This window comes from Polaribacter septentrionalilitoris (assembly GCF_009832745.1).
Classification (GTDB): domain Bacteria; phylum Bacteroidota; class Bacteroidia; order Flavobacteriales; family Flavobacteriaceae; genus Polaribacter; species Polaribacter septentrionalilitoris.
The window spans coordinates 408,700-466,370 of sequence record NZ_VRMJ01000041.1; the positions used below are offsets into that span (position 1 = coordinate 408,700).

The following is a 57,671-nucleotide window of genomic DNA, read 5'->3' on the forward strand; positions in this document are numbered from 1 at the left end:
CCTTAATGTAGGTAGAATGAGTTGGCTAATTACTTTTTGTTTTTCTTCAGCATCATAAACAGGTTTGTATTTAGGTAAAACATGGTCTGTTTTGTCTACCTCAATATCATCTAAAGTTATTTGCCAGCTATCAAAATCTGTTAGCTTTTCACTTATTCTTGTAGCAGTAAATGACTTAGTTATTTGGTATTTGTACCTGCCAGTAGAATACTCTATTTTAATTCCTGTTTGTACTAGTTCTCCAATTGAGGTTTCATTTTTTGCTTTATCAGAGATAATTTTAACAGCAAAGTCCTTTACATTCTTTTTCTTTTTATCATCTGAATCTAAAACCTGATCATAAAAGAGCCATAAAAAAGCATTAAAAAATTTAGATTTTCCAGCTCCATTATCAGCTACTACAATGTTAACACCATCTTCAAATTCATATCTTGTTGTATCATAATCTCCATAATAATTAAAAAAATTCTTAAAGGAAATACTATTTATTATTGATGCCATATAAATTTATATATTATGTACGTTTTTTAGTTTTTTGTATATCATAGAACGATTAAGATGATTGTCATTTTCGTTTATAATTACAGATAAGACTTCAACAATTTTTTTATTATAAGGTTTTGAAGGTGAAGTAGTAAATGTCTCTAATTCATTTTGCTTAATATCATACTTTTCCATTAACTCTGGGTCAGAAAGTATTTCTCTTAAAATTTGGTCTCTTTCCATATTTATTGTAATTCGCTTATTATAGTATCTAAATCTAAGTTATATTTTTGACATACCTCATCTAGTATTTCTTTTGAATCGTAGAAATTCATAGATAAACTTGCAAAATATCCAACTCTATTTAATTCGTTTTTAACTAAGTTTCTTTCAATATTTTGTAATTCCCCAATGTAGTTATTTAGTTTGGGTATAACTACCATATCATAGATAGTTGCATGTGTTTTATCTTTATGTTTTCTCAAAAGCCTTCCTCTTCTTTGAATAAATTGTCTTGGGTTTCCTGTACTACTTGCAAATATTCCAACTTCTGCTCTAGGGACGTCAACTCCCTCATCAAGCATTTTCATAGCGAATAAAATCTCAATTTTACCATCTTCAAAACCTCTAAGGATTTCTTTTAAGTTTTGATCGTGTGAGGTATAAGAGTTCATCTTAATTTCTGGATAATCATTATGAACTTTTATTAGATATTGATCTAAAATTTTGACGGTATTACCTTCTGAGTTTTGTACATAACCTTCAGGGATATAAGCAAAAACATATTTAGTTTTATTTATTCTTTTTAATTCGCTAATGATATGACTAAAAGCATCTATTTTATTGGAAGCTTTATGTATTATACTTTTCCTCTTGAGTAACAAAATTTCAACAATAGGATCATTTTTAAATTTTCCATTTTCAAAATCAAAAAACTTCAATAATTTTTTTGAGATCTCTGTGTATTCTTCAAATTCACATTCAGTAAGCTCAACAATAATTGGATGGTACTTATATTCTGTTAAAAAACCATGATCTAAAGCTCTTTCCATTCCAAAACTATAGGTGTAAGGTGGACTATCATTAAAAAAAGAATCAATTGCTAGGGTACCCACAGGATCATAAATTCTATTTGGAGTTGCAGAGAGTCCAATTTTTTTTGGAACTCTAACTTGTGGAAGCTTAGATTGAATGTTGTTTGCTCCCATATTATGAGCTTCGTCAGCGATTAGCAAAAAGTCTTCTTGTATTTTTTGAAATTGCTTTTGAAACCTGTCCAAAACAAAACTACCATATGTAGATATAATTATTAAATCATTCTTTAAGCCCCAAGAAAAATTACTAGAATAATTTGCGAAATCCTTCTCCCAATTGTTTCCACCTCCAACTTTTAAAATTTTTCTAAAATTAAAAGATTTAACTTCTTCTTCCCATTGGTTTAGTAATGCTATTGATGGAACTAAAATAATAGCTCTATAACTTTCATTTTCGTTATAAAGGTTTAATAAACAATTAAGCGATGTTATTGTTTTTCCAGTACCAGTAGCCATTGCAAATACACCTGAGTAATTATTTGACCTCCAGGCTTCAAAAGCTTCTTTCTGGTATTCTCTAGGGCCTTGGGGAAAAGGAAATTTAGGAGTATTTTCAATTTTATGTATTAAAGTTTCAAACCTTTCTTCTTTTTCTTTTTTTATCCTATTGACTTTTTTACTGTAAGAGTCCTTACCTAATTTTAAAGAATCATCTAAAAGATCTTTTAAATTTTTATCATTACCAACAATTCTTACTACTCTTTCTATTTCCTCGTTACCGATATGATTATAATTAGGGTGGTCATTGTTATATATTCTTTCAAAGTTATTTCTCTCTAGTTCTATTCTTTCTTTACTAACATTGCTAACCCAAGGGGCATCTAACTGAAAGCTTTCAGAGTTTTTAATTAAAGCTGATAAAGTGAAATTAATGCTGCCATCAGTAGAGATATAATCTTGACCATCAAAAAGTATCATTTTTTTACAATGCGCAAGATCAAATCCATTAAACTTAACAGGTATCAATTCTAATCTTTTATTTTTAAGTAAGTACTTTAAACAATCAAAAAAATGTTGACCTTCTTGACTTAAATTCTTTTCTAATTTACCAAGGTCATTAAAAATGTCAATAATTTTATCCTCATTTTTAACATCTACATTTTCGAGAAGATTTTCAAAATCATTGTCGCTAAGAAAATGATTTGTAATAAACCTCATTTTACCCCCATTATAGATGAACTCGGCAAAACTTTTGGAAAGTACTTTTATGGCATTAGAGCTAAAATAACCAAGTAATAAGTCTATTGTTTTAGCAATTGGAAAAGTTTCCTCATAAAACTCTAAAGGTATGTGATTTGAATCCGAACTATATTTATATGTAGGCGGAAAATTCAAATCTTTAAAAAGCAAGGTGTTTTTCATCTTTTTTTATAGCAGCCATAAATTTAAATAATCTAATCATTAAAAACAATATTATGAATAAATTAATTTTTCATCAAGACATAAATAATAATTTAATAGTAATTAATATCTCAAATTATCAAGAACTATCCTTGAGATATAGTTTTGAAGAACTAAATAAAAGAATTTTAAACTTCATTCTTGAAAATAAAATTGAAAATGTTAAGTTAAGTTTTAATAATATTTTATGTGATATTTTTATCATTAATAAAATTTTCAAAATTAAAGCTTTACTATTGTATTTTGATATTACAATTTATAGTATAGAAATATCATTTAAATTAAATTAAAAGGAACACTTTTAGGAGTACCTGTTTTTTAAATAATAAATAAAGTACTATAATCACTAATAAAATCAAAGAAGGTTCGAATCCTTCAGGGCTCACATAAACCTTACTAGAAATAGTAGGGTTTTTTGTTTTCTATAGGTTTTGTTAGAGTTTGCAGTACTTCGCAATAATTTCAATTCAATTAGATTAATAATCAAAATGCACTTTTTAGGTGTACAATTAGGTGTACCACTTTTTTTTCTGGTGTACCATTTTATAAAATCAAAATCTATGAATAATTTTAAATTAGCTGTTTTGTTTTTCTAGAGAGAAACAGAATAAATAATAAAGGAAAATGGGATCAATCTCAAAATTGGCATGGGTTTTTTATAGGTTTTCTAGCGTTTTTATTTGGCTATTTATTAGTTTATAGTGGAAATACGTTTTGGCAAACAGTGTCAAGATGGAAATGGTTATATATTGGTTTGGCAACAATCCTTTTCTTAATCCGTTTTACAGGATTTGAGTCAATATCAAATATGTACCTTACTTCTTTAGAATCTATTTCTTGGATATTAGGTGTTTTCGGAATTGGATATTGTTACCTAAATAACCCCAGTAAATTACTAAGTTATTTAAGTGCTGCTGTATATCCTGTTTATATTATTCATATGTTTGTGTTGTATTTAGGTGCATTATTAATTCTACCTTTAGATCTTCATCCTATGTTACAATTTATTGGAATTGCCGTCTTTACTTTTATAGTTTGTTTTCTAATATATGAGTTCATCTTTAAAAGAGTAAAGGTTTTAAGACCCTTATTTGGATTGAAATGGAAATTTACACGGGTAATACAAAATAAATAAAACACTTAATTTTAGCTTAATATATTGTTTTTCTTAAGTTTAGAAAAATATTGCAGACATAATACAATAAATAGAACTCATCATAAGTAAGATAATCAAAAATAGAATTTCATGAAGAAAAAACAAACAAAACTAATGATTAGAGTTATATTACTAGTAGGAACCATTGTCTCGATGTTCTTTGTTCCATGGCTTTTGGTTAAAGCATGGATACTTCCCTTACCAGATTCTGTTCAAGGTCAATTAGATGAAGCTCTTGATTATGATTTTGAAGGAATGATTGTTTACATTGATAAAGCAGGTCAAGCTCCTCAAAGTTTTGCTTCAGGTTGGCACAATAGAGAGTCCAAGATACCAGCCAAACCTAATGCTTTATTTAAAATAGCCAGCATAAGCAAACTATATGATGCAGTTGCTGTTACTAAATTGGTAAGTCAAGGACGCCTTTCTTTGGATAAAACTTTAGCAGAGTATTTGCCAGAACTGACAGGAGAAATCGAAAATACAGATAAAATTACGTTAAGATTGATGATTCAGCATAAAAGTGGTATTCCCAATTTTACAGATACTCCAAAATTTTGGGAAAATCCAATAAGAACTTACGAAGAAAACCTTACTTTAATAAAGGGTAAACCTGCCAATTTTGAACCAGATGAAGATTATGAATATTGTAACACTAATTATTTGCTGATTAATAAAATTATGGATAATGAATTAGGTTATGACAATTTTCAATTTATCAAAGAAGAAATTTTAAATCCTTTAGGTCTTAAAAATACGTTTAGTTCTCTCAAAGAAGTAAGTTTAGATAGTGTGATGAGTGGATACCATATTGGATACGCTCATGATATAAAAATGAAAGATTATGGAATGCATGCCACAGCAGAAGATGTTGGTGTTTTTCTTAGAGCATTAAATAATGGGGCTTTATTTAATGAAAGAGAGCAAGAAATCTATTCCTCTATTTATGAATATGAACATTCTGGTTGGGTTCCTGGTTATCAAAGTTTTGCCAAATATTATAAAGATATTGATGCTGTAATTGTAACATTCTATAATACCACTGACCCTAAACTCTATAATTGGAACTTATCAGAAATTATCAATAAAAGAATTTATAAAATAGTAAAAAAGCAAAAATAGCATGAAAGCACAAATTCAAGAAAGATCCATAGAAAGAAATAAAACTTGGAAAACAATCTTTCTATTTCTTGCAATCGTTATTCTTCTTACTTCACCTTTTCATTATGCCATAGTTAATTTATATCCATCACGAATATATGTTGGAGCTATAATGTGGTGTCCTGCAATTGCTGCATTTATTACCTTAAAAATAAAAGGGCGTAAGATTTCATCGCTACATTGGAATTGGGGAAGTTGGAAATATATTAGTTGGTCTTATATTGTTCCTGCCTTATATGGTATCATCACTTATATATTTATATGGATTTTCGGTTTTGGAAATTTAGCTAATAGCGAAGCCATAACAGAATGGGGAAAAGAACTTGGCTTATTTGGCATAGGCACTTTAAACCCAACATTAATAACTATCATAGCTATTATGTTGTTAGCAACTATAGAGGTTATTAGAGCCTCTGCAACAACATTAGGGGAAGAAATTGGATGGCGAGGATTTTTTATCTATGAATTAAGAAAGGTTCTTTCATTTACTGGTGTATCAATTTTTAGCGGATTGATATGGTCTTTTTGGCATTGGCCATTGCTAGTTTACTATAGTAACAATGTCCTATTAGAATTTATAACGTTCACTATCGTAATTGTTTCTATGTCATTTATCATGACGTACTATACTTTCAAATCTAAAAGTTTATGGCCTGCTGTAATTTTTCATGCGGTGAGCAATGTATATATTCAGAAAATCTTACCTCCGTTAACAACAGAAATTGAAGGAACCCAACATTGGCTTGGTGAAAACGGAATTATGTTTGCAATTGTTACCTGCATTTTTGGAATTTACTTTTGGAAAAAAGGATTGAAGGAACAATTATAAATTACTATTAGTTTGTGATTTTTTATGTTAATCACCAGATATCAAAAGAAAACGGTACATTTTATTTAGCTTTTAATCTAGATTTTCTATTCAGATTAATTGTATATAAACCTAAAGCAATTCCTGCGAAGAGCAAGAAAAGAATACCATTATCTATTGGTAGTGATGGTGTTCCAGGAGGTCCAGGAGGTCCTGGTGAGGGCGGAGGAGGCGCTATTATTAATAGTGCTTTTATAAAATTTATCATTAGGGGATTTTAAATTTTTATAACTGTTTAAGCGATATGTTAATTAAACTATTTCTATACTTAGTTGATAATTAGTTTTTTTATGTATTTACCTTTATTTGTCTCTACTTTTAAGATATAAACACTCTTTGATAGTTTGCTTACATTCAATCTTTTTTCTGAACTTCTTGAATTTTGAGTTTGCCACTTAAAAACTTCTTTACCTAAGATTGAGTAAAGTTTTATTTTTTGAATTTCAATACTATCATTGGTACTAACCACAATTTCTTTTGAACTTCTATTGTAATGGCTTTTTATTTTATTTAACAAGGTTTTATCATTAATACTCAGCGTTTCGTTTTTATTGAAAAATCGAATAAAAAACCTATTTGTATAGGTACCTTTATCAAGTGTTATTTGAACTCCTTTTGTATCAATTTTATGATATTCTTCTGTCAATTCATCATATAAGAAAACATCTTGTTCACTTAAATTCCATTGATCTATTTTAATATTAAGTGTATTATTTTTATCTAAAACTATTTCTAATGGTACAGATAATTCATTAGAAATTTCACCTACACCTGCAATAACATAAATGGCATTGTTAGAGAATTTCCAGTACGCATCTGTATTGTTTACATTAAACATATAGCTGTCATAACCATTATCATAGTCAAAAGAATTGTTTTTGTTAAATGATATACCGATTTGACGATGTATTAATTTGTTTTCATTAGAGCTATATTCAATTCCTAATTTTAAAACAGGAAGTTTATTAATCTGTTTTTTTCTTTCATTTTTAAAGAAAATAGATTGTGCACCTTCTGTGATATATTCTCTTTGACTATTGTTAAATACAATTGGGCCACCATCATCATCTCCACCAATAAAGAAACCTTGACCAACAGGTATATATTCTTTGGGTTCTCTATAAGTAAAGCCAGAACCTGAACTATATGAACAACTTATTTGTCCATCAATATCTTTTAGTTTTAAATGATCAATAGAAATATTACCCACATCATTAGAGGTAAATGTTATTGTATTTCCTTGTTCTAAACATATTGGTATTTCTTTAGTGGTATAGTTAAGTTGTAGTGGAAAATTAACGGTTCTGTTCTGAACTCCGTTCACGCTAAGAGTTAAGTTTTTACCTGTTAGTGATTTGTATCTAATTCTTAAGGTATCAATTCCTCTTGATATTCTAGAAAAAGTTATTGATTCATTAGCATTATCTAATATAACAACATTAGTTCCCAAATCATTTGTAGTAGTAGCAGCATTTAGTTCTGCATTTTCTGCTTCTAGAATAAAATCAAATGCACCTACTAGAGTTTCATCATCAGCAACAACTCCCATTGCAATATTTCTAGTAGAATAACCACCAATATAACCAGAGTAAGTATGACCATTATTGGTGTCTATTTCACTTGCATGTTGCCAAAAGTAAAGTGTACCGTTTATAGAGTTGATATTATCTTCAATAAACTTTTTTACACTGATGGCTGAAGCATAGGGATTACCGAGTAAATAAAATTCGTTTCCTCCAACAGTTGTATTAAGATTACCATCATTTGGAATACCTGTAAAGGTGTAGTTTTGAGTAGATCCTGGTCCTTTAATAGTGAAACCATCTGTATTTAAAATTGAATTTGTATTACCTTTTTGAATCCAGTTAGAAACTAATCCGTCTGAACTAGCAAAAGTATATATCCAAGTTGATGCTATTGAAATTGGAGTTGTAGTGTCTCCGTCTAAACCTTCAACAAAATTAATATCTACCACAGGTGAACTGCTAGTTGTAGGGTTTGTGCCGTCTTTTAAAACATTACTTAAAGTAAATGTATTTCCACTGCTTACTACAGGAGAGCTCATGTAATTGTATCTGAATTTACTTGGGGATTCAGAATTTTGATCTTTGTATATTTTTCCAGAGCCATTAATTTTACTAGTAGCTGTATGTGTTTGTATTAATTGAGATGAACCAGCTAAACGAATTTCGCTTGTAGAATTGTTAAAAGTGATGTTATCTGTAACTACTAATAAATTGTTGTTAATTGTTAATTTATTGCCAGAATTAATAGTGAGTTCCTTAGCACTAAGTTTGTTTGATGTTTCAAAATTTTCTGCAATAACAACTCTTCTTGTTCTATCAGGAAAACCATTATTCCAACCACCAGAAGTTCTGTTTGTTGGATTTGTTCTGTGAACTCCTATTCTAAGATTAGATTCTGCATTAGCATTAGTAATTTCTGATATTAATGGGGAATGAGGATGTCTTTCTGGTCCGCCAGAACCTAGATCTCTGTAAGCATCTAAATTGTCATCAACAAAAGCAACCCATTCTGTAGTTTCAAAATCTTTATTTGTAGAGGTTATTTGATCTGTTCTTACATAAGAGGTTGTGTTATTAATATTAAAAGCAGTTTCATATCTATTATTCCAAGATGTAGAGCCATTTACAAAACCTTTTGGATGTGTTAAAAGTAGAATGTCATTAGCGTCTGAAAAATTAGTAATATTATCATTTACTAAACCAGAATAACTAGAGCCTGTATTTGTAATTAAGATTGTTGCTCCTGGAGCTAAACCTGAAGGTATAGTATAGGTTACGTCTGGAATGACATCTGTTTGAGGTCCTGTAGTATTGTTATAAAGAGATAGTTTTATACTATTGGCAAGAATTGAATTTGTAGGATGTATATTTGAAATTTCGATTACCCTGTCTGTAGATGTCTGTAATATTTGAGTAATTAAAGGTGTACCAGAAACGTGCGCATCTCTATAGTCTACATCACCAATAGTTATAACATCACCATCAGTGTCTTGTAATGTTGTGGGGTCATCGATATTAGCATTTATATCAGAATAATTATCAGAAGTAAGTGTATTGTCAATTCCGTTATTACCAACATTTCCATCTGTTTTTCCATCAGAATTTACATCCGTTAATCCTGCGCCAGATTCTGTTATATCAAAAATACCATCATCATCAGAGTCAAAATCTACATAATCAGCATCTCCATCATTATCTGAATTGATAGCAGTTAGACCAGATCCATAAGCAGTATCTAAACCAGAACTAGAAAAAACACCATTGGGTTGAATATAATCTATGGTAGTTTGGGCTTCTATGTTATCTGGAATTCCATCATTGTCTGAATCTAAATCTTTATCGTTATTTAAACCATCACCATCAAAGTCAATAAGACTCGCAAAACAAGATTGAGGTTGGGTGCTCCAAACAAAATTATCCATACCATGTAAATCTGCTCTACTGTTAAAAATAGCACCACTTACAACACTATGAACTACAGAAACGTTTGATACAGCTGAATTTGTAATAAAACCAATAGAAGTCTCTACATTATTACCAATTAACATAGTACCTTGGCTAACATCATTACTATCAAAAATATCTACAGTTGCTGTTGCATCATTTCCTAAAAAACTACTTTGAAAATAAGCTACAAGTTGGCTCCCTGCAAAAATTTCATATTTAACTACAGTAGCAGGATCATCATTGAACGTATCTAGAATGTCTACTAAATCAAAACTAAAAGCATAAACAGGTGTTGTAAATCCAATATTTACGGTATAGACTTCACCTGGAACCAAATCTATAGAAGGTTTTACGTAAATGGCATCTCCGCTTGTACCAGATCTAAATTCTGAACCTGTGGTTTGTCTAAATTGATTTCTTCTTGTTGTTGGGTTTGCTGCTGTTGTACTAAAAGATAGTGTGCCATTTGTAAATGTACCTGTTGTTGTTGCTGCACTACCATCTGTACCAGGTGCTCCAGGCAATGAACCGAAATCATTATTTCCGTTAAGAATTGTTAAATTTAATCCTTTAGAATAGGCAGCAGCTTCAAAACCAGATTCTTGATATCCTAAACCGTTGTTAGTGTTGTCTCCAATAGCATAAATTTCAAAACCACTATCTGTATAAACGGTTTGATCTGGTTGAGGGTTTGAAGCGCCTGGAATAATACAAATTTCATCGGTATCTAAAATTCCATCATTATCATCATCTAAATCTGATAAGTCTACAACACCATCTCCATCTGTATCTTTATCTGTAATGGTAAATGTTGCAGATACAAAGGTTATTGAGTATTTAGGATTGCTAAGTGTACCTCGTGTAATGACATACTTACCTACGGTTTCTCCAGCAACTCTGCTTAAGCTTCCAGATAAGGAGTCCCCACTTTCTAAACTACCAGAAGTAATGGTGTAGGTTAGAGGAGGATCTGAATCTCCAATTTCTTTTGATACAGCATCAGCTGTAACTGTAATTGGAATTCCAGAAGAATTTTCTGATGATACAATTACATTATCTATAGAAATATCTGATTGCCAACTATTAGCTCTAATGGCTTCAAACTGAATGGTAATTACTTGACCGTCATAAGCACTTAAATCTAAAGTTTGAGGAAGCCATCCATTTCCCTGATTACCAGTTCTAGTAAACAAAGTTGTATAGTTTGTGCCTCCATTGGTACTGACATTTACATTAAAAGTTCCCATATTAGCGGCAGCATCTCTTGCATACATATGATAGTCTAACGATATTTCAGCGTTTATTTTTCCTGTAAAATCGAATTCTTTTTCTAAATGGGCTACATCTCCTAATGCTCGTGGAAATGGAGAAGTAGACATTTCTACATACATAAACCAACTTCCTTCTGAAGCACCATTTTGAGGACCTGTACCACCTGAAGGTGTACTCTGTCCATTTGTCCAGTCAAAGTCATCACCAGTACCTTGTGACCACCCATCTAATGAATTTTCAAAACTGAAACCTTGAATATTTGGAGCAGTATCATCACATAACTCTAATGTGATTGAATTAATTGTTCCTCCATCTTGAGCTGTATCATCTGTAACTTCTAAAGTCCAATTTCCTGCTGAATTTTCAGTATTAAAATCACTTAAATTACCTTCTGGAACATAAGTGCCATTTATTGTAGTGTTACTTGTAGGCAGTGTATTGCTAGAAGCATCATCAAATGTTGCTGTATAATTATTTCCATTTCCACCATTATCTGTTGATAGTTCTACTCTAGTTCCTGTAGGAGAAATTAGGTAAATGTCTAAATCGGAATTCCAAGTGTGTGAAATATTAATGGTTATATTAACATCACCAATTGTAAAACTATCTGGAACGTTTATAATTTCATTGTAGCTTACATTACCTGAAGTGCTTATAGAAGTTCCAGGATTAATAGTATAATCTGTACATGTTTGTGCATGGAGATTAAATGAAAAAATAATCAATGTAAATAGTGATATAAACCATTTACTTTTAGATTTAGGGGTCATAAAGTAATTATTTAGGGGTATTGTAAAGCTATGACAACAATACAATTAGTTTGTAAAAGTATAAAAATATTTTTAAATCACCCAAGCATTGTAAGTTTTAGTTGTATATGTAAAAAAAAGAGCAAGTAATACTTGCTCTTTTTTTTGTGATTCTTAGTGGTTTTAAAAATTATTGTTTGATAATTTTTTTTGTAAAAACTCCTTTATCTGTTTTTACTTTTACAATATATACAGTAGAGGAGAGGTTGCTTATGTCAAATTTAGATGTATGATTATTTTCTGTATTTTTCCACTCTTTAAGTCTTTGACCTAGAGTATTAAATATTTCTAGATTAGTGATGTTTAGATTGTTCTTGTTCTGAAGAATAATATGCTTAGAACTATTGTTTAGATATATATTTAATTCATTATTAATAATATTTTTATCTGTATTTAAAGCTGATTCAGATTGATTATTAAACTTGATAAAGAAACGGTCATTGTAAGTTCCTTTTTGCAGGTTAAATTCAATAGGTTTTTCTTCTGATAATTTATGGTAAATGTCAGTTACTTTATCATGAATGTAAATATCTCTATCAATATTTCTTTGATGATCTATTTCTATACTGAATGTATTGTTGTTGTCAATTACAATACTTAAAGGAACTTCAAGTTTATCAGATATTTCTGGAACCCCAGCAATAATGAGTTTTTTATCAGAAAAATCTGGGAAATGCCAATAGAAATCTGTAGATCCAATGTCGAAGACTTCACTATCATAACCGTTATCATAATCAAATGTATTGCCACTTCTAAAAGATATTCCAATTTGTCGATGTAAATTAATGTTATTAGTGCCAATATGATTGAATCCTAATTTTAAAACAGGTAATAAATCAGTTTTATTTTGGTTTTTTGTATTGGTTTTTGCAGATTTTTCACTTTTTTCATTTTTAAAGAAATAGGTTCCAGTTCCACCACCACTTCCATCAGTAACAAAAATATCAGTCTCAAAGTTTCTCATAGAGTTTTCGAATCTTACTTCACCACCACTGTGAGAAGCTGAGACAAAGAAACCTTGAGCGACAGCAATATACCTGTTAGGGGCATGATAAGTACCATCACCAATACCAGGTAAATTCCCTTCTCTGAATTTAAGATCATCAATAATTAAATTATAATCATTATCAGCAGAAATGGTAAAAGAGAAAACATCTACCCAATTTAGGGTAATGGTAACTCCATCTGTGTCTGAGTCTGTTAAAATGTGAGTAACATCATCATTACCAGTGCCGTTATCGCTAAAAGTAACTTCTACATCTTGCCCAGTTCCTTTTTTGGCGATGAAAATACTAACTACATCTACGGCTTTATTAAATGAAAGGGTTGAGGTGTAAGTAGCATCTATTTCATCATTTAAATCTAAGTAATTTCCAGTTGTATTTCCAGCTTCATCTTCTGTAGTATCTAAATCTTGTTTGTTGTTAGAAGTTGTATAAGTAACCGTAAAACCTTCTACAGTTTGTTGAACATCTGTAACATTATCGGTAGCATCTTCGAAATCAAAAGTAAAAGGAGCAACAGCAGGTACACTATTTGCTGCAATACCCATTGCTATATTTCTTTGGGAATATCCTCCTTGGTAGCCTGTTAAATTGTGTCCTTCTGAACTGGAAGGGCTAAAGCTATCTTCTCCAGTATGTTCCCAGAAATATAATGTACCATCAATTGAACTTAGATTTGTACTTATAAAGTTCACCGCATCTAATGCACTAGGATATGGGTTTCCTAATAGACTTGTTTTATTGGCAGTAAAATTGAATGTAATAGAACCATCGTTTGGCGTACCTATAAATGTAAAGTTTTGTGGGTTTTGTCCAGTACTTTTCATAGAGTAACCTTGCCCCCTTTGTAAAATACCTGTTTCGAATGTTTGTACCCAATCAGACTGTACTTGACCATTAAGGAAAGAATATATCCAATAAGGTGCAATTTTAATAGGTACATCTGGTGAAACAGTTCCTGTTGCACCATCATAAATATTACCATCTCCAGTCCAGTTGATACTTCTTGCAGTGGAAGTTTCTGAAGTGGGTACATTACCATCAAACATTACTTGGCCAACTCTAAAAGAGTTTTTATTTAACTCTCTTACTGGAGATGTCCAATAGTGATATCTATAAATACTTGGTACAATTGCAGCTTGATCTCTGTATAATTTTCCATTTCCTTGTACATTAGATAAACCAGTGTGCGTCTGTACTAATTGTCCATTTCCTAATAATTTAATTTCACCGTCTAAAATAAAATCTTCATCAAATTCTAAATATTTATTGTCAGCAACCATTAATTTTGAGCCTGATTTAATCCAAACACACTCAACAATTGCATCTTCTGTTAAAGTTGGGTGATTAGAACTGCCTTGGGCATCTATTACCATTACTTTGTCTTTATCTGCTATATTTGTTGTTGGTTTGCCAGCATTAAAACCACCATTCCATCTATCTGCTTCTACGGTTTCTGCACCAGTCCAGAAAATACCGTTTATTTCTGTAAATGTAAAATATTTTGTGCCGTTAAAATCGTAATTCGCCTCGTAAACATTTTCTAAATTTATTGTGGTAGCTGTCAATTTTATGTATTCTACGTTTGTTGTAAACGCAGCATCATCAGCTACTTTTAGGGCTTTAATAGTATATCCTGTATTTAATGCTGCATCTATAATACTTTGGCTTGCGGCTATTTGTACAGAACCTACAGAACCATTTTCAACAATTTTCCAAGTTCTTCCTAAAGTATTTTCTGGAGCACAAATAAGTTTTGATGTAGAGGTGTCTGTGTCTAATAAACCTCCATTGTCATTACCCCACATTAAGAAATCTTTATTGTTGTTAAATGAATTGGCATTAGCATTGTTTGACGCAGCTATTGCTCCTAAACCAATTGTTATTATAGCATCTGAACTAACCCCAACAGATTTAGATTGTTTTTGAATAAAATCCATAACATCATCTCTACCTATACCTGCAACATCGTTATGATAATTGCTGTTTGCTGTATAATCCCAAACTTTTGTAGATTGGTCTGCTAAAATATAATCGCCTTCTATAATATCTCCACTATAAGAAACTGAACTTAGCGTAAATCCATACTTGATTGCTAAATAACTTTCAACTGATTGTTGTTTGAGTGCAGTTGGTTTTTCGTTAAAAATCATAATTTCTGCAATTTGACCATCCCACCATCTATTACTTCCACCTCCATTGCTTCCAATACCCATATTAGCACCACTACCAGTTATGGTGGCAACTGTATTAGCGCTTGTAGAATTTAAAACTTCACCTAATTGATGATTGGCTTGTTCAAATCCGGTTGGAGAGTTTGTTGGATCTACTGCAGTACCAAAAGTATATAAAGAATAATTGTTTAAGAAATTTGGTGGATTGTTTGTAGCAAAAATAGTACCACTTGGACCAAAGCGTTGTCTCCAAACTAGAGGGTCATTTGGTGCATCATTACTTATTTTATTATGATAGTTTACATTTGATCCTTGAACAGCTTCTATAAAAACAAAAGAATTTTTATGAGTGTTTGGATTTACAACTACATAAGACCATAAATTATCATAAGTAGATCCATTTCCTAAAATACCTCCCGTAATTCTTAAGTCTTCAGAATTAGTGTCGTCAAAATCTACTACAGGGTTAAAGTTTAATAAGCCTGAACCTGAGTCTAATCTATCTGGTGCTTCTCCTGTTGGAGATGAAGCTGTAAAAGATGGTGTAGTTTGGTCTACCCAAGAGGTAACCTCATCTGAAACTTCTGTAATTCCTCTATCTGCTCTTAGCCAAAGAATACCATTTGTTATACCTGGTGTTATTGGGTCTAGAGTATCATCTCTAAAATCTACATTGCCAGTGGTTAAAACATCAGAATCTACATCTGGTAAGTCCGATTCTGGTATGTCTATTTCATCATTTACATCATAACTATCGTTATTGTCTACACCTTCAAAAATGTCTGCTAACCCATCACCATCTGTGTCTACAAAATTGCTAGGATCTACAATTCCATCTGGAACACCATCTGAAGAATTACTTGTGTTTTCATCTAAAGTGGCGTCAACAGCGTTAGATACTTGATTTTCTGAGATATCAAAAGTACCATCATTATCAGAATCTGTATCAAGATAATCTGGATTGTCTATTAAATCGTGATTGTTTGGTGTTGATAAATCTACACCTGTAATTGATCCACAAGGTGTACAATCTGGGTCGTAAGCGTCATTTAAACCATCGTCATCTGTATCTGTGTCTCCAGCAGTTGCAGGTGGGACATAACCTGTGGTAGTTTGTGCTTCTACATTGTCTGGTATACCATCGTTATCTGAATCTATATCTAAGTGATTTGGAACGCCATCACCATCAAAATCAAATACATCTGGAATTCCATTTCCGTCAGTATCAGTATAATTTGTTGTTCCTCCTGGACCTCCGCTACCATCATCTGAAGTATCTAAATAGTTTAAGGTTCCATCATTATCTTCATCACCATCAGGATCATTACCATTACTTTCGTTGATGTCTGGAATACCATCATTATCATCATCTATGTCATTAGAATTGGCAAACCCATCATCATCTGTATCTACACCTAAGATATCATCTCTATAATCTAGATCGCCACCAATTAAAACATCGCTATCTGTAGCATCGTCTAAAAAAGCATCTGTTTTTGGGTCTACGTGAATTCCATTAACATCTGTATAGCCTTGATCTGTATCTGCATTTTCTAAGTCATCTAATAAACCATTTGCCCCAACATTACCTGTAAATCTTCCTCCAGAATTTGCAGGAAGCGCTTCATTTATAATTCCTTCATCTATATCATTTGTTGCATCTCCATCAGAATCTAAATCTAAATAATCTGGAATTGTGTCTTCATCTGTATCTACAGCTGTTAAACCGGTATCATATGCTAAATCTATTCCAAATAAGTTAAAACTACCCGATGGTTGGATATAATCATTGGTACTTTGTGCTTCTATGTTGTCTGGAATTCCATCATTATCAGCATCTAAATCTAGGTAATCAAACACACCATCTCCGTCTGAATCTAAAGGTGAGCAATAGGTGAAATTACCTATGGCTAGACTTTGATCTGTAGGGGCTACTGGATTAGATCCTGTACCTGTATTAGAAAAAACTATTTGTAATTTGGTAATGTAAACAGGAATAGAAGTTATGGTGATATCTTCATTGTTGTCTCCACTTGCAGCAGCATTTTCAAATGTGTTTACGTCTGTTAGTGTTATAGATGTTGCACCTAGATTGTAATCGGCTGGTTGCAAAGTATAAGTACTACCATCTTGTTGTGTAATTACAATTTCGACTTTGTCTTTAGAAGTTCCGCCAGCACCATTATCTTCATCGATATCATAGATAGTAAAACCTAAATCTTTTACAGGTACTTTAAAAGTAAATGTATGTCTTGATGTTGCAGCAATTGCAGCTCTTTGTGTAAATATATAAGCATTTGTTCCATTAGATACAGTTGCATCATTATCAATTTCATAAGTACTATCACTACCAACTGTAGTGGTTCTAGTAATTGTAATGTCTACTTTACTTTCTGTAGTTACACCTCCATTTAAAGTTGTTGGGTCTTCTGTGGTTGTGTTGCCACCAAACTCACTGGTATCTCCCCAGTCTAAAATTTTATCAGCTCCAATACAATCTCCATTAGTACTTATTTCTATTGAATCTAAAATACCATCATTATCGTCATCTAAATCTATTTCATCATTTACACCATCTCCATCTGTGTCTATAGTGAATGTTTCGTCTCTGTAATCTAGATCTCCTCCAGAAAAGACATCATTATCGATATCAGGGAAGTTATCGGTTTGTGAGCCATCAAAATTACCATTTACATCTGTATAATTATCTCCATTGTCATAAGCATTGTCTAGACCATTGTTACCAACAATACCTGTTAATGTAACTCCAGCTTCTGTATTGTCTAACAAACCATCGTTGTCTGAATCTAGTTCTAAATAATCTTCATCACCATCACCATCTGTATCTTCTGGTGTTAAACCACCAGTATAAGCTGTGTCTACTCCATTTGAACCATATACTCCATTAGGAATAATATATCCATTTGTAGTTTGAGCTTCTATATTGTCTGGAATACCATCGTTATCTGAATCTAAATCTTTAAAATCTGGGATTCCATCTCCATCTGTGTCTTTAGATCCTGCACATTCTTCGTTGATATATGAGATATTATCAAAAACAAAATTATCTCCAGCTCCAACACCATTAAGTGTAATTGTTATTGTTGTAATTGGATTTGATGGATTATAATACCCAAAATGATTGTAAATGTTATTACCAACTGTAATAGAAGTTGTACCATCTATTGTGTTTGTTACAGACCCTGTGCCACCAACATAAACAACTGAGCTATTCCAAATATCAGTTCCATCTACATTAATGGTTAATTCTGATAACCCTGTTCCATCATGAATGTCTCCAAGTTTTATAGCAAATCCAACTGTTGGATTGTCAAAGGTAATAGTTATAGTGTTTGGTGTACCACCAACAGGGACTTGTACATGTTGGGCAGGAGAAAAAGGTGAAATACCATAAATTGAGGCTGCATTGTTAATTGTTGCAGTTGTAGGGGTGTGACTCAATGTGAAACCACTGTATGATAAAGAGTTGATATTATCTCCAGGTGTAAAGGAATCAAAATTTTCTAGGGTAGTTATTGAGGAAAAAGTAGTTAATACATTTTCCCATTCTGTGGCCTCAGTATCTGTGGTTAAACCTGTTTTTGAAAAAGTGATGCAATTATCATTTTCTACAGTATCTAAAATACCATCATTATCATCATCTAAATCAACCACATCAGGAATACCATCATTATCATTATCTGAGAATTGAGTAGAATCGTCTCTCCAGTCTATTTGACCACCTGAGGGATTGTCTGGAAAATCATTGTAAGGAGTGTCATCAAAATTACCGTTAACATCTGCATAATTATCTCCATTGTCATAATTAGAGTCTAAACCATTGGCTCCTGGACTTCCGCTTAAAGAGAGGTTTGCTTCAATTCTATCTGAAGTACCATCATTGTCTGAATCTAAATCTAAATAATCTGGTGTATCTATAGTATCGTGATTGTTAGGCGTTAATCCTAACGAACCAGCAGCACCAGTGTCAAAAGTTGCGTCATATCTATCATCTAAACCATCTCCATCATCATCTGTGCCAAGAGGAGCCTCATAGCCCGCTGTTGTTTGAGCTTCGATATTGTCTGGGATTCCATCATTATCTGAATCTAAATCGAGTTCATTTGGGATGCCGTCATTATCATCATCACAAGTAATTACAAAACCTTCGAAACTAACATTGTCTATTTGTAGTGTTCCTCCATCATCAACTTCTAACCGAATTCGAATATATCTAGCAACTCCGTCTAATTTGTATTCTTTGTTTTCATCTGTTCCTGTAGCTGTCCACGTAAATATTTTTTGATTAGAAAACGTAATATTATCAGCAGATTGCTCTACTCTCATTGTGTGATTAATGTTTACGGTAACAGAAGATTCTATGAAAATTATAGTATTGTCTGCTACATCTGTATCGCTATTTAAATCGATAGTTAAGCTGTCTCCAACATCATTTAAAACAGCATAGGTGTCTCCAGAGCCAATTGCATTAGCAGAATTTGTGATACTTGTTTCGGCTTGAATCCCTGAAGCATTGCTTGCAGACGTGGAGGAAGTTGTACATTCTATAGTATCTAAAATTCCATCATTATCATCATCTATATCTACATTGTCTAAAATTCCATCACCATCTGTATCCTTACCAACAGTTGTTGCATTATCTCTCCAATTTACATCTCCACCAACTGTAGTGTCTGGGAAATTATCGGTTTGAGTGTTATCAAAGCTTCCATTGGAGTCTGTGTAGTTGTCGCCAATATCGTAAGCGTTATCTAAACCATTTTCTCCAAATTCTCCAGTAAGTATAGAATTAGCTTCGATTTCATCACTTGTACCATCATTATCTGAATCTAAATCTAAATAATCTGGAATGGTATCTACACCACTATCTGTATTTACAACAGTATAACTTGTTGCGCTTGGAGTATCGTTATTTTCGAAGGCACTATCTAACCCATTAGCGCCTACAACACCAGTTGGAGTTATATAAGTAGCAGTAGGCTGGCCTTCTATGATGTCTGGTATTCCATCATTATCGGCATCTAAATCTAAGTGATTTGGTATACCATCTTTGTCAAAATCAAAAATATCAGGAATACCATCACCATTAATATCATTATAATCGGTTGTACTTCCATCAGAAGTTCCATTGTCATCTCTGATATCTAAATAATTAGGAAGTAAATCTCCATCTTCATCCCCTAAAGGGTCGTATGTTGTACCACTAACCGTTAATTCGTCTGTATCTAAAAGACCATCATTATCATCATCTATATCTACAGTATCAGGAATTCCGTCTCCATCAGTATCTAATTCGTCAAGAGCATTAAGTTCTGCAGCAATATGAAGTGGCTCAACAAATAGGTTTTCTGGTGTAGTTGTTCCAATGCCTGCGTAAGCAGAATATTCTCCAGGAAAAACATTTAAAACCATTGTATCATCCACATCAGGATCTCCTATAAAATAAAAGAAAGTTTTTCCCCAAGAATCTTGAGTTAAGCCAGATACTACTTGTCTTGGTTGTAAGTTGGCTGCATTTCGTCCAATTTGGTAATCGAATTTCGTTTTGTAGGTTCCTCCATAGTATTCATCATTGGCTACACCTCCATCAGGGTTGCTTATGGCAGTCATAGTATAAAGGGTCAATCTGTAAACTTTACCAGATACAATATCTCCCATTGAAGTTCTTACTGACTCTTCTGTTCCGTTACCTCCCAAATCTTTCATAGTAATCCAGGTTTGATCACCAGTTGGAGGAGGAAGAAGAGTTGCTGACCAAGAGGCTTCTTCTCCAATAGTTCCTTGACCACCAGCAGAGGTTGCGTTAGAAATATCTGGTGTACCTAAAAAATCTAACCACCCTGTTGGTGTACAGTCTCCACATGTGGTTGCAGATGAGCCTGTGCTTGGTATGGTTTGTGCGTTTGTATTATTGGTTAAACTTAAAGCAAATATTATAAGTATAGCAAAATGGAGTTTATTATTTTTTAAGTTTTGAATTCCCCCAAATTCAAATACCTTTGAAATAATACTTTTCATAATGTGTTTTTTTAGAATAGCATTTTCTAAAGAACGCCGTAGTTACAAATATACATTATGAAAAGTAGAAATACAAATGCTGTGTTTTTTATTCTAGGCCTAAGTTACTCAATTAGAAGCTTTTTGTAAGTTTTTCCTTTATTGTTTTTAACTTCTAAAAGATAAAAACCCTTCTTTAAATCTTCTACATTAAAGTTTTTATTAATTGAAAATTTACCAGAAAATTCTTTAACCTTTTTCCCATTAATAGTATAAATGATAATATTGTTGCTATTGATATTTAATTTAAAGGATGATTTAACTGGATTAGGATAAATCATAATTTCTGTATTTGATAATGGGTTTTCTGATGAAAGTACAGCAGCATTATTCGCAAAGATTTTAAACTCTCCAGGAGCTAAAGAAATTAAACTATTGGTATTTGTTACATTCAAAACTTGATTGTTGTTTAAAACATCATACCATACTCCTGTTTGTTGAAAAACAGGGTTTATGCTTTGTGTTGTTACACCAAAATTACCAATTACATTAATGTGTTGTATGTCAGTAGCAGAAGCATCTGATAATTGTATCTTTTTTAATCCATTTTGATTACCTGCATCTATAGTAAAGTTCGAGGTTTCAAAAATATCATACTTTAGTTTTAATTGAATTAATTTGTTCCAAAGATTATATACATCTTTTCTGTTTTGTTCTTCAAAATAATTCCATAAAATAGGTTTATTACCTGTTCTTCCGTTTTGATCAATGCTAATATCATAACCCAATTCATCAAACTGCCATATCATCTTAGGACCTGGAATAGTAAAAAAGAAGGCTCCATTTAATTCCATTCTATCAAGAGCAGTAGCTTCTGTTTTTATATTGTAAGCCCCATTAGATTTTCCAAATAATTTGGCATCATACATATGTCTTTCTTCATCATGACTTACCATATAGCTAACGTTTTGCGGTGCAGACCATCCTCTGTTTTTGTATGAAATCCAATCGAAATTAGATTTATTATTATCATGTACACCAAGAGCAGCTTCTTTATACGGTCCATGAATATTGCCCCAAACCATCATTCCTTTTCCTTCGTTTAAACGATAGTTAATAAGCTCTGTTTCTTCATTGTTATCAGCAAAATGTTCTAAAATGACAAAAGAGTCAGCATCAACTTCCCACTGGTAATCTGCGTATTTTTTTAAGATGGCAATTCTATTTGCTTCATAAGTACCCCAAACTCCTACATTGGTTGTAAAGCGTTGAGTAAATCCTTTAGATAAATCATATCTAAAACCATCTACTTTATATTCTTTTATCCAATATTGAGTAATTCTTTTTACGTAATCTTTAGTGGCTTGACTAGAATGATCCATGTCATTAAACACATTAAAAGGATGTTGTGCAGTTGCATTGAAAAAAGGATTCTCTGCAGTTGCTTGTCCTTGATAGCCTCCATTATCTGTATTCCACATTCTATAATAAGGATTTTGTCCTGTTGCATGATTAAATACAACGTCTACAATTACAGCGATTCCTCTTTTGTGACATTCATCAACCAATTGTTTAAAAGCATTTGTTGTTCCATAATATTTATCTAGAGCCATATGAAAAGATGGGTTGTATCCCCAAGATTCGTTTCCGTCAAATTCATTTAAAGGCATAAACTCTATAGCGTTTATTCCTAAATCTTGTAAATAATCTAAACGTGCTTTTACTGCATCAAAAGAATGAAGCGCATCAAAATCTCTGATTAGCAATTCGTAGATTACTAAATCTGTTTTTTTTGGTTTTTGAAAATTGGTTTCTTGCCAATTATATGGGGTGTCACCTGTTCTTAAAAGAGTAACATGATCTGTTGTTTTGTCAGTAGGATATGCTAGTAAATTTGGATATGTTGTAGCATCTATATATTGGTCATTGAATTGTGTTAACACTACAGTAGAGTAGGGGTCTGCTACTTTTAAATCTGCTTCAATTATATATTGATATGAGTAATCTGTTTGAGGAGTTAGCCCTGTTAGCTCAATCCAAAAACGATCTTTGCTGCTGTCTTTTTTTAGTAAATAACTGTCGTTAATCTGCCAGTTGTTAAAACTACCAATTACATGAACAAAATCTTTTCCTGGAGCATAAAAAACAAGTGTTGCTTTTGTGTTATCTGATGGATTTAAATTGATTCCGTCTTTCATTCCAGAAGGAACTGCGGCTTCTGTTGGAGTAGGTCTTACAACGACTTGAAAATTAGTACTTTTAATGTTGCCATTGTTTGAAGCTTCTAAAGTATAGTTTGTGTTTTGAGTTACAGCAGAAGTGTAAGTGTAATTTGTAATATTTGATTTTTGATCGATTGTAGATCCATTTGCTCTTAATGTATAGTTTGCAGCTAATGATGTTGTAGCGTTTATGGTTAAGTCTTCACCAGAATTTAAAATTGTTGTTGAGGTTGAAGGTGAATTTAATGTGAGTTGAAAAGAACCTACATTAAAAATAAAATCTGAACATCCGTTATCTTTTAATTCTTGTGAACCAGCAGCATTTCTAAATACCATTCCCATTTTGGTAATAGTATTAGCTTGTGCATCTGTTAATCCGTAATAAGTTTTTGGAATAATTGTAATTTCCCAGCGATTGTTACTTGTATTTAGAGTCATTTCCCCAATACCATCGTCTTTCCCCCAGTTTCCTACCACACTAGTACCAAAGGCATTTGTTGTTATACCTACACCAGAGTGCATATATACTTTTGTTGGGCTATTCAATCCATTACAATCTGTTGCAGAACTATTAGCGTCTAAGCTTATCGTTATTGATTGGGTTATTTCGAAAACATTTGGAGTAATTGTTACTTGGCCATATGCTAAGGAAGTTAAAAATAGTAGTAATAGGGTAGTTTTTTTCATAAGCTGAATTAAAAATGAAAAAGGGTTACCCATATATATGAGTAACCCTTTTTTAAGTTAGTTATTAATTTTTAGTATACGTAGGTGCATTAGGATCTGAGAAATCAAGAACAAATGTAAATGTTCCTGCATCTGTAGGTATGTTAGCACCTCCAGCTTCTAGGGTACCATCATTACCATTATCACCATAATTAATATCCCAAGCATTGTTAGCTCTGAATTTAACTTCACCAGCAGTAACTGCTACATTTTCTAAAATCCAAATATCGTTAAATGGCTTAGACCAATCTCTTGTAAATTGAGCATCAGGACCATCCCAACCATTAGGAGCTCCACTACCTACTAATCCCCAAATATTGTCTATTTTTTCTAGAGTGTAAGTAAGGTCTTTCATGTCAAAAGTAACTATATAATTACCAGCAGTTATAACAATGTTTGCTCCACCTGCATCAGCAGTTCCATCAACACCATCATCACCCCAATTGGTTCCCCAATCGTTGTTTAATCTGAATTTCATTTCGCCATCAGTTAAAGTTACGATAGCTCTAAAGACATCAGAATATTGGTCATATTGCATCACCATATCAGGACCATCCCAACTATTTTCTGTAGCAGAACCAACTAATCCTAAAGAGAACGATTCGATAGAATATGTTAAGTTATTCAAGTCCATTGTAATTTTGTAAGAACCAGCAGTAACAGCAATATTAGATCCTCCAGAAACTAAAGCACCACCTGTAGAACTGTCTCCACCATAATTGTTCGCCCAATCACTATTTTCTCTAAATTTGATCTCTCCATCTATTAAGTTAACATAAGCAACTAAAACACCATCTACATCTGTTTTAAAGAATGGTAAATCTGGAGTAGCTCCCCAATCATTGGCAGCAGAACCAATTATTCCCCAAGTACTAGATAAATCTAACACTGTTAAATAAGTAGTAACGTTAATGGTAACTTTAGAAGTAATTCTCTCTAAAACTTCATTTGTATTAGTATCAGTTATAATTGCTCTAACTCTCATTTCTAAATCTCCAGCAGTATCTACAGGGATTCCTGCTTCTAAAGCAACTCTGTTTAATTGAATATTAGTTAAAGAAATTGAGTTTGTATTTTTAACCATAGTCACTTCTACAGCATTAGCAAAGTCACTTCCAGGTAAATCAGCTTCAACAACATATTCAACATCTACATTTAAAGAAGAGTCTAATATAGGATCATTCCATCCCATTGTTAAAGCAACAACATCATTATTCGCAACAGATAGTACAAAACTATCACCATCTGAAACCCCAGTAATAGCAGGAGCATTTACAGGATAAGTTGTTACTAATAATAAGATATTATTACTTGTTAAATTATCGGTTTTAACCCTCATATATATGGCAACATCTCTAAATGTTGTTATACCTGCATTATTAATTGCTTGATTAAAATCACTCACAGTCATTGAAAAATTACTGTTTGTAGTATTTCCTAAAGAAATAGGAGTTGTAAATTCTGTATCTGTAGCCATTTCTACAGTATAGTCTGAACCTCCAGAAATCTCATCTTGCCAAGAAATGGTAAATGCTGGATTGTCTGGCAATGAGAAATTTAAAAACACATTGCTAATACCAGGAGTATCTAATGTAAACTCAGGATCTGGAGTTGTAATTGTTAAACTATCTTCTACATCACATGCTCCAAGAATTAGAACAAATGATAAAAGTAAATAGCTTAATTTATTTATAATTATTTTCATTTTGTATCTTTTAAATTATTTTGATATTATAAATTTAATGGGATTAATATATAACGTCCAGTTAAGTCGTTAAACCAAACATCATAATCATCCTCAACAACAATAGGGATTGCTCCACCACCATCTGTTGCCACACCAGAGAAAGAGGTTGAGTTCCCCCATTTTGCTCCTGAGTCTGTTACAAATTCCATATCACCAGGTGTAAGTCTAACGCTATTTGCATACCATAAATGACTATCAAAAGATAGTTGATTCATGGTAACATTTGAGGCACTAGTACCATCTATTGTTAGAGAAGCTGGACTTGTTGCATTGCTCGCATTAAAAGGAACTAAGGTGTAAGTTTTAGTAGAGAAGTTTACCATAAATGTATAGTAACCTGTGCTAGTTACACCAAATCTACCTGGGTCACCAGACTGAGTGCCTGGGTTACCAGCAATACTTCCGCTTTGAGCAGGGTCATCACTACCTTCATCTCTAGAATCTCCCCATTGAGGTTGCCAAAGACCTTTAGTTTCTAAAATTTTAAATCTACCTTCACCAAAATCTCCACTATCATTTTTAATCAAACCAGTAAAGTAAAATACATTACTATCAGTTTCATCTCTAAATAGAGGTGGATTTTGAGTAGCTGAATCGCTTTGATTGTTATCCCAACCTGGAGCTACACCATTACCAACTAAAAAGTAATCGTCAAATGTATAATTGAAATAAGGGTAAACATTTACATTAATTGCATTAGACATAGAAGCTAAACCGTCTTGAGTACCTAAAGAAGATACAACTCTTATGTAAACATTTTTCCATTCAAATGGATTTAAACCAGCATTACCAGCAGCAGTGTTTACTTCGCTGATAGATAATGTTACAGAAGTTCTTCCAGTTACAGTTGCAGCAACTACAGGAGTTGTAAATACATCATCACTAGAAAATTGTATTGCATAGTTAATAGAAGATTGTATTCCGTAATCTGCAGGTTGCCAGTTTAATGTAATTGCTGGGTTATTTGTGTTTACAGGATCTAAAGTTAAATCTGTGAAACCTAAATCAGCTAAAACAGCTGGAGTAGTGGTAGAAGAAACTGTAAATAGTTCAGAGTTATCATCACATGAATTAAAGAGAATCATAAATAATCCAATTAGTGTGATGGCTGAAAATTTTGTTATATTTTTCATCATTGTTTTGTTTTATTAATATCCAGAATTTTGAGATAAAGCAGGGTTAGATGCTAAACTTGCAGCAGGTATTGGATACAATTTAAAATCTGATGGTAGTGCGATACCATTTGTTCCATTTCCTTTCCAAGCCCAATTGTAGTTACCTCCAGTAAATTTGCCAAAACGAATTAAATCTTGACGTCTGTGAGCTTCCCAGTGTAATTCTCTTGCTCTTTCATCTAAAATAAAGTCTAAGTCTATTTGAGCTAGTGTTAAATTATTTTGTGGATTATTAGCTCTAGATCTTAGTGAATTTATATAATTGGTTAAATCTGTAGGATTAGCTCCTGAACCACCTCTTAAATGTGCTTCTGCATACATTAAATACACGTCAGCTAGTCTGAACAATGGGAAATCAGTATCAGCAAAAGTTAAACCAACATCTGATCCTGGTGCTCCAGTTGATGTTAAATTAGAGTATTTTGCTAAAATATATCCTTGGTCTTGATCAGAAATATCTGTAATCTCCTTACTTCTTCCAGAAGAAATAATTGTATTTCTGTTATCATTATTAAAGATACTTGGCTCAAACAATTCTACAAGTTGTTTTCTTACTCGTAAAGCGCCTCCCCATCCAGCAGGACTAACTCCTAAAGATGCACCATTACCTTCTATACTTCCTACAGAACCATTAATCATTACAGTTGTTGGCCCATAGTTTTTAGTATTTATACCATCAGATATTAATGGAAAGATAATTTCATTTACAGCAGAATTAGTATTGTTATCTGCCATGAAATTGTGTAAATAATTAGTTGCTAATGAATAACCACCACCAATAATTTTTTTAGTGTAATCTATACATTCTGTATATTTTGGTTGTCCAATATATACTTCAGCATTCAAGTAAACTTTGGCTAAAATCATCCACGCTACAGCTTTGTCTGCTCTACCATGTTCATTCATTTTTGGATCTAATAAATCACCTTCAATAGCTTTAAGCTCGCTTTCAATATAATCAAATAATTGTTGTCTGTTGTATGCTTTAGGTGCAGCATTTATTGCATCGACTTCTGTTGTAAAGTTTGCTTGACCAAATAAATCCATCATGTAGTAGTAAGACATTGCTCTTAACAAACGAGCTTCAGCTCTGTACGTTTGAATTTCTGCTTTTGTTGCAGTAGAAACATTTCTTGAGTCTAATTTTTCATCAGTAGTTTCTCTTAAAAAATTATTAGCAAAAGCAATAGTAACATGACTTCTACCAAACATACCTAGAATAATAGGAACATCAGCATTCCAAATATTACGTTGAATTTCTCTTGTTCCTGGGTCATTTTCATAAGACCAAATCATTTGGTCTGCAGATAATGTTTGTAGGTATAATAAAACTCTACCAAACTGACTTGTACCTGCGTCTAACCCTTGTATGTTTGATGATTCTGGACCATCAACACCTGTTAATGATAGGTTAGCATAAACACCAGCCAAAAGCCTTTTATAAGAGGTTTCATTTGCAAAGAAATCTTCCCCTAGTAAATCTTGGTCATCTTGTGGTGTGATGTCTAAATCTTTAGTACAAGAAGATAGAGCCACAACCATAACCAAAATAAAGGCTGCTATTTTTTCTATTTTTAATATTTTTTTCATTATCGAATTCTTTATTAATTAAAATTTAATGTTTGCACCTACCAAGAATACTCTAGGTCTTGGATAGTTTTCATTATCTATACCACCACTACCTAATTCAGGATCTAAACCAGAGTAGTTGGTTAATAAAAATACATTCTGTATACCAGCCCAAATACGAATACTATTTGAAGCGAATTTTTTTATTGGTCTGTCAAAAGTGTATCCTAACGTAATGTTGTCCATTCTTAAGAAAGAAGCATTTTCTAAATAGATATCAGACCTAATCACATTAGCTGTGGTATTAAAGTTTGTATTTAAAACTGATGTTGGTACATTACCTAAAACAGCATTGTCTCTTAACAAATCATATTGTGCTAAAGCTGAGTTTACGTTATTGTATAAATAATTTCCAACGCTTGCTCTTAAGTTAAAAGCTAAATCAAAGTTTTTGTAATTAAAATTAGATTGAAAACCAAATGTGAAATCTGGTAAAGGGTTTCCTTTTAAGTATCTATCAGAATCATTTGTTATACCATCTCCATTTAAATCAGCATAAGCACCTTCTATTGGCATTCCTGCACTATCATATAATTGTTTGTAAACGTAGAAAGAATTAGGAGCAAAACCTTCTCTATGTAATTGAATAAAGTTTCCTGTACCTCCAGCAATTCCACCTTGTGTGATGTCTTGACCTAAAGCTAATTCTTTAATCTCTCTGTCTAAATACGTTGCATTAAAGTTGATGTTCCAATCTATATCATCTGTTCTTATAACGTCTGTATTTACAGCAAACTCAATACCATTAACTTGTAAATCACCAATATTTTGTAAAACTCTATTTGTAAAATTAGTACCATCTGCAACTGGAGCATCAGATAACAAATCTGTAGAGTTTTTTTGGAATACGTTTAAAGAGCCTGTTATTTTGTTATCGAATAAACCATAGTCTACACCTAATTCTACAGTAGCTGTTTTTTCCCATCTTAGGTTACTTCTTGCAGCTGGGATAGTTGAAAGTATTGGAGTACCTCCAAAAATATATTGAGAATCTTGATTTCCAAAACGATATCTATCTAAATATAAGTCTCCAGCAATACCTTCTGATTGTCCGTTAACACCATAAGATGCACGTAATTTTAAATCAGAAAATACCTTACTATCTTTTAAGAAATCTTCATCGATAACTCTCCAAGCCAAAGCAGCACCTCCAAAGTTACCCCATCTATTTTCAGGACCAAATCTAGAAGTTCCATCTCTTCTGTAGTTTAATGTTAGTAAATACTTTTCATTAAAGGTCAAATTAGCTCTAGCTAATAAACCAATTAATACAGTAGGTGTACCAGCACTAGAGGAAGCAAAACTGTTAGGATCTCTTCTGTTTCCTGTACTTGTTCCAAAGCCTTCAAAAGATTGATAATCGTAACCAACAGTAATATCTGTTTTAAACTTATCAAATGTATTTACATAGTTCAAGTATGTTTTAAAATTCTCGTTAGTTCCTTCACCATAATCTTCAGAATCATTTCCTCTAACACTATTGTTTGTTGGTACGTTTAAAGAAGTAACATTAGTGTTTGTTGATTCAGTTTTATCAAAACCAGCAGATACAGTAACAGTAAGTTCAGGTAAAAAATGTAAATTATAATCTAATTTTAAATTACCAAATTGTCTAAATCTGTCTCCTCTACTATTATTTTGTAATAAACTTGCAACAGGGTTTTGAGTACCATTTGCTACTTGACCATTACCATCTAAATGTTGGTAGAAACCACCAAAAGGAGAGCTTGGGTCGTACACTGGTTGTGTAGGATCGAATCTTAAGGCAGCATTAATTGCTCCAGAATTTCCATATCTCTCGTTAATAAAGTTCCTATTATAGTTTAAGCTAACTTTTAAATGATTATCAAAAAATGAAGGGTTCATTGATAAAGATACTGTAGCTCTATCAAATTGTGAAGTTAAGATGTTACCTTCAACTTCAGAAAAGTTTACAGAAACTCTCGTAGGTATAAAACCAAAAATCTGACCTCTAGCACTTATATTGTGAAAAGTAGAAACTGATTTTTGTAAAACTTTGTCTTGCCAATTTGTATTTGCATTTCCTAATAAACCAGCATCTCCTGGTCTTCTTTGATTTATAATTTGTCTAAAAGCATCTGCATTAAAAACATTAATTCTGTCTCTAATTTCACCAAAATTCATTTGGTAGTCATAATCTAATGAAAACTCTTTTCTACCTTTTTTAGTTGTAATAATAATTACACCATTTGCACCCCTTGCTCCATAAATAGCTGTAGCAGATGCATCTTTTAAGACAGAGAAAGACTCAATATCATTTGGGTTAATACTATTTAAGTCAACGCCAGATAATGGTAAACCATTAATAACGATTAAAGGATCGTTAGAAGCGTTTAAAGATGAACCACCACGAATTCTGATTTCAGAGCCAGAGCCAGGAGCACCACTTGTAACAATATTAACACCAGAAACTCTACCGCTTATAAGGTTTTCTGCAGTTACAATGTTACCTTTTGTCATTTCTTTAGCTGTAATAGCCTCTATAGAACCTGTAGCATCTTTTACGGTTGTTGTACCATAACCTACAACAACTATTTCATCTAATTGTTCTGAAGATTCATCCAATTCAACTGTAATGTTGAAGTTTGTTCCTATAGTGATTTCTTTGTTCGCAAAACCTAAATATCTAAAAACAAGTACATCACCAGTGTTTACTTTTTCTAAAGAAAAGTTTCCATCGAAGTCAGTTTGAGTACCTTTAGTAGTACTCTTTACCACTACACTAACTCCAGGCAAAGGTTCGCCTGTAGCTTTTTCTTTTACAACACCTTTTATTGTTTGTTGAGCAAACATTGTAAATGATGAAGTCAAAAGAATTCCAATTAACAATAATTTAAATTTTTTCATGTATAATTTGTTAAATAATAACTGTAAATTTGATTTGGAGTTAACAATAAATTCACATTCCACTTAGTAAAGATATAGTGTAAATCTGTATTTTCAATATTAAAAAAGTTACGAAATCGGTTTCGTGTTAATAACTTTTTTTTAAGAATTATTATTATATTAACATAAAATAACATCAAATTTTATCTTTTAATAAAAAATGAAGCAAAAAATTACCATTAAAACAATTGCTAAAGAATTGGGAGTTTCTACATCAACTGTATCAAAGGCTTTAAAAGATAGTCATGAGATTAGCCAAGAAACAAAAGAAAAAATACAAGCTTATGCCAACTTATACAATTACAAACCCAACCATTTAGCATTACAGCTTCGCAATCAAAAGACAAAAGTAATTGGTGTTATTTTACCCAAAATAGTACATCATTTTTTTTCTACTGTGATTAAAGGTATTGAAGATGGTGCTAACGAAAAAGGGTATCACATAATGGTTTGTTTTTCAAATGAATCTTACCAAAAAGAAGTAGAAACTTTAAAGGTATTATCTAATGGAAGTGTAGACGGAATTATTGTTTCGATAGCAAGTGAAACACTTGAAAATAAGGATTTTAATCATTTTAAAGGTTTGGTTTCGGAAGAAATTCCTTTAGTGCTTTTTGATAGAGTTGTTGATGATATTTTATGTGATAAAGTAGTTGTAGATGATGTAAGTGCTGGCTATAAAGCAACAAAACATTTATTAGATAGTGGAAGAAAAAATATAGCTTTAATTACTACTCCAGATCATGTTAATGTAGGGGCTCTGAGAAGACAAGGTTATGAAAAAGCTTTGATTGAATCATATATTAAAAAAGATAGTAATCTCATTGTAAAGATTGACGAAAAACAAGATATAACGCCGCAAATAGAGAAGGTTTTTGAATCTGATATTGATGGTGTTTTTGCTGTAAACGAAATTTATGCGGCAAAAACAATGAGAATAGCAAAAAGAAAAGGTGTGAAAGTGCCTGAAGACCTTGCAGTTATTGGTTTTACAGATGGTTTGATTTCTGAATATTCTTCACCATCAATCACAACAATTGCGCAACATGGCTTTACTATGGGAAGGCAAGCAGTTGAATTGTTGATTGAGAGAATTGAAAAAGAATCTGAAACAATAAAACCAAAAAAGATTGTGATTTCTAGTGATTTAAAGTTGCGAGAATCTACGAAAACGTCGTCGTAACTTTTTATTACTTTTCTTACTTTTACGAAAACGTCGTCGTAGATTTTTTACTTGTTTTTTATCAAATTCAAAGAAATAGTATATCTTTGTTACATATTTACGATTTATCAATAGATTTCATTCCACACTTAATAATTGATAAGTCTAAACACTTATCGTAGTATTCATTAAAATAATTACGATAATGCAAAAGCGTAAATTAAGCTTCTGGCAAATCTGGAACATGAGTTTTGGATTTTTAGGAATTCAAATGGGGTTTGCCCTACAAAATGCAAACGCAAGTAGGATTTTACAAATTTTTGGAGCAGATGTCCACGAACTTTCTTGGTTTTGGATTATAGCACCTTTAATGGGATTGATTGTTCAACCTATTATTGGTCATTATAGTGATAAAACTTGGGGGCGTTTTGGGAGAAGAAAACCATACTTTTTAATTGGTGCTATATTAGCATCTATTGGTTTGGTATTGATGCCACAGGCAGATATTTTCATTGCCTTTTTACCAGCTTTATGGGTTGGTGCAGGTTTTTTAATGATTATGGATGCTTCTTTTAACATTGCTATGGAGCCTTTTAGAGCTTTAGTAGGAGATAATTTAAGAACAGATCAAAGAACTTTAGGATTTAGCGTACAAACTGCTTTAATTGGTTTTGGAGCAGTAGTTGGGTCATGGTTACCTTATGCATTAACAAATTGGTTTGGTGTTTCTAACAAAACATCACAAGGAATTGTTCCTGATAATCTAATTTGGTCTTTTATTATTGGTGCAGCTATCTTAATTATTTCAATTTTAGTTACGGTTACTTCAACCTCAGAGTATTCTCCAGAAGAATTGGCAAGTTTTGACAATGATTCTGATGAGGCTACAGAAGAAGAAAGTTCAAGTTTGATGGATATTTTTGAAGATTTCAGAAAAATGCCAACAACAATGCGTCAATTAAGTTGGGTGCAGTTCTTTTCTTGGTTTGGACTTTTTGGAATGTGGGTTTTTGCTACGCCAGCCATTGCGCAACATATTTATGGTTTGCCGCATACAGACAGTAGTAGTACTTCTTATCAAGATGCAGGAGATTGGGTTGGAATTCTTTTCGGAATTTACAATTTAGTTTCAGCTTTTTATGCCTTTGCTTTACCATATATCGCAAAACAACTAGGAAGAAAGAAAACGCATTCAATATCACTTATTATTGGAGGTTTAGGACTTTTATCAATTTACATCATGCCAGATAAAAATTGGTTGATTGTTTCTATGGTAGGAGTAGGAATTGCTTGGGCAAGTATTTTAGCAATGCCTTATGCAATTTTAGCAGGTTCTATATCAGCTAAAAAAATGGGAGTTTATATGGGGATTTTTAATTTCTTTATCGTAATTCCTCAGATTATCAATGCATTAATTGGTGGTCCGTTAGTAAAATATGCTTATAATAATGAGGCAATATTTGCTTTGGTTATTAGCGGTATTAGTTTCTTAATTGCTGCAGCCTTAGTCTACAAAGTAAAAGATGTAGATGATGTAGTAAAATCAAATTAAAATGACAAAAGGATTTATATTCGATTTGGATGGTGTAATCGTAGACACTGCCAAATATCACTACTTAGCTTGGAAAAAGCTAGCCAACGAATTAGGTTTCGAATTTACAAAAGAACAAAATGAATTATTTAAAGGCGTAAGTAGAAAACGTTGTTTAGATATTTTATTAAATGATATTGGTAAAATAGAACACACACAAAAACAATTTGATACTTGGATGATCACTAAAAATGAAGATTATCTAGAGTATATTGAAAAGATGGATGAATCTGAGATTCTCCCAGATGTTCCTAAGGTTTTAGCATTTTTAAAAGAGAATGATGTTCCAATAGCTTTAGGTTCAGCAAGTAAAAACGCACAACCAATTTTAGAAAAGGTAGGTTTACTGCATTATTTTGATACCATAGTAGATGGTAATAATGTTACAAAAGCAAAACCAGATCCAGAAGTTTTTCTCTTAGCAGCAAAACAGTTGGGGGTAAAATCTAACGATTGTGTAGTTTTTGAAGATGCTGTAGCTGGTGTAGAAGCCGCAAACACAGCGCAAATGATAAGTATAGGTATAGGAGATGAAAATGTATTGTCTGAAGCTAAATATAATTTTACAGACTTTACACAAATCAGTACCGATTTTATTACAACATTAATAGAAAATTAAGATGAATCAAGATTATATAAAACCAAACGCTTGGTCAATTCTCGAAGAAGGATTTGATGCAGCAATGGTAAAATCTTCAGAAAGTTTGTTCAGTATTGGTAATGGAGCCATGGGACAACGTGCCAATTTTGAAGAAAAATACTCAGGAGAAACATTTCAAGGAAGTTATATTGCAGGAGTTTATTATCCTGATAAAACACGTGTTGGATGGTGGAAAAACGGATATCCAGAATATTTTGCAAAAGTTTTAAATGCACCTAGTTGGATAGGAATTAACGTTAAAATTAATGACGAAGAATTAGATTTAAATACCTGTAAATCCGTTTCAAAATTTAAAAGAGAACTGAACATGAAAGAAGGTTGGTTGTCTCGAAGTTTTGAAGCTGAATTACAAAATGGAACACAAATAGAAGTAAAAACAAAACGTTTTTTAAGCTTAGAGTTAGATGAAGTGGGTGCAATTAGTTATGCAGTAACTCCATTAAATTCAGATGCAAAAATTACATTTTCACCATATTTAGATGCTGGTATTACCAATGAAGATACCAACTGGGATGACCAATTTTGGGATGTATTAGAAGTATCTCAAAACAATCAGCAATCGTTTATACAAGCACGTACAATGAAAACTGATTTCTACACGTGTACTTTTATGGAATCTCGTTTGTTTATTGATGGTAAAGAAGTAATAACTGGTTGTAATAATCAAAAAACAGATAAATCTTCATCTTGCACATATCAACAAGAAATCAAACATAATCAAACATATACCATTCATAAATTTGGAGGGTATGTGGTAGATAGAAATCACCATAAAAATGAATTAGTTGCTGCAGCAAAAGAAGTTTTAAATAATGCTGTAAATTTTGGTTTTGAAGCATTGTTAGAAATGCAAAAGCAATCTTGGGCAAAAATTTGGAAAATGTCAGACATCACTATAGAGGGTGATGTAAAAGCGCAACAAGGTATTCGTTTTAATATTTTTCAATTAAACCAAACCTATTTAGGTACAGATGCTACCTTAAATATTGGTCCAAAAGGATTTACAGGAGAGAAATATGGAGGAAGTACCTATTGGGATACTGAGGCATATTGTATTCCTTTTTATATGGCAACCAAAGACCAATCTGTAGCTAGAACTTTATTAGAATACAGATACAAACATTTAGATAAAGCTATAGAAAATGCTGCAAAACTTGGATTTACAAATGGTGCAGCATTGTATCCAATGGTAACTATGAATGGTGAAGAATGTCACAATGAATGGGAAATTACTTTTGAAGAAATCCATAGAAATGGAGCCATTGCTTTTGCTATTTATAACTATCACAGATTTACCGAAGATTACTCATACATTCCAGAAAAAGGATTGGAAGTTTTAATAGGTATTGCTCGTTTTTGGCATCAAAGAGTTAATTTTTCTACTGATAAAAACAAGTACGTAATGTTGGGTGTAACAGGTCCTAATGAGTACGAAAACAACGTTAATAATAATTGGTACACAAACTACATTGCAAAATGGTGTATTGAGTATGCTCTAGAAAATATTGATATTGTAAAAACTGATCACATTTCAGATTATATCAGAATTAAAGAGAAAGCCAATTTTACGGATGATGAATTAAAATCTTGGAAAAAAGTAGCTGACAATATGTATTTTCCATATTCAGAAAAACATAACGTTTTCTTACAACAAGATGGCTTTTTAGACAAAGAATTGATTACAGTTGCAGATTTAGACAAATCTCAAAGACCAATCAATCAAAAATGGAGTTGGGATCGTATTTTACGTTCACCATATATCAAACAAGCAGATACCTTACAAGGATTTTACATGTTCGAAGATCATTTTTCTGATGCTGAATTAGAACGTCATTTCGACTTTTATGAGCCATTTACCGTTCACGAAAGCTCTTTATCTCCATGTGTGCACAGTATTCAGGCAGCTAAATTAGATAGAATGGAGCAAGCTTACGAATTCTATTTGCGTACTTCTCGTTTAGATTTAGACGATTACAATCACGAAGTAGAAGAAGGATTGCACATTACGTCTATGGCAGGAACTTGGATGAGTATTGTAGAAGGTTTTGGTGGAATGAGAGTTGTAAATAACATGCTGTCTTTTAATCCTAAAATTCCTAAAGAATGGAATTCGTATTCATTTAAAGTGAATTTTAGAAACCATACTATCAATGTAAATGTGCAACAAGAGCAAACATTTTTTGAGGTAGAAGGTACATCAGAGATCAAAATTTTGGTGAAAGGAGAGTTAAAAACAGTATATCCAAATAACTTAGAAACAGTTTAATAGAATTATTATGAAACTTTTCAGAAACATTTTGTCGTTATTATTATTCATAGCTTTATTTTTTTCGTGTAAAAATGAAGAATCATTAAAAAATGTTTCTGAAGTTTCTGTTTCTAACACTACTTTAGAAAGAGTTGAGCCTCCACACTGGTGGATAGGTTTTGAGAACAACACACTACAGTTATTAGTTAAAGATGACAATATTGGTGTTTCTAAACCAAGTATAAATTATCGAGGTCTAACTATCGATAAATTTCACACAGCAAGAAGCAAAAATTATTTATTTATTGATATAACAATTGATGAAACTGCAAAAGCTGGAAAATTTGATATCACCTTTACATTTGATGACAATTCTAAAAAAACACATACTTACGAGTTAAAAAATAGAGAAAAATCAGCAGAATCTTATAAAGGTTTTGATAGTTCTGATGCCATTTATTTAATCACTCCAGATCGTTTTGCAAATGCGGATGAATCTAATGATATCAACAAAAAGTTAAAAGATCAATCTTTAGACAGAACAGATGGTTACAAACGTCATGGAGGAGATTTACAAGGGATTACCAATCACGTAGATTACATTTCAGACTTAGGTTTTACGGCTGTTTGGCCAACCCCAGTATTAACAAACAACATGCCTCGTGGTTCTTATCACGGTTACGCAATTACAGATTATTATCAAGTTGATCCACGTTTTGGAACAATGGAAGATTACAAAAAATTAGCTGATGAATTACGTAAAAAAGACATGAAATTGATTATGGACCAAGTAGCCAATCACTGTGGATTAGAACATTGGTGGATGAAAGATTTGCCTTTTGATGATTGGGTTAATGATCAAGAATATTATGAGAAAAACAAAGAGAATTGGAATCAAAAAATTGTAAATAGATCCAATCATAGAAGAACTACAAATCAAGATTTGTATGCTTCAGATGCTGATAAAAAAGGAAATAACGAAGGTTGGTTTGTAGAAACCATGCCAGATTTAAATCAACGTAATCCTTTTTTAGCCAATTACATCATTCAAAATTCAATTTGGTGGATAGAAACCTTAGGTTTGGGTGGAATTCGTCAAGACACGTATCCTTATCCAGATAAAGAATTTATGAGTAATTGGGCAGGAGCCATTATGAAAGAATATCCAAATTTTTCTATTGTTGGTGAAGAATGGAGTTACAATCCGTTATTGGTGGGGTATTGGCAAACAGGCGCAAAGAATAAAGATGGTTATGAGTCTAACTTAAAATCTACTATGGATTTTCCCATGCAAAAAGCCATTATTGATGGGATTAATGAGGATGAATATTGGGGAACAGGTTTAGTGAAAATCTATGAAGGTTTGGCAAACGATTTTCATTACTCAACTCCAAAAGATATTATGGTTTTTTTAGATAATCATGATGAAGGAAGAATGTTTACAGCTTTAAATGAGGATGTAACCAAAGCAAAAATGGCTTTAAGTTACATGCTAATGATGCCAAGAATTCCTCAAGTTTATTATGGTACAGAAATTCTAATGGATGATACTGCAAATCATGGAGATCATGGATTAATTAGAACTGATTTCCCTGGAGGATGGAATGGTGATCAAGTAAATGCATTTACTGGAGCAGGTCTTTCTAAAGACAAAAAAGAAATGCAAAATTTTGTAAAATCCATTTTAAATTATCGTAAAAATAGCGCCGCAATTCAAGGTGGAAAAACCATCCATTTTGCACCATTTATGGGAACATACTTTTTGTTTAGAGTAAAAGGAGATGAAACAGTAGTGCACATCATTAATAAAAATGAAAAGCCAATTACTATTGATTTAAAACGTTATGCAGAAGTTGGTTTAGAAGGAAAAACGTTAAAAAACATCATCACAGGTGAAGCCTTTTTATGGAAAGATGCTATTCAGCTGTCAGAAAAAGGAAGTATTATTTTAACCACGAAACATTAATAAAGATTCAATGTCATTTCGAGTGATTTTGAGGAACGAAAAATTGTATCGAGAAATTTTAATCATGAAAAAAATACTAATCTTATTAGCAATCACAATTTGTATATCTTGTCATAAAACTGAAAAAGATAAAAAGCAAGAATCATCAAAACTAGCAATAAAGGCATACAAATTATCATCAACAACTTTGGCTGCAGGTAAATTAATTAGAATCGATTCTTTTCCATCCAAATTTATCACTCCAAGGCCAGTTGATGTTTGGTTACCAGAAAATTACTCATCAGAAAAAAAATACGCAGTTTTATATATGCACGATGGTCAAAATTTATTTGATGCAACAACAACATGGAACAAACAAGAATGGATGATTGATGAAGCTGCTACCAAATTAATGAAAGATGGTATTGTAAAAGATTTTATTGTAGTTGCTATTCACAACATACCACAAATTCGTTGGCAAGATTTATTTCCAGAACAAGCTATGGATTTTGTATCCAAAGAAGCAAAAGAGAATTTATATGCAGAGGCAAAAAAGAACAATTTTAGCACAAATTTAAAAGGTGATGACTATTTAGAATTTTTGGTTTCTGAAGTAAAACCTTATGTAGATAAAACGTATGCTGTATATGCAAACAAGGAAAATACGTTTGTAATGGGTTCTTCTATGGGAGGTTTAATGTCTATCTATGCAGTTGCAGAATATCCAAATGTTTTTGCTGGTGGAGCTTGTATTTCCACACATTGGGTTGGAGGTTCTCCTTCAGAGAATAATCCTTTACCAGAAGCAATTTTTGCTTATTTAGAAGAAAATTTGCCTGACTCAAAATCGCATAAAATGTATTTTGATTATGGTAACAAAACTTTAGATCAATTGTATCCACAGTATGCTTCAAAAGTAGATTCCATTTTTTTAAAAAATGGTTACACAAAATATAATTATAAAAACCTGTTTTTTGAGGGAACAAATCATTCTGAAAAATCATGGCAAAAAAGGGTTGATATTCCTTTAACTTTTTTGCTAAAAAAATAATAGATTCTTTAAGGTAAGACCTCACAGGTTTTTAAAACCTGTGAGGTCTACAAAATAATTTTATGAAAACATTTAAACTCCTTTTTTTATTATTCTTTGTAACCACTTTTTCATTTGCTCAAAACTCAAATAGGGTATATAAATCTCATAATGAAGAAGCTGGAGTTTTTACGGTGGTTACAAACGATGGTGCCTATAAATTTCAATTTTATACAGATGCTATTGTTGAAACAACTTTTATCCCAAAAGATGAAAAAGTAAATAAAACAAGTCATGCAGTTGTTTTACAACCCAAAAAAGTTAAAACAATGTATAAATATAAGGGAAATACCATTTCATTTTCTAGTGAATCTATCTCAATTGATATTACTACAGAACCTTTTCAAATTTCTTATTCCGATAAACAAAACAATGTAATTACCTCAGAAAAAAGAGGATATTTTAAATCTGAACATACTCCTTTAGAAATGGTTAAAGGAAATATACCTAATAAAGAAACAGAAAAAATTGAATTCAATTTAACAGATAATGAAATCTTGTATGGAGCTGGAGCAAGGGCTTTAGGAATGAACAGGCGTGGACATCGTTTGCCTTTGTATAATAGAGCACATTATGGTTATGAAACACATTCTGAGTTGATGAATTTTACAATTCCTGTAGTGATTTCCTCAAAAAAATACATGATTCATTTTGATAATGCACCTGTTGGATATTTAGAATTGGATAGTAAAAAGGACAATACATTAACCTATGAAACCATTTCAGGTCGTAAAACATATCAAATTATTGTAGGTGATTCTTGGGAAGATTTATTAGACAATTATACCAATTTAACAGGAAAACAACCTTTGCCTCCAAGATGGGTTTTAGGTAACTTCTCTAGCAGATTTGGGTATAGAACGCAAGAACAAACAGAAGCAACTATTGATAAGTTTAAAGAAGAAAAAATTCCTGTTGATGCCATTATTTTAGACTTGTATTGGTTTGGAAAAGCGGTACAAGGAACTATGGGAAATCTAGAAGTCGATAAAGATTCTTTTCCAGATATGAAAGGAATGGTTTCTAGGTTAAAAGATAAAGGAGTAAAAACTATATTAATTACAGAACCTTTTATTGTTGATACTTCAAAAAGATGGAAACAAGCTGTTTCTAAAAATATTTTAGCCAAAGATACCGTCAATAATCCTGCGAAATATCCATTTTATTTTGGAAATACAGGTATTATAGATATCTACAAAGAAGAAGGGAAAGATTGGTTTTGGAATATCTACAAAGAAATTCTAGGTTACGGAGTTAAAGGTTTGTGGGGAGATTTGGGTGAGCCAGAAGTATTGCCTTCTTGGGTAAGTTTTGGAGAAAACCAAAAAATCAATGCTGATGAAATTCATAATATTTATGGTCATGATTGGGCTAGATTAATTTTTGAAGGATATCAAAAAGAATTCCCAAATGAAAGACCATTTATTTTAATGCGTGCAGGATATTCAGGTTCGCAACGTTTTGGAATGATTCCTTGGTCTGGAGATGTTAACAGAACTTGGGGAGGTTTGCAAAGTCAACCAGAAATTTCTCTACAAATGGGAATGCAAGGTTTGGGTTATATGCATTCTGATTTAGGCGGATTTGCAGGCGCAAACTTAGATGATAATTTATACACGCGTTGGTTGCAATATGGTGTTTTTCAGCCAATTTTCAGGCCACATGCACAAGAAGATGTTGCAAGCGAGCCTGTTTTTAGAAGCGAATTTGCAAAAAAACATGCCAAAAAAGCCATTGAATTGCGCTACAAAATGTTGCCTTACAATTACAATTTAGCGTTTGAGAACAATCAAAAAGGTACTCCTTTAATGCGTCCAATTTTCTTTGAAGAAGATAATGATAAGTTGATGGAAAATTCAGAAACCTATTTATGGGGAAAAGATTTTTTAATCACACCGATTTTAAAAGATTCTGTAAAAACAAAATCCATTTATTTTCCAAAAAAATCAAATTGGTTTAATTTTTATGTTGATGAAAAAATAGAGGGTGGACAAACCAAAACCGTAAAAGTAAAACAAAAAGCGATCCCAACTTATGTGAGAGGTGGAGTTGTAATTCCAATGACAAAATTGGTGCAAACAACAGACAATTATTCAGGAAATCAGTTAGAACTACATTATTGGTTTGATGCTTCTGTAAAAGAATCAGAAAGAACACTTTATAATGATGATGGACTAACAGCAAATGCTTTTGAAAAAGGAAAGTATGAACAATTAGAGTTTGAAGTAGAACTTAAGAAACGTTATTTAGAAATTGATTTAGAAGCTGAATTTGGAAAGAATTGGAATCCAGAACAAAAAGAGGTTAAGTTGATTTTGCATAATATCAACTGGCAACCTAGAAGAATTAAAGTTGATGGAAAAAGACTTAGAATTTCTCCAGAAAACAATCAATTGAGAATTCCAGTAAAATGGAATCCAACTAAAGAGTTAAAAATTAAAATATCGTTAAAGTAATAGGAAGGATGCGTAAAAATACAATCATATTGGCAGTTTTTTTAGCTGTATTAGTAGGGTGTAAGCCAGAAAAGGTAACTAATAATGTAGCAGTAACTATTGATGAAAAAAAGAAAAGAAAATTGGTGGTGTATCAAGTTTTTACGAGGCTTTTTGGTAACACAAATACCACCAATAAACCTTGGGGAACCATTGAAGAAAATGGAGTAGGGAAGTTCAATGATTTTACAGACAAAGCCCTATCAGAAATAAAAAAATTAGGGGTTACTCATATTTGGTATACAGGTGTGCCTCATCATGATGTAATTCGAGATTATACAAAATATGGCATCTCAAATGACGATCCAGATGTGGTAAAAGGTAGAGCAGGTTCACCTTATGCAGTAAAAGATTATTACAATGTAAATCCAGATTTGGCAGAAAATGTAGCCAATAGATTGCAAGAATTTGAAGCGTTAATCAAACGTTCTCATGAGAATGATTTAAAAGTAATTATAGACATTGTTCCTAATCACGTTGCTAGAAATTATCAGAGTATTTCCAATCCAGAAGGCACCAAAGATTTTGGTGCAGATGATGATACCTCAAAAGAATATGATGTAAATAACAATTTTTACTATGTATCAAACACACCTTTTGAAGTACCTGATTTTTTAAATGGATACCAACCTTTAGGTGGAGAAAAACATCCTTTAAGTGATGGTGAATTTAAAGAAAATCCAGCTAAATGGACTGGAAATGGTTCAAGATCACCAAAACCTAGTTTTTATGATTGGTATGAAACTGTAAAAGTAAATTATGGTATTTCTCCAGAGGGTAAAAAAGATTTTGATGAATTGCCAGCAGGCTTTGAAAATGAAGGTTATCAAAAACATTTTGCATTTTGGCAAGATAAAACTGTACCAAATTCTTGGGTAAAATTTAGAGATATTACTCTCTATTGGCTAGAAAAAGGTGTTGATGGTTTTAGATATGATATGGCAGAAATGGTGCCAGTAGAATTTTGGAGTTATCTAAACTCGAATATCAAAATGAAAAATCCGGATGCTTTTTTATTAGCAGAAGTGTATAATCCTAAGCAATACAGAGCCTACATAAAAAAAGGGAAAATGGATTATTTGTATGACAAAGTGCAGTTGTATGATACCATAAAACACGTAATGCAAGGTCATGGTTTAACAGAAAACATTCCTCCAATTCAAGAAGATTTAAAAGATATAGAACACCACATGTTACATTTCTTAGAAAATCATGACGAACAACGAATTGCGAGTCCAGAATTTGCAGGAAATGCTTTAAAGGGTAAACCAGCAATGGTGGTTTCTGCAACCATTTCTACTGCACCTACTATGGTTTATTTTGGTCAAGAATTTGGAGAAGATGGTTCAGAAGACGCAGGATTTGGAAGTCCATCTAGAACTTCAATTTTTGATTATGTTGGAGTTCCAAGTTTGCAACGTTGGGTAAATAATAAGCAATTTGATGGAGGTAAATCAACCAAAGAAGAATTAGCATTAAGAGATTTTTATAAGCGTTTATTAAATTTTACGATTTCTTCTGATGCGTTAATGGGTGAGTATGCAGATATTCATCAATATAATAGAGAAAATACTTTAAATTATGGCGATAAAATCTTGTCATTTTTACGTTGGTCAGAAAATGAAAAACTAATCGTTGTTTCTAATTTTGATGCCAAAGATCATCATAGATTTGTGTTAGAAATTCCATCAGAAATTATAAAAAAATGGAATTTAGTTGATGGGAAATATCAAGCAACAGATCAATTGTATCAAAAAGAATCGTTCACTTTAAATGTTCAGGGTGGAAAAGGACTGATTACTTTAAAACTAAAACCTTTAGAATCTTTTATATTAAAATTACAATAATACATTTACAAACCTTTCAGGTTTCTAAAACCTTAGAGGTCTACTACTTAAACTATAATTATGAAAAAATTAATTCTTGCCTGTTTTTTATTTGTAGCTCTAATTTCTTGTCAAGAAAAAAAAGCTGATAAAATTGAAAAAAATGAAATCAAGGAGTTTGTTTGGGAAGGAGCAAATATTTATTTTCTATTAACAGATCGTTTTAATAATGGAGATACAACTAATGATATCAGTTATGATAGAACCAAAGAAACAGGAACCTTAAGAGGTTTTGAAGGTGGAGATATCAAAGGAATTACGCAAAAAATTAAAGAAGGCTACTTTACAGATTTAGGAATTAATGCCATTTGGATGACGCCAATTGTAGAGCAAATCCATGGAGCTACAGATGAAGGAACTGGTGTTTCTTATGGTTATCATGGCTATTGGGCCAAAGATTGGACAAATATCGATTCAAATTACGGAACAAAGGAGGACCTAAAAGAACTGGTAGCAGAAGCACACAAAAAAGGAATTCGAATTTTGTTAGATGCTGTTATCAATCATACAGGTCCTGTAACAGAAAAAGATTCTGTTTGGCCTTCAAGTTGGGTAAGAACTGAACCACAATGCCAATATTCTAATTATGAGAATACAATTACATGTACATTGGTTAAAAATTTACCAGATATTAAAACTGAGAGTAACGAAAATGTAGCATTGCCTCCACTACTAGTAGCAAAATGGAAAGATGAAGGACGCTATGAGCAAGAAGTGAAAGAGTTGGATGCCTTTTTTGAGAGAACTGGTCATCCAAGAGCTCCTCGTTTTTATATCATGAAATGGTTAACTGATTACATTACAGAATTCGGAATTGATGGTTACAGAGTAGATACTGTAAAGCATACAGAGGAATTTGTTTGGCAAGAGTTTAAAGCTGAATGTGATTATGCTTTTGAAATGTTCAAGAAAAACAATCCCGATAAGGTTTTAGATGATACTAATTTTTATTTGGTTGGAGAAGTCTATAATTATGCAATTTCTCATGGAAAAGCATTTCCTTTTGGGGATAAAAATGTAAATTATTTTGATAATGCTTTTAATAGTTTAATCAATTTTGAAATCAAATGGAATGCAAAACAAATGGATGAAGGTGCTGTGTTTCATAAATACTATTCAATTTTAAACACCAATTTAAAAGGGTATGGAGTTCTAAATTACATGACCTCTCATGATGATGGACAACCTTTTGATAAAGAAAGAGCAATGCCATACAAAACAGCTACAATGTTATTATTAACTCCAGGAACTTCTCAAGTGTATTATGGAGATGAATCTGCCAGAGATTTAACAATTGAAGGTACAGTTGGTGATGCAACATTACGTTCTTTTATGAACTGGGATGCTGTTCAGAGTGATGAGACTACTGGAAAAATTTTAACTCATTGGCAAAAATTAGGTCAGTTTAGAGCAAATCATATGGCTGTTGGTGCTGGTAAACACAAACTAATTTCTCATGAAGATGGATTGGTTTTTTCTAGGGTTAGAAATGATGATAAAGTTGTAATCGGAATTAATTTTAACAATAGAAATATTACGATAGATGTTTCATCGGTTTTTAAGAACGGAGATGAATTAAAAGATTTTTATTCTAATCAAACCCTAATAGTTAAAAATGGTAAGGTGACATTCAATTCAGAATTTGATACAGTTTTGTTAGAAAAAAATAATGAATAGAAATGATGTTTTATAGTTTTTTAGCTCATAAAACTACTATTTAGAAATGAGTTAAAATACAAATAGGAATAATAGTGTTTTAACTTTAAATATAAAACATTATCAATTACCATATCTTATATATGAACTAGAAATTAATTTAGTAGAAGGAATGGTTTACTAATAAATTTGTAAGAATAAAATTAATCTTTACTCACTTTATTGTATTCATTAATCATAAAATAAGCCCAAATTATAACGCAGATTCCAACGAAAATAGAAAAGTAGAAAATAATATTATCTGCGCTCACGTTGAATTATTTTTAAGTATATCATTACACCCAATAAAGTAGGAGCCCATAGTCCAAGAAAAATACCATGTAATTTATCTCCAGTAAGAAAAAGGTATTCAGACACAAGTATTATAAGAACACAAAGCAATAGCATCAAAAAGTTAGCTACTCCAAGTTTTTTTATAAAATTCATATAATCATTTAAATTTTTTATAAAGTTAACGTTTTTTAATAGTTAGTGAAAGTTTTCTACTTCAAATCTAAAAAAAAGTAAAGGAAATAGTATTTTTTATAAACCTTTTTGTGTCATCTAAAATTATGTTATTTCTTGTTTTTCATGCTTAAATTTAGGTGAAATGTTTATTTTTCACCTATACAAAAACCATACAAAAAAATATTAAAGCCTATATTTACTATATTTAGTGTAAATTAGTTACCCAACAATAATGTTATTTTTATGAAATTTAGATTGAAATCATACCTCATCTGTTTTTTTATACTTCTAGGTTTTTCTTCTTTAGCTCAAGAATTCCCGCCAATAAATGTCTTTTATACTGATGATTACGGTGCGGAAAATCAAAATTGGGCCATATCTCAATCTGAAGATGATTTTATTTATGTGGCAAATAACAAAGGATTGTTAGAATATAATGGGGCTACTTGGAGGTTATTTGAAACACCCAATGAAACAATTATGAGGTCTGTAAAATACCATGATAATAAAATCTATACAGGTTTTTATATGGACTTTGGTTTTTGTGTTAAAGATGAGTTTGGGGAACTTAACTATACTTCAATTGTGAAGCAAGAAAATATTGAGATGCTTGAGGATGAACAGATTTGGAATATCGTTGAAATTGATGGTTGGATGATTTTTAAATCTTTACAGAGAATTTACCTATATAATTTAGATTCTAAATCGATCAAAATTATTAATGCGCAAAGCAGGATCAATAAACTATGTAAAGTAGACGGAATAATTTATTTTCATCAAAATAAAAGAGGTTTGTTCAAAATAGAAAACGGAAAGCCAAAGTTAGTTTCTGACCATAGTGTATTTCAAGATAATTTTGTTGTTGATATTTTTAGTAAAAAGGGCAAATTATTTTTCACCACCCAAGAAAATGGCTTCTATTTCATAGACAATAAAGAAGTTGTTAAATGGAATATTTCTTCAGATAAATTATTGTCAAATGAGACTATTTATAGCGCAAAGCAACTAAAAGATGGGAGTTTTGCTTTAGGAACTATTTCTAATGGTTTAATTTATTTAAATAGTGATGGGTCAATTAATTATCAATTAGATCAGAGTTCTGGTTTAACAAATAATACTGTATTATCTGTATTCGAGGACAATAAAAACAATATATGGTTAGGGCTAGATAACGGAATTGGTTGTATCAATAATACATCTCCATTTAGAATGCATGACAAAAAAAGTGATTTTTTAGGGACAATTTATACTTCTATAATTTTCAAGAACAATCTTTATTTAGGAACTAATCAAGGATTGTTTTATAGAAATTTGAACTCTAAAGGTGTTTTTGAATTTGTTGAAAATACTCAAGGTCAGGTCTGGAATTTATCTAAAATTGATGGTACATTATTTTGTGGACATGATTCAGGTACTTTTATAGTTAGTGAAGGAAAAGCTCGTAATATATTTAATAAACAAGGTACATGGGATATCATAAAAATTAATGATTCTACAATTATACAAGGCTGCTATGATGGTTTGTATGTTCTTAAAAATCAAAAAGGTATTTGGAAATTAGCACATAAAATTCAAGGTTTTGATAATTCTAGTAAATATATAGTTCAATTAGATAGCAATCAATTTTTTGTAAACCATGAATATAAAGGGGTTTTTAGGTTAGTTTTAGATAAAGACTTAAAAAGTGTTCTAAAAGTTGAAAAAGAAAAATCTATAAAAAAAGGAATACACTCAAGTATTTTAAAATATAGAGATAAGGTTTTGTATTCTAATAAAAATGGAGTTTATGTTTTTGATAAAGAAAATAACACATTTAATAGAGACAGTTTGTATAGCAAACTAATTTCTCAAGACGCCTTTATTTCCGCAAGATTAGTGCATAATAGTTTTAATGATAAATTATGGTTTTTCTCTAAAGATCATATTAAATATTTATCTCCTGGAAAGTTAAGTAATAAACCAAACATTAGTGTAATACCATTATCAGAATCAATACCAAAAGCAGCATCAGGTTATGAAAATATTATTCATGTACAAAATGATATATATCTTATTGGTACTTCTAATGGATATATTCAGGTTGATTTAAAATCATTAGATGGCGTCAAAGATTTTAAAATCTTTATTAATAAAATACAAACTTTTAAGACAGATGGTCCTAGGCAAAATGTTCATTTAAACGAAAAAATTAAATTAAAACATAATAACAATAATTTAGAGTTTTTCTTTAGTATACCTAACTACAATAAAACATTAACAACTAAATACCAATACCAATTAGAAGGATTTAACAAAACTTGGAGTAAGACTATAAAAGATCATAAAGTTCTTTTTAAAAATCTTTCTCATGGCACATATACATTTAAAGTAAGAGGTGTTATAGGTGGTAAGCAAAGTAGTAATATAGCAAGTTATAGTTTTAAAATTGATAGACCATGGTATTTGTCTAACTTGATGATAACTATATATATATTGACCTCTTTATTCGCGTTTTATAGTGTTCATATTGCATCAAAGAGATACTATAAAAAACAAAGAGAAGACATGTTAGATAAAGCCAAAAAAGAAGCTGAATTAAAAGATTTAGCAAATACTCAAGAAATTATTAAATTAAATAATGATAAGCTAAGAAGCGACATAGAGAGTAAAAATAAGGAATTGGCTACTTCAACAATGAACATTATCAAAAAAAATGAATTCTTAAGTACAATAAAAAGCGAGTTAGTTCATGGAGGTGAAAAGAGTATAACTAAAGTAGTTAAGATTATTGATAAGAACTTAAACAATACAGACGATTGGAAAATGTTTCAAGAAGCATTTAATAATGCAGATAAAAAGTTCTTGAAAAAAGTAAAAGATAAACACCCAACCCTGACTCCTAATGATTTAAGATTGTGTGCGTATTTAAGATTAAATTTATCGTCAAAAGAAATTGCACCTCTTTTAAATATCTCTCCAAGAAGTGTAGAAGTAAAACGATATCGACTCAGAAAGAAGATGAATTTGCCTCATAATTCAAATCTCACAAATTACATTCTTGAGATTTAAAACGATTTTTATTGTTGATTTGGCAAAATATTAAGCTAATTTTATCAATTACTTATTAAATTTTATCTTTAAAAAACTATACAATACCTCAACAAATAAATTTATTTTAAAATAATTTTGTTGAGGTGCTCCTTTCTATCCCTTGTTTTAACTAATGTTTTAGAATTATTATCTATTTGTATGATTTTTGTTTAGGTCATTACTTAACATTTTGGTAACAATACTTTTTAAATTTATACAATACAAATTATAACTAAATTTATGATGAAAAAAATCACATTATTACTCCTTTTACTTATCGGAGTTTGTGTACAAGCACAAACAATTAAAGTAAGTGGTGTTGTTAAAGATGCTAAAACCGGTGATCCGTTACCAGGGGTTAGTGTATTAATTAAAGGAACTACTGTGGGTACACAAACAGATTTTGACGGTTTGTATAATCTACCCAAAGTAGATAAAGGAGCTACACTTGTTTTTAACTATCTCGGATATGCTGTGAAAGAAGTTGTAGTTAATGAACAAACAGTCAATGTTGTTTTAGAAGAATCAGCAGAATCATTAGACGAGATTGTTGTTATTGGGTATGGTACTCAAAGAAAGAAAGAAGTTACAGGTGCTGTAGCTGTTGTGGGTAGTGCAACTATTGAAGATTTAAAGCCTACAAGGATAGAGCAAGCTTTACAAGGTCAAGTTGCAGGTGTAAACATTACTCAGAACTCGGGTTCTCCTGGAGCAGCTTCTAATATAAGAATTAGAGGGGTTTCAACTAATGGAGATAGTAGACCTCTAATACTTTTAGATGGTAGGGTTATAGAAGACTTAAGTGTTGTAAACCCTTCAGATATTGAGTCTATTAATATCCTAAAAGATGCATCAGCTGGTATTTATGGTGTTCGTGCTGCCAATGGTGTAATTTTAGTAACTACAAAATCTGGTAGAAAAGAGTCAGATTTTAAATCAAATTTAAACGTTTCTCTAGGTTTTCAACAAACTACAAGAGAAATTCCACTACTTAACGCAACTGAGTATGCATTGTTAGCAAATGAAGCTTTTGCTGCAAATGGAGAAGCCTTACCGTTTACAAATATTAGTGGTTTAGGTAGAGGAACAAATTGGCAAAATGAAGTTTTTGAAACAGCACCTCAATATAATATCGATTATACATTAAATAAAGGAACAGAAAAATCTACATATTCTTTTGGAATATCAGCATTAAGTCAAGATGGTATTGTTGGAGGTAGTAAAGCAAATTTTAATAGAAGAAACATTAGGTTTAACTTCAATACTGATATTACTGATAAATTAAAGTTTACTTCATCAACTATTTACACCAATACAAACAAAAAAAACTTAATTGAAAATACTTTAGGATCAATTTTATTTAACGCGTTAAATATGCCTCCAACAACTCCAGTATATACTAATGGTCAGTTTTCACTTCCACCTGTTACAGGAACAGGAATTGAGGTTGCAAACCCATTAGCCCAAATAGATAATGCGGAAAATAGAAGTTGGGTAAATAAAATTTCGGGAAGTTATGGCTTAAATTATAGTTTTCTAGATTATTTCTCAGCAGAAACAAGATTTCAAGCGAACTACTCTGTTGCAAATTCAAATACATTTACTCCATTATATTTCTACGGAAATGGAAGTGTTTTTAATCCTCCAGCATCTACCTTTTCAGATTTTAAACAAAGCTATTACGATTATACTTTTGATGCTTTCTTAAAATATGAAAGAGTCTTTAATGATGTGCATGATGTAAAAGCAATGTTGGGTACATCAATTTTTAGATCTACGAGTAGATTTCAAACTATATTAACTAATAATGCTTCAGGTACAGATATTAATGATGCAGTATTAGGTAGTCTTGTTGAAAATGGAGATGGATTAGCGGTTTTTAAAAATAATAATGGTGGTTCTAATTTATCTTTTGATAGTCGTTTGCTCTCTTATTTTGCGAGAGTACAATATGCATTCGATGGTAAATACCTGTTGTCAGCAGTTGTAAGACGAGATGGTTCTTCAAACTTTGGTCCAAAAAACAAGTTTGGATACTTTCCAACAGCTTCAATTGGTTGGGTGCTTTCTGAAGAAGATTTTCTAGAAGATTCGAGCATGATTAATTTCTTAAAGTTAAGAGCAAGTTATGGTATTATTGGTAATGATAGAATTCCAGGAAATAGATTTGTATCTATTTTAAATGGCGAGGCAGAGTATGTTTTTAACAACCAATTAGTATTAGGTACTGCACCAGGTCCTATCGCTAACCCAGAAATTAGATGGGAACAACAAAAACCATTAGATATCGGTTTAGATATGGAGTTGTTTAATAAAGTTAACATTACTATGGATTACTTTAAAAAGACAACAGAAGACTTATTGGTTTCCGCTCAAACTTCTGGTATTATAGGTATAGCTGCACCTGGTTCTTCAGTACCTGTTGTAAATGCAGGTACGGTAGTAAATGAAGGTTTTGAATTTGTAATTAGTTATAGAGAAAATATTTCTGACGATTTTAATTTTAAAGTAAATTACAACTTTACTACATTAGAAAACAATGTGACCTTTGTGGGTAATTCTACAGGTATTATTGAAGGGGGTACATTTGGCGTTGGTCAAGAACCACCATCTAGAATGGAAGCAGGTTTTCCAATAGGATATTTCTACGGATACAAAACAAATGGATTATTCCAAACTCAAGCAGATGTAACTGCTCATGCAACACAAACAAATGCTGCTCCTGGAGATTTACGTTTTGTTGATGTAAATGGAGATGGTATCATAGACCCAGATGATAGAACTTATATTGGAGACCCAATAGCAGACCTAACTATGGGGTTAAATTTGTCTTTTAATTATAAAAATTTCGATTTTAATACGTATGCTTTTGCATCAATAGGTAATGAAATCGTAAGAAATTATGAGAGAAATTTACCACTTACAAACAGACCAACCTATTATTTAGATAGGTGGACTGGACCAGGAACAAGCAATTCATTTCCTAGAGTAACAACAGGGGCTACTGGAAATAATTTATTTTCAGACTTCTATGTAGAAGATGGTTCGTTCTTAAGATTGCAAAGTATTCAATTAGGGTATAGTTTAGGTGAAGAAACATTAAAAAAGATACAATTTGATAAATTAAGATTCTATGTTTCTGCAACAAACTTATTTACGCTAACAAAGTATAGAGGTTTTGACCCAACAACTTCAAATGGCGCTCCAATTGGAGGAGGTATAGATCAAGGTTTTTATCCTGCTCCAAAGACATTTTTATTTGGAATGAATGTTAATTTTTAATAATAGAAAGATGAAAAAAATAAACATAAAATATTACATAACTTTAATGCTTTTTGTAAGTATTGGTTATTCATGTAGCGATAGTTTTGTTGATGTAGAGCCAACTGCTGCTAATTCAGAAAGCTTTTTTAATTCAGAACAAGATTATCAAGATGCCTTAATAGGTGCATACGATTTATTACAGTCTACCTACCTAAATGTAATGTTAGGAGAAATAGCTTCAGACAATACCTTAGCAGGTGGTGAAAGTGCGACTGATACACCAGGTATTCAAGAAGTAGACGATATGACGCATACACCTTTAAATGCCCAATTAAGAGATATTTGGAATTGGATGTATGCAGGGGTTAATAGAGCTAATTATATTTTAGAATTTAAAGATAAAACAGATTTTACAGGAAAAGATGTTATTATAGCTGAAGCAACTTTTTTAAGAGCTTATTATTATTTCGAACTTGTAAAATGGTTTGGTGATGTTCCGCTTGCTGTAGATAAAAGAATACAGTTTGGTGAGCAATTCAATATTGATAGAACTGCTAAAGCAGATGTTTATGCGCAAATTGAAGCAGATTTAATATTTGCCATAGATAAATTACCCTACACGCAAACTACTCCTGGTAGAGTTACCAAAGGAGCAGCGCAAGCTTTGTTAGGTAAAGCATATTTATATCAAGATAAATTTGATCAAGCAGCAACTGTATTAGATAATTTAATACAAAATGGACCTTATGATTTAGTAGCAGATTACAACTCAATTTTTGAAGAGGCAGGAGAAAATAATATTGAATCTGTGTTTGAAGTTCAATATTTTGAAGGTCAAGGAGCAAGTTTTGATTGCTTGCAATGTAGTGAAGGTAATGTAGCTGTTGGATTTAGTGGTGTTAGAGCTTATTCAGGACCAGATTTTACATCAGGTTTTAGTTTTAACGTACCCGTTCAAGAAGTTGTAGATGCTTTTGAAGCTGGAGATTTAAGAAAAGATGTAGCTATTTTAGATATTGTGGCTTGGGCAACAGCAACTGGTGCAACTTACGGAACAGGTCATGAACATACAGGTTATTTTAACCGAAAATACATACCAAGAACCAGAGGTTCAAATGCTCAAGGAGATAGAAACTTAACAAACCCTAACAATTACAGAGCAATCCGTTTTGCAGATGTTTTGTTAATGGCTGCAGAAGCATTCAATAGAAGTTCTACTCCTAACGATATTAAAGCTCAAGCCTACTTAAATCGTGTAAGAGAAAGAGCTTTTGGTAATGCTAATAATAATATTGCTGCAACAGGTACAACACTTTATAATAATATTCTTGATGAAAGAAGAGTAGAATTAGTAGGTGAGGGACATCGATTTTTTGATTTGGTAAGAACAGGAAAAGCTGCTTCAGAAATCAATGGTTTTGTGTCTGGAAAACATGAAGTTTTTCCTATTCCTGCAATAGAAATTCAATTAGCAGGAAATCGTTGGCCTCAAAACCCTAACTACTAAAAAATATATACAATGAAAAAAATGAAAACATTTTACAAATATATCTTCATACTATTAGTTATAGTAGCCTGTGAAGACAATTTGAGAGATTTGTCTTTTATAGATAGTATAGCTGCACCAACAAATGTAAGTGCAGTATATGATATCACGCAAGACAATACAGGTTTGGTAACAATTTCACCAAGCGCAGAAGGAGCAGTGAGTTTTGAGGTTTATTTTGGTGATACAACTAAAGAACCTGCAATCGTAAGTCAAGGAGACAACGTTCAGCATACTTATGCCGAAGGAACCTATCAGGTAAAAATTATTGCATCTAATGTAAAAGGAGATAAAGCAGAAACTACTCAGCAATTGGTGGTTTCTTTTAAGGCTCCTCAAAACTTAGTTGTGGTTATAGAAAATGATGCGGCAATATCTAAACAGGTAAATGTTACTGCAAATGCAGACTTTGCATCAATGTTTGATTTTGATTCGGGCGAAACAGGAGTTTCTCAACCAGTTGCTTCTGCTAATATTGGTAATACAATTAACTATCAATATACTACACCTGGTGTATATTCAATAAAAGTAACAGCAAAAGGTGGTGCTATAGCCACTACAGAATATACTATGGACTTTGAAGTCACTGAGATTTTAGCGCCTATTGAAGCTGCACCTGCACCTCCTGTAAGAAATACAGAAGATGTGGTATCTATATTTAGTGATGCATATACAGATGTTGCTTTAGATGAATTGCCAACAACTTGGTCTGCTGGAGGTTTTGAAGCTGTTAATCTAAATAACGATAATGTTTGGAAATTAACAGGTGTAGACTTTATTGGTATGGTTACTAACTATGCAGCAGGAGTGGATCTTTCTTCTATGGAAATGATGCACATAGACTATTGGGTTCCAGAGGGAGTAAATAACGAGTTGTTAGTTAAGATTGTGAATACTGTTGATGGTGGAGAAGATATCGAATCTTTAGGAACCACAGTTGCAGGTACTTGGCAAAGTATAGATATCGACATGACAAAGTTTGATGATGGTAATCTTGCAAACAAAGAGAAAATAACGCAATTAATCATCGATTCTGATGGTATAGCAGGTGTAGTTTATATAGATAACTTTTACTTCTATAAAGCTCCAACATCATTTGCAAAAGTATTTGACGATTTTGAAGGAAATGGAACAATCACAACTTGGGCAGAAGATGCAGCTGGTTTAGATATTGCTTTTGCAAATCCTTTTGTAGACGCTACAAATGGTTCAGCAACTGTACTTAAATACGAAGATACTGGTGGTCAATATGCAAATATTAGATTTGACGTAACACCAAACTTTGATTTTTCAGTTAAAAAATCATTCTCTTTAAAAGTGTATGTGCCTTCTAGTAGTGTTACAGGAAGTTCGCCTAATCAGGTTTCTTTAAAGTTACAAGACAACACGAATAGTCAGCCATGGACTACGCAAACAGAAATTATCAAACCAATTCAGTTAGATACTTGGCAAACATTAACCTTCGATTTTGAAAATGATGCAACAGCAGGTTCTCCAAACCCATTAAGTAGAACAGATTTCAATAGGGTAATTCTACAAGTAAATGGAGAAAACAATAATGATAATGTAGTAGCTTATTTTGATGATATCGAATGGGGAGATGATTTGTTTGTAGGTCCAATACCTCATGATGATTTTGAAGGAAATGGAAACATTACAACTTGGGCAGGAGATGCAGCTGGCTTAAATACTAGTTTCCTAAATCCATTAAAAAATTCTGATAATAATTCTGATACTGTTTTAGAATACGATGATACAGGAGGGCAATATGCAAACATCCGTTTCGATAATGAGGCCAATGCTAATTTTAACATGCAAAAACATACTTTTTCTTTAAAAATTTATGTTCCTTCAAGTAGTGTCTCTGGTAGTTCACCAAACCAAATATCGTTAAAGCTACAAGATAATAGCAATAGTCAACCTTGGACAACACAAACTGAAGTTATAAAAGCTATAGAATTAGACAAATGGCAAACAGTAGTTTTTGATTTTAAAAATGATACAACTGCGGGTAGTCCAGATCCTTTAACTAGAACAAATTTTAATAGAGTTGTTTTACAAGTAAATGGAGAAAATAATAATGATCCAGTAAAAGCTTATATAGATGATTTTAAATATTATTAATAAAATAGACATGAAAAACATTAAAAATTTATATATAGTCTTATTTTCTTTGATGGCCATTTCATATGGCTGTCAAGAAAACGATTATTCTTTCGGAGAAATAATTACACCTTCTAACATTCAAATCACAGCAGAACTTGTTGGTGTAGATGCAAATAATCCTAATGGAGATGGTAGTGGTGAAGTTGTTTTTAAAGTAACAGCAGATAACGCTGTTTCTTATAAATTTGAATTTGAAGGTGCAGAATATGTTACATTAACAGGAGAGCAGAAAATCATATTTAGTAAATTAGGATTAAATACATACACAGTTACTGCTGTGGCTTCAGGTACAGCCGGAGTTTCATCAAGCAAATCAATTCAAGTAGATGTTTTAGCAACATATTCACCACCAAACGATTTAATTGAAAAATTATATGGTTTTGATCCAGCAAATCCAACAGCGACAACTTCTAGAACTTGGAAAGTTAAAGCTTCTAAAGACAAACATTTTGGTTTAGGTCCTGTAGGAGGTGTTGTACCAGCAGAATGGTATGGAGCTGGTCCTGATGAAAAAAATGGAGTTGGAATGTATGATGACCGCTTTGTTTTTAGTTCAGACGGAACATTTACACACATTACTAATGGAGACGTTTTTGGTAGAGATCCTATGATTGTAAATGATTTAGGTCCTAATACATCAGGTTCAGTAAATGGTGCTGATATTGAAAATTATGCATATGCAGATTATACTGAGAACTATTCTCTTACAGCTCCTGGTGGAGTTGAAACAATTAGTTTAACAGGGATAGGCTTTATAGGGTACTATACAGGAGGAGATCATAAGTATCAAATTTTTGATAGAGGAGTGCCAAATGAAATGATTTTAAAAACTACTGATGGAAATTCAGAATTTGATTGGTGGTTTGTTTTAACTATTGAATAAATAGTTAATGAATAAATTTTTGGAAAATTTAAATCCAAAAATGTTTTAATTGTAATAAAGAGATGCTTACTAAACTGTTTAGTAAGCATCTTTTATTTTGTTTAACATTATTTTTATTTTCTTAGTCTATATTTAATTGATACAAACAATACGTTTATTCGAAAACTTATTACAATGTAGAAT

General features: G+C 31.8%; 29 protein-coding genes (1 of these 29 running past the window's edge). 19 read left to right on the forward strand and 10 right to left on the reverse strand.

Going from position 1 to position 57,671, the window contains the following annotated elements; all coding sequences use genetic code 11:
- The 3 genes in view from FP421_RS12025 to FP421_RS12035 are tightly spaced (at most 6 nt apart) and all read right to left on the reverse strand, a layout consistent with a single transcriptional unit that may run on beyond the window.
- A protein-coding gene (locus tag FP421_RS12025; protein ID WP_159950929.1) for an AAA family ATPase crosses the window boundary here: on the reverse strand, positions 1-501 show its start. The gene continues 1,692 nt to the left of window position 1, outside the view; 501 of the gene's 2,193 nt are visible here — the first part of the coding sequence; it begins with the start codon at positions 499-501; its stop codon lies beyond the left edge, outside the window.
- Positions 502-507: 6 nt separating this feature from the next.
- On the reverse strand, positions 508-726 hold the full coding sequence (locus tag FP421_RS12030) for a hypothetical protein (RefSeq protein WP_159950931.1): 219 nt from the start codon (positions 724-726) through the stop codon (positions 508-510).
- Between the two features lie 2 nt (positions 727-728).
- A complete protein-coding gene (locus FP421_RS12035; protein ID WP_159950933.1) occupies positions 729-2,939 on the reverse strand; it encodes a DEAD/DEAH box helicase family protein in 2,211 nt (736 codons plus the stop codon).
- Between the two features lie 53 nt (positions 2,940-2,992).
- On the opposite strand from FP421_RS12035, the gene FP421_RS12040 reads away from it, so the two are divergent.
- The 5 genes from FP421_RS12040 (at position 2,993) to FP421_RS12060 (ending at position 6,384) form a co-directional block, all read left to right on the forward strand.
- The gene (locus tag FP421_RS12040; RefSeq protein ID WP_159950935.1) at positions 2,993-3,268 is read left to right on the forward strand and encodes a hypothetical protein; all 276 of its coding nucleotides are present in this window, start codon (positions 2,993-2,995) and stop codon (positions 3,266-3,268) included.
- A 317-nt stretch (positions 3,269-3,585) separates the two neighbouring features.
- Complete coding sequence (locus FP421_RS12045) at positions 3,586-4,113, forward strand: acyltransferase family protein (RefSeq protein ID WP_394350700.1); 528 nt, start codon at positions 3,586-3,588, stop codon at positions 4,111-4,113.
- A 111-nt stretch (positions 4,114-4,224) separates the two neighbouring features.
- Entirely contained in the window at positions 4,225-5,256 is a 1,032-nt protein-coding gene (locus FP421_RS12050; RefSeq protein WP_159950937.1) for a serine hydrolase domain-containing protein, read from the forward strand.
- Positions 5,257-5,407: 151 nt separating this feature from the next.
- The gene (locus tag FP421_RS12055; protein ID WP_159950939.1) at positions 5,408-6,124 is read left to right on the forward strand and encodes a CPBP family intramembrane glutamic endopeptidase; all 717 of its coding nucleotides are present in this window, start codon (positions 5,408-5,410) and stop codon (positions 6,122-6,124) included.
- Between the two features lie 14 nt (positions 6,125-6,138).
- The gene (locus FP421_RS12060; protein ID WP_159950941.1) at positions 6,139-6,384 is read left to right on the forward strand and encodes a hypothetical protein; all 246 of its coding nucleotides are present in this window, start codon (positions 6,139-6,141) and stop codon (positions 6,382-6,384) included.
- Between the two features lie 47 nt (positions 6,385-6,431).
- Here FP421_RS12060 and FP421_RS12065 read toward each other — a convergent pair whose 3' ends face one another.
- The 7 genes from FP421_RS12065 to FP421_RS12095 all read right to left on the reverse strand — a co-directional run bounded on the left by FP421_RS12065 (position 6,432) and on the right by FP421_RS12095 (position 31,280).
- Complete coding sequence (locus tag FP421_RS12065; protein WP_159950943.1) at positions 6,432-11,678, reverse strand: MBG domain-containing protein; 5,247 nt, start codon at positions 11,676-11,678, stop codon at positions 6,432-6,434.
- 169 nt (positions 11,679-11,847) lie between these two features.
- On the reverse strand, positions 11,848-20,934 hold the full coding sequence (locus FP421_RS12070) for a T9SS type A sorting domain-containing protein (protein ID WP_159950945.1): 9,087 nt from the start codon (positions 20,932-20,934) through the stop codon (positions 11,848-11,850).
- A gap of 104 nt (positions 20,935-21,038) precedes the next feature.
- Positions 21,039-23,822: an alpha-amylase family glycosyl hydrolase gene (locus FP421_RS12075; RefSeq protein WP_159950947.1), complete on the reverse strand. Its 2,784-nt coding sequence runs from the start codon at positions 23,820-23,822 to the stop codon at positions 21,039-21,041.
- A 64-nt stretch (positions 23,823-23,886) separates the two neighbouring features.
- Entirely contained in the window at positions 23,887-25,566 is a 1,680-nt protein-coding gene (locus tag FP421_RS12080) for a SusE domain-containing protein (protein WP_159950949.1), read from the reverse strand.
- A gap of 26 nt (positions 25,567-25,592) precedes the next feature.
- On the reverse strand, positions 25,593-26,744 hold the full coding sequence (locus FP421_RS12085; protein ID WP_159950951.1) for a SusE domain-containing protein: 1,152 nt from the start codon (positions 26,742-26,744) through the stop codon (positions 25,593-25,595).
- A gap of 12 nt (positions 26,745-26,756) precedes the next feature.
- On the reverse strand, positions 26,757-28,373 hold the full coding sequence (locus FP421_RS12090) for a RagB/SusD family nutrient uptake outer membrane protein (RefSeq protein ID WP_159950953.1): 1,617 nt from the start codon (positions 28,371-28,373) through the stop codon (positions 26,757-26,759).
- 18 nt (positions 28,374-28,391) lie between these two features.
- The gene (locus FP421_RS12095) at positions 28,392-31,280 is read right to left on the reverse strand and encodes a SusC/RagA family TonB-linked outer membrane protein (RefSeq protein ID WP_159950955.1); all 2,889 of its coding nucleotides are present in this window, start codon (positions 31,278-31,280) and stop codon (positions 28,392-28,394) included.
- Positions 31,281-31,479: 199 nt separating this feature from the next.
- Here FP421_RS12095 and FP421_RS12100 point away from each other — a divergent pair, with 199 nt between their 5' ends.
- The 14 genes from FP421_RS12100 to FP421_RS12165 all read left to right on the forward strand — a co-directional run bounded on the left by FP421_RS12100 (position 31,480) and on the right by FP421_RS12165 (position 57,488).
- Positions 31,480-32,502, forward strand: coding sequence for a LacI family DNA-binding transcriptional regulator (locus FP421_RS12100; RefSeq protein WP_159950957.1), 1,023 nt, complete (start codon positions 31,480-31,482; stop codon positions 32,500-32,502).
- A gap of 184 nt (positions 32,503-32,686) precedes the next feature.
- Positions 32,687-34,033, forward strand: a complete 1,347-nt coding sequence (locus tag FP421_RS12105) for an MFS transporter (RefSeq protein ID WP_159950959.1) — start codon at positions 32,687-32,689, stop codon at positions 34,031-34,033.
- 1 nt (position 34,034) lies between these two features.
- Positions 34,035-34,691, forward strand: coding sequence for a beta-phosphoglucomutase (pgmB, locus tag FP421_RS12110; protein ID WP_159950961.1), 657 nt, complete (start codon positions 34,035-34,037; stop codon positions 34,689-34,691).
- A 1-nt stretch (position 34,692) separates the two neighbouring features.
- The gene (locus tag FP421_RS12115; protein ID WP_159950963.1) at positions 34,693-36,999 is read left to right on the forward strand and encodes a glycoside hydrolase family 65 protein; all 2,307 of its coding nucleotides are present in this window, start codon (positions 34,693-34,695) and stop codon (positions 36,997-36,999) included.
- Between the two features lie 10 nt (positions 37,000-37,009).
- Positions 37,010-38,947 (forward strand): glycoside hydrolase family 13 protein, encoded by a 1,938-nt coding sequence (locus FP421_RS12120; protein WP_159950965.1) that lies wholly within the window; start codon positions 37,010-37,012, stop codon positions 38,945-38,947.
- A gap of 64 nt (positions 38,948-39,011) precedes the next feature.
- Positions 39,012-39,977 (forward strand): alpha/beta hydrolase, encoded by a 966-nt coding sequence (locus tag FP421_RS12125; protein WP_159950967.1) that lies wholly within the window; start codon positions 39,012-39,014, stop codon positions 39,975-39,977.
- A 62-nt stretch (positions 39,978-40,039) separates the two neighbouring features.
- Positions 40,040-42,472 carry a TIM-barrel domain-containing protein gene (locus FP421_RS12130; RefSeq protein ID WP_159950969.1) on the forward strand — a complete coding sequence of 811 codons (2,433 nt, stop codon included), beginning with the start codon at positions 40,040-40,042 and terminating at the stop codon, positions 42,470-42,472.
- A gap of 8 nt (positions 42,473-42,480) precedes the next feature.
- Positions 42,481-44,358, forward strand: coding sequence for an alpha-amylase family glycosyl hydrolase (locus FP421_RS12135; RefSeq protein ID WP_159950971.1), 1,878 nt, complete (start codon positions 42,481-42,483; stop codon positions 44,356-44,358).
- Positions 44,359-44,418: 60 nt separating this feature from the next.
- The gene (locus FP421_RS12140; protein WP_159950973.1) at positions 44,419-46,074 is read left to right on the forward strand and encodes an alpha-amylase family glycosyl hydrolase; all 1,656 of its coding nucleotides are present in this window, start codon (positions 44,419-44,421) and stop codon (positions 46,072-46,074) included.
- Between the two features lie 729 nt (positions 46,075-46,803).
- Positions 46,804-49,608, forward strand: coding sequence for a helix-turn-helix and ligand-binding sensor domain-containing protein (locus FP421_RS12145; protein WP_159950975.1), 2,805 nt, complete (start codon positions 46,804-46,806; stop codon positions 49,606-49,608).
- A 261-nt stretch (positions 49,609-49,869) separates the two neighbouring features.
- Entirely contained in the window at positions 49,870-52,911 is a 3,042-nt protein-coding gene (locus FP421_RS12150; RefSeq protein ID WP_159950977.1) for a SusC/RagA family TonB-linked outer membrane protein, read from the forward strand.
- Positions 52,912-52,921: 10 nt separating this feature from the next.
- Positions 52,922-54,400 (forward strand): RagB/SusD family nutrient uptake outer membrane protein, encoded by a 1,479-nt coding sequence (locus FP421_RS12155; protein ID WP_159950979.1) that lies wholly within the window; start codon positions 52,922-52,924, stop codon positions 54,398-54,400.
- Between the two features lie 12 nt (positions 54,401-54,412).
- Positions 54,413-56,563: a hypothetical protein gene (locus FP421_RS12160; protein WP_159950981.1), complete on the forward strand. Its 2,151-nt coding sequence runs from the start codon at positions 54,413-54,415 to the stop codon at positions 56,561-56,563.
- A complete protein-coding gene (locus tag FP421_RS12165; protein WP_236548106.1) occupies positions 56,544-57,488 on the forward strand; it encodes a glucan endo-1,3-beta-D-glucosidase in 945 nt (314 codons plus the stop codon). The genes FP421_RS12160 and FP421_RS12165 overlap by 20 nt, the downstream gene beginning before the upstream one ends.
- The last annotated feature ends 183 nt before the right edge of the window (positions 57,489-57,671 follow it).

Coding starts and splice junctions, on each gene's coding strand:
- FP421_RS12140 (WP_159950973.1), top strand. CDS start 44,419: ATGAAAAAATTAATTCTTGCCTGTTTTTTATTTGTAGCTCTAATTTCT.
- FP421_RS12065 (WP_159950943.1), bottom strand. CDS start 11,678: ATGACCCCTAAATCTAAAAGTAAATGGTTTATATCACTATTTACATTG.
- FP421_RS12040 (WP_159950935.1), top strand. CDS start 2,993: ATGAATAAATTAATTTTTCATCAAGACATAAATAATAATTTAATAGTA.
- FP421_RS12130 (WP_159950969.1), top strand. CDS start 40,040: ATGAAAACATTTAAACTCCTTTTTTTATTATTCTTTGTAACCACTTTT.
- FP421_RS12165 (WP_236548106.1), top strand. CDS start 56,544: ATGATTTTAAATATTATTAATAAAATAGACATGAAAAACATTAAAAAT.
- FP421_RS12105 (WP_159950959.1), top strand. CDS start 32,687: ATGCAAAAGCGTAAATTAAGCTTCTGGCAAATCTGGAACATGAGTTTT.
- FP421_RS12070 (WP_159950945.1), bottom strand. CDS start 20,934: ATGAAAAGTATTATTTCAAAGGTATTTGAATTTGGGGGAATTCAAAAC.
- FP421_RS12090 (WP_159950953.1), bottom strand. CDS start 28,373: ATGAAAAAAATATTAAAAATAGAAAAAATAGCAGCCTTTATTTTGGTT.
- FP421_RS12095 (WP_159950955.1), bottom strand. CDS start 31,280: ATGAAAAAATTTAAATTATTGTTAATTGGAATTCTTTTGACTTCATCA.
- FP421_RS12120 (WP_159950965.1), top strand. CDS start 37,010: ATGAAACTTTTCAGAAACATTTTGTCGTTATTATTATTCATAGCTTTA.
- pgmB (WP_159950961.1), top strand. CDS start 34,035: ATGACAAAAGGATTTATATTCGATTTGGATGGTGTAATCGTAGACACT.
- FP421_RS12155 (WP_159950979.1), top strand. CDS start 52,922: ATGAAAAAAATAAACATAAAATATTACATAACTTTAATGCTTTTTGTA.
- FP421_RS12075 (WP_159950947.1), bottom strand. CDS start 23,822: ATGAAAAAAACTACCCTATTACTACTATTTTTAACTTCCTTAGCATAT.
- FP421_RS12115 (WP_159950963.1), top strand. CDS start 34,693: ATGAATCAAGATTATATAAAACCAAACGCTTGGTCAATTCTCGAAGAA.
- FP421_RS12030 (WP_159950931.1), bottom strand. CDS start 726: ATGGAAAGAGACCAAATTTTAAGAGAAATACTTTCTGACCCAGAGTTA.
- FP421_RS12085 (WP_159950951.1), bottom strand. CDS start 26,744: ATGATGAAAAATATAACAAAATTTTCAGCCATCACACTAATTGGATTA.
- FP421_RS12050 (WP_159950937.1), top strand. CDS start 4,225: ATGAAGAAAAAACAAACAAAACTAATGATTAGAGTTATATTACTAGTA.
- FP421_RS12080 (WP_159950949.1), bottom strand. CDS start 25,566: ATGAAAATAATTATAAATAAATTAAGCTATTTACTTTTATCATTTGTT.
- FP421_RS12135 (WP_159950971.1), top strand. CDS start 42,481: ATGCGTAAAAATACAATCATATTGGCAGTTTTTTTAGCTGTATTAGTA.
- FP421_RS12150 (WP_159950977.1), top strand. CDS start 49,870: ATGATGAAAAAAATCACATTATTACTCCTTTTACTTATCGGAGTTTGT.
- FP421_RS12100 (WP_159950957.1), top strand. CDS start 31,480: ATGAAGCAAAAAATTACCATTAAAACAATTGCTAAAGAATTGGGAGTT.
- FP421_RS12055 (WP_159950939.1), top strand. CDS start 5,408: ATGTGGTGTCCTGCAATTGCTGCATTTATTACCTTAAAAATAAAAGGG.
- FP421_RS12125 (WP_159950967.1), top strand. CDS start 39,012: ATGAAAAAAATACTAATCTTATTAGCAATCACAATTTGTATATCTTGT.
- FP421_RS12035 (WP_159950933.1), bottom strand. CDS start 2,939: ATGAAAAACACCTTGCTTTTTAAAGATTTGAATTTTCCGCCTACATAT.
- FP421_RS12145 (WP_159950975.1), top strand. CDS start 46,804: ATGAAATTTAGATTGAAATCATACCTCATCTGTTTTTTTATACTTCTA.
- FP421_RS12160 (WP_159950981.1), top strand. CDS start 54,413: ATGAAAAAAATGAAAACATTTTACAAATATATCTTCATACTATTAGTT.